We start from the raw sequence: 57,671 nt of genomic DNA on the forward strand, positions 1-57,671 counted from the left end.
CCCGAACTACGCGGAGGCCGCCCACTCCCTGGGCGCGGGCCCGGTGCGCACGTTCCTCACCATCACCATCCCGCTGATCGGACCGTCGATCATCGCGGGCGGACTGCTGGCCTTCGTGATCACGTTCAACAACTTCGCGATCCAGCTCTTCCTCGCCCCGATCGGCGTCTCCACGCTCCCCGTGCAGATCTACTCGATGGTGCGCCTCGGCGTGACCCCCGACGTGGATGCGCTSGCGACGATCATCATCCTCAGCACCGTGCTGCTGGTCGTCGTGCTCAACTGGCTCTCCGGCAACGCCGCCAAGCTCTTCACCACCTCCACGAACAAAGGAAACTGATGGCCGAGCTCACCGTCTCKCGCGTCTCCAAGACCTTCAACGGCACGCGCGTCCTCGAACCGCTGGAMCTCACCGTCGGCGACGGCCGGTTCTGCTGCATGCTCGGGTCCTCCGGATCCGGCAAGTCCACCCTGCTGCGCATCATCGCCGGCCTGGAGGARCCCGACGAGGGCGCCATCCGCGTCGGCTCGCGCGACATCACCCGRCTCTCGGTCGAGAAGCGCAACATCGGCTTCGTCTTCCAGAACTACGCGCTCTTCCCGCACCTGAGCGTGCTCTCGAACGTGATGTACGGCCTCCGCGCCCGGCGCACCCCNAAGCGCAACATCGGCTTCGTCTTCCAGAACTACGCGCTCTTCCCGCACCTGAGCGTGCTCTCGAACGTGATGTACGGCCTCCGCGCCCGGCGCACCCCGCGCGGCACGGCGAAGAAGAAGGCGGAGGCGATGCTCGGCCTGGTCGGCCTCGGCGACTTCGGCGGCCGCTCGCCGGCGCAGCTCTCCGGAGGCCAGCAGCAACGCGTCGCGCTCGCCCGCGCCCTGGTCACCTCACCCGACCTGCTCCTGCTCGACGAGCCGCTCTCGGCGCTGGACAAGAAGATCCGCGGCGAGATGCAGCGCGAGCTCAAGCGCATCCATCAGGAGACCGGCCTCACCACCATCATGGTCACGCACGACCAGGAGGAGGCGATGGACCTCGGCGACCAGGTGATGATGCTCGACCACGGCGTCGTGCAGCAGAACGACACCCCCGAGTCGCTGTACCGCGCCCCGGGCAACCGGTTCGTGGCGCAGTTCCTCGGCGGCCAGCTGCTCGGCACCGGAGTGGTCCACGGCACCGGGCCATCGGCCACGGTGGAGATCGGCGGCCTCTCGCTGACCACCGCCCAAAACGACCTGCGCGAGGGCGACCGGGTGGACGTGCTGGTCATGGCCGAACGCGTCCGCATCCTCCGCGACGACGCGGCAACCCCTGCGGGAACCGCTACCGGGGTTCTGAGCGCGATCGACTTCTTCGGGCCGTTCGCCCGCGCCGAGATCGCCGCCGGCGACCTCCGCATCCCCGTCACCATGCTGTCCCAGGAGGCCGACACCCTCGCCGCCGGCCAGCAGATCCGCTTCACGATCTCGCCCGAAGGCCTCCACGCCTTCGCCGGCGAACGCGCCGTCTGAGCCCCCGACCTCCTTGATTCCCTGCTCACCCGCGCCTCAAAGGCGCGCGCCACGAAAGCGACTTTCATGACGATTCCTGACTATCTCGACCCCTCGCTCACCCCGGCTCAACGCGCGGCCGACCTGATTCCACGGATGACGCTCGCCGAGAAGGCAGGCCTCCTTTTCCACCCCCAGACTGAGCTGCCCTCGTCGGTCGGACTCAGCGAGGAGCGTGCCGCCGAGATCGCACGCCAGGATGTGACGGACAAGCTGATTTCGCACTTCAACGTGCTCAACGGCACGAGTGCGGTGGAGGTCGCCGCTTGGACGAACCGGCTGCAGGAGCAGGCGGCCGAGACCCGCCTCGGCATTCCGATCACGTTCTCGTCCGACCCACGCAACGGGTACCGGAGCACGCCATTCACCGGCCAGTCGATCGACGAGCTCTCGAAGTGGCCGGAGCCCATCGGACTGGGCGCGATCGGCGACCCGGAGCGGGCGCGCGAGTTCGGTGACACGGTCCGCCGGGAATTCCTCTCGATGGGCATGCGCGTCTACCTGGGCCCGATGGCCGACCTGTACACGGAGCCGCGCTGGTCCCGCGGGTTCGGCACGTTCGGCGAAGACGTGCGCATCGTCTCGGAGTTGACCCGTGCCTTCATCGCCGGTCTGCGCGGAGGCCCCCGGCTCGGTTCGAGCAGCGTCGCCGCGGTGCTCAAGCATTTCCCGGGCGGCGGCCCGCAGAAGGACGGCAATGACGCCGTCGACTCGCGCTTTCCCGACCAGGTGTATCCGGGAGGCATGCAAGACCTCCACCTGCGGCCGTTCCGCGACGCCATCGCCGACGGCGTGACCCAGGTGATGACGTATTACGGGCGACCGCTGGGCACGGACTGGGAGGAAGTGGGCTTCGCCTTCAACGCCCCGGTCGTGCGGGAGCTGCTGCGCGGTCGACTCGGCTACCAGGGCATCGTCATGAGCGACTGGAACGTCGTCGGCACCGCGGTCATCGAAGGCAAGGTGTTCGGCCCCAACGCCTACGGGGTCGAGGACGCCACGATCGAGGAGCGCTTGGGCATCGCCCTGGCGAACGGCGTCGACCAGTTCGGAGGGGACACCCTCACCGACGAACTCGCTCGCGTCGTGCGCGACGGCCTGATCTCGGAGGCGCGCCTGGACGAGTCGGTCCAGCGGCTCCTGCTCGAGAAGTTCCGCCTCGGCATCTTCGAGCAGCGCTACGTCGACTTGGACACGGCACGGGCGGTCGGCTCCGATCCCGGGTTGGCGCAGAAGGGCCGGCGTGCCCAGGCTGACGCGATGGTTCTCCTGAGCGGTGCGGAGGGCGGGATACTCCCGCTGCGCCCACTCACCCGAATCTATGCGGAAGGAGTAGACCTGGCGGGCGTCGAGCACGAGTTCGTCGCCGTGGACTCGCCGGCCGACGCCGACATCGCACTGGTACAGCTGGACTCGCCGTGGGAGCCGGATCCGGCGAGTCCCCTTGGCGACTACTTCCGCACAGGGACTCTCGAGTTCCCCGACGCGACCGTCGCACATGTGCGCGAGCTGGCCGCCCGTGCACCCGTCGTGCTGTTCGTCTACCTGGAGCGGCCAGCGGTGCTGACCTCCCTGCTGCCGCACGTCGGCGCCGTCATCGGCCACTTCGGTGCCAGCGAGCGGGTGATCCTCGACGCCCTTGCCGGAGGGACGCAGTTCGGATCCCGGCTGCCGTTCGACCTGCCGCGCAGCATGGCGGCCGTCGAGGCCGCCCGGGAGGACGTGCCGTTCGACACCGAGGACCCGCTGTTCCGCACGGGCGACGGGCAGGTACTACGCCTGGACGCCCCTAGTGCAGCCCGCGCGGAGGGGTAGCCGCACGCGGTCTGAGACCCTTCCGCCGTCGCCGCCCGCCCAGCTGCGGGCCTGTGGGCCGCTACCGCTCGTCCTCCCGGGCGGACTCGAGGGCCGCCCGGGTCGCCCCGGCGGAAGCAAGGTCAATTGGCGTTCAGATCTCTCCGCGGGTCGTGCGACTGCTGCGATTAGGGTCAGCCGATCTCATTCGGGATAAGTGCTCTGTGGCGTCGGAGATCGACTGGAAGAGCTTCGTGCGCTCGCTGGTCGTTGAGCGGAGCCGCCTGCGGCGGCACTGCATCTGCCGCAGTGTTTGTCTTTCCGCCGGTCGATCGTAGCTCGTTCCCGGTTCTCCGTGCCTGGCTTTCGCGGCATATCCTCGCTCCGCTGCGCTCCCTCCGGTATTCCACGGTCCCGGCACTGCGCCCCTCCCACTCGCTCTCGATCTCGCCGCCGGAAGGCAAACAAGAACTCTAATGAGACCGGTTGGTCTGGGACTGGCTGGCAGACTGGCGTCCGGTTCGGCGTCGCGTGACTCAAAACAAAAATGGCCCCTCGGGTGCCTTTCGATCGATCTGTCCGCGCGCCGAGCTGGGCGTCGGTCTGTCTGTTCCGATGGCTTAATAGAGGGTCGTCCGCGCCCCGGGTAACCGGCTCGCGTGACTCATAAGAGTTCCGCCTCGAAACCTCTCCAGACCGACGAACTGCTTTGTTCGCCAACCGGAAGGGGACCATCGGAGTGAGCTCCGTGGCTGATCACTATGACCATGTCGTCGGCGTTGACACGCATGCACGAACACACACCTATGCCGTGCTGGAAGCAGGAACCGGCCGCCGTCTCGACTCGGCAACGTTCCCGACGACGGCGAACGGCCTGAGCCGGGCACTGGCGTGGATCCGGCGCCGCGCTCAAGGGCGGCTTCTCGTCGCGATCGAGGGCGCGAGTTCGTATGGTTCGAACCTGAGACGGGCGCTGATCGTCGGCGATGTCGATGTCTGCGATGTCCGGCCGCCGAAGCGGGCGACTCGAGCTGGTCGGGGCAAAACGGACGAGATCGACGCCATCGCTGCGGCTCGGACGGCTCTGGCGTCGGATCTCGAGCGGCTGACGACGCCGCGATCGGACGGTCTTCGCTCGGCATTGCGAGTGCTGCTGGTCGCTCGGCAGGCGATGGACAGCCGGCGAACCGCGGAGCGCAACGCCCTCACCGCTCTCCTGCGCAGCTTCGACCTCGGTCTTGACGTCCGCAAGCCGCTTACCGACACCCAGGTGAAGGAGGTTGCCGGCTGGCGGCAGCGCACGACTGATGACGCCGCGACCTCCACCATCCGGCAAGAAGCGCGCCGGCTGGCAGTCTCTGTCCAAGCCCTCACCGCCCAGCTGGCCGAGAATCAAACGGCGCTAGCGGGTCACGTCCAAGAGTTGGCGCCGGGGCTTCAGCAGCTGCTCGGAGTCGGCGCCGTCACCGGCGCCATCCTGGTCACCGCCTACTCGCACCAAGGACGCGTCCGCAGCGAGGCAGCGTTCGCGGCCCTGGCCGGCGCATCGCCGCTGGAAGCGTCGAGCGGGAACACAACCAGGCATCGGCTCAACCGTCACGGCGACCGGCAACTCAACCGGGCACTGGATGTCATAGCGCGAGTCAGGCTGAGTTGTGACCCCTCGACCCGTGACTATCTGGCCAGGCGACTATCGGAGGGCAAGAGCAAGCGCGAGATCCGGCGAAGCCTGAAGCGTTATATCGCCCGGCAGATGTTCCGTCACCTAAACGAGGTGATGAACTAAGGCTGCGCGAGTTAGCGGAAGCGGAGCGCGGCTCGGCTGATTAGTCGTGGTCGTGGTCCCTGTGTTGCGACTCGTCGTCCTCGAGCAGCATGCCGATGGAGGTGGCGCAGGCGTCGCCCTTCCAAGCTTCGATGCCCTCGCGGATGGCGAAGATCGCGATCACCAGTCCGGCGAGGGGATCTGCCCACCACCATCCGAACAGCGAGTTCAGCACGAGACCGATCAGAACGGCGGCCGAAAGGTAGGTGCAGATCAGGGTCTGCTTCGAGTCCGCCACTGCGGTCGCCGATCCAAGCTCGCGGCCGGCTCGATGTTCGGCGAGGGACAGGAACGGCATGACGACAACGCTCAGCGCTGTGAGGGCGATCCCGACCGGCGAATGGTGGATCTCCACGCGGCCGAAGACTGTCATCGCCGAGCTCACGATCACATAGAGAGCGAGGGCGAAGAACGCGATCGCGATCACCCGGAGGGTCGGCTTCTCCCACCGTTCCGGGTCGCGGCGGGTGAACTGCCACGCGACAGCGGCGGCGGAAAGGACCTCGATCGTGGAGTCGAGGCCGAACCCGATCAGAGCGGCGGAGGAGGCGGCACTTCCCGCGATGATCGCGACGATCGCCTCGACTAGGTTGTAGCCGATCGTGGTCGCGACGATCCAGCGGATGCGCCGCTGCAGGGCGGCGGTGCGGTCAGTGGCGACGACGCTCATGCGCAGGTGCACTCCTCTCCGGCGCAGCAACCCGGTTCCACGAACAACGTCACCCGCAGCAGCTCATCCAGCGCGGGGGCGAGATGGCCGTCCGCCAACCGATACCAGGTCCGCCGCCCCTCCGGGATCGCCTCGACGAGCCCGCACCCGCGCAAGCAGGCGAGTTGGTTCGACATCACCTGTCGCGACACTCCGAGCGCCTCAGCCAGGTCGGAAGGAAACGCCGGCGCCTCCCGGAGTGCCAACAGGATCCCGACCCGGGTGGGATCGGAGAGCGCGTGACCGAAGCGTGCCAGGGCGGCGGTGTGCGTGACCGTGGCGGCCGGAGCGATGCTCGTCATAACCCCATAGTACAGAGAAGGCTGTACTGAGCCACCGGCGAACCTCGGGCTGCGGGGTGAACGTGGAGCCGCGCGGAGGCGGCGCAGTCGTTGTCGGATGGAACGCCTTCGGCGTGCTGTTTCCCTAGGTTTTCTTTCCGATCCGGCAGCCGACCATAGCGAGCTCCACCAGCTTCGTTCCCTCCACGCGCTATTTGCAGACTCCACTCGCTGCGCTCCCTGCGCTTAGCAACCGCTCCCTCCGGGCACTGCGCTGCCTCCGCCCGCTCTCGATCTTTGTGCCGGAACGGCAAGAAAAACGATCAGGAGCAGGACAGCACCAACGCCCCCACCTGGTCGGTCGGCCCGGCAGGCCAATTTGACACCGGCCCATAGAAGGGTCGTCGGCATCGAGCAGGGGAGTGATTGGGATGCGGGTTTTCGTCATCGACACCAGAAACATGGGCGCGGAACTTCAGGGCGGACTGATCGGGGTGGTCGGATCGGTGTATCCAACCGCGGAGGAAAAGCGCGAATGCGTTGAGACAGTCAGCCGCTGCGCGACAGACGGGTGGGCCATCGCGGCCACCCTCACACGCTGATCGGCCGGTTGGCGGCCCTCACTGCAGAAACGGCTGCCGTGCCGTTCGTCGCGCTCGACCGGGTTTCGAGCCTCGGTGGGCCTTCGATCTCGGCACCGTTTGCTCTCGACGGTCAGCAACTTGGTTGATCTAGCCGGCGCCATTCGAGGCTACACGGGTATCGGGGGCATGGCCGGGGCCGGAGACATTGTCCTTCGGCCTGTCCTCGCACGACATTCAAGCGTCGAGCACCACCGAGTTGCTCGGCTGAGATCTGATCGAGTGAACGGCGCGGCTTCTCCACCGGCGCCCGCGGCATTCTCGCGGACCACTTCTTGCGCAAAAGACGACGGGCGGCTGGGCGATCGAGAACCGCACCCGGATACTGGAAGCGATTCCTCCGCTGCAGGCTCGGACCGGCAGCGTGGGCATCGCTCAACGAAGTCCGGCAGTTTCCCGTCCGGCGCGGTGCACCGGCCGCTGCCCGAGCCGGCGGATGGAACTGACGATGACCGAAACCCTCCGTACGGCGATCACGCCTGGACGGCCCTGGTTCGACACAGCCGGCAACCGGATCCAGGCGCACGGTGGCTCCCTCATCGAGGTCGACGGCACTTTCTACTGGTACGGCGAGAACAAGGAGCGCTCGACACCGGGAAGCGGGATCTGGCACTGGGGTGTGCGCTGCTACTCTTCGACCGACCTCTACAACTGGACTGATCTGGGGTTGATCATCCCGCCGGTACTGGACGACGAATCTTCGCCCCTCCACCCGGCCATGTGCATGGACAGGCCCCATATCGTGCGGCATCCGGACAGCGGCAGATTCGTCTGTTGGGTCAAGGTGATGTCGGACAAGGGACAACGTTCGACGGTCCTGGTCGCCGACGACATCCGGGGACCGTACAGCGTCGTCCGCGCCGACCTCAAGCCGCTGGGGATGAACGCGGGCGACTTCGATCTGGTGATCGACCCGACCGACGGCAAGGGCTACTACTACTTCGAACGCGTCCACAGCGAGCTCATCTGCGCCGATCTCACGCCGGACTACACCGACGTCACGGGCTACTACTCCACACATTTCCCGCTGCTCCAGCCCCCATACGTTCGAGAGGCACCGGCCTACTTCGAGCGCGGCGGACGGCACTTCCTCATCACTTCGGGGACGACCGGGTACTACCCCAACCCGTCGGAGGTCGCGACCGCCCCGAGCTATCACGGCCCGTGGACCGTCCTCAACGATCCGCACCCCGCCGATAACAGCCGAACGTCGTTCCGGTCGCAGGTGAGCTCCGTCTTCAAACATCCGCACAAGCAGGATCTCTACATCGCGCTCGCCGACCGGTGGTTGCCACGGTATGCAGAGGGAAGCGAGGCGGCCGTGCGGATGCATGCCGACCGCTTCCGGCCGATGGGCGGCCACGTCGACGGCGACTGGCCGGAGCTGACCGAGATCGACACGTCCATCGCGGATTATGTCTGGCTCCCCTTCCGCTTCACCGAATCGGGAGCCTTCCTGGACTGGCACGACGAGTGGCGGATCGAGGACTACGCGTGAGCATCACTACGACCGCGACGTCCTCGTGGAGCAACCCTGATCTGGATCCCGCGGACCGGGCCGAACTGTTGCTCGCCGAGCTCACTCTCGACGAGAAGATGGCGCAGGTCTCCTGCTACTTCCCGACCGATATCACGGACACGGGGGACTTCGCTCAGCGATTCCCTCACGGGATTGGTGAAGTGGCGTGCCTGGAGGCGCGATCCGCGCGGACTCTCGACGAGGTGACGGCCTTCCAGCACCGTATCCAGTCGGAGGCAATAACGGGCTCGCGTCTGGGGATACCCGCCATCTTCCATATGGAGGGACTGTGCGGCGCGTACCTGCCCGGGGCGACGAGCTTCCCGTCCGGGCTCGCGCGGGGCGCGAGCTGGGATGTCGACCTCGAGTGTGAGATCGCTGAGATCGTGGGGCGGCAGGAGCGAGCGCTCGGCATCACGCACACCCTCGCTCCGGTCCTCGACGTTTCGCGCGACCCACGGATGGGTCGGCACGGAGAGAGTTACGGCGAAGACCCTACTCTGGCGGCCGCTCTCGGGGTGGCAGCGGTTCGCGGACTGCAGCGCGCGGACCCCGAAGGCCGACGCACCGAAGCCGTCGCCAAGCACTTCATCGGGTCTCATCACACTGAGGGCGGCATCCACGGCGCCCACTGCGACATCCCGGACCGCCTGCTGCAGGAGGTGTACGGCAAGCCATTCCAGGCGGCCATCAGTGAGGCCGGTCTGCTGGGCATCATGCCGTCGTACAACTCGGTGGCGGGTCAGCCCGTGTCCGCGTCGGCTCACCTCCTGACGACCCTGCTGCGGGAGCAGATGAGCTTCCGGGGACTTGTCGTCTCCGACTACGGAGCCATCGGGAACCTGCATGAGGTCCAGCACGTGGCCTCATCGCTGCCGGAGGCGGGTCTGGCTGCGCTGCGGGCCGGCCTGGATGTCGAACTGCATGTGCCGCAGGGGTTCGGCCCGGAGTTGCGTGAGTGGTTCGCGGACGGACGTGCGGACGTGGCTCTACTCGACCGCGCCGTCAGAGCAGTGCTCACCGCGAAGTTCCGTATGGGGCTGTTCGAGCATCCATTCGCGCCGGACAGCAAGGATCGGGATGCGCGCTTCACCGCCGCATACGACGGTCAGGTTTCGCTCCAGTCCGCCCGAGAGTCGCTCGTGCTCCTGCGCAACGACGGCGTCCTTCCAGTAACCCGAAGCGCGCGCAGAATCGCGGTGATCGGATGTCACGCCGCGAGCGCCCGATTCTTCTTCGGCGGCTACACCCACTACTCCATGGCCGAAGGCAAGCTGGCCGTGCACTCATCGATGGCCGGTCTGACCGGGAACGATGAGGATCGCGCGATCGCCGCCACCGTACCGGGAACGACCATCGAGGCGTCGGATGGGCCGGAATACGAGGAATTGCTGCAGCAGCAGAAGCCAGACATCCGCACTCTGCTCGAGGAGTTGCGCGCCCGGCTGCCCGAGGTGCAGATCACGTGGTCCTACGGGTACCCGATCGCCGGCGCCGACGACTCCGGGCACGCGGAGGCCATAGCTGCGGCGCGAGAGGCCGACCTCGTCCTCCTCACGCTCGGGGGAAAACACGGAACCGCCTCCATCGCATCCATGGGGGAGGGGATCGACGCCACATCCATCAACCTTCCTCCCTCTCAGGAGGAGTTGATCCGCAAGCTGGCAGACCTCGACGTACCGCTCGTCGGGGTACATCTCGATGGCCGCCCGATCTCCAGCGACGCGGCCGACGCCCACCTCAGCGCGCTCATCGAGGCGTGGAGTCCGGCCGAGTCCGGGGCGGAGGCGATCGTCGATGTGCTGACGGGCTTGTTCAACCCGAGCGGCCGTCTACCGGTCAGCGTCGCCCACAATGCGGGCCAGGTCCCTGTCTACTACGCTCACCCGTACGGTTCCAGCTGGCATCAAGGCGCAAGCATCGGTTTCGCGGAGTACGTGGACGCGCCCCACACGCCTCGATACGCGTTCGGGCACGGCCTCACGTATACCTCGTTCGAGTACTCGGACCTGAAGCTGTCGCGCCGGGAGGTCGCCCCCTCCGGGTCGGTCGAGGTGCAGTTCACGCTCACCAACAGTGGGGAGCGGGCCGGCACAGAGGTCGTCCAGTTGTACGTCCGTGACCGCTACGCGTCGCTGTCCCGCCCAGTCCTCGAACTGTCGGGGTTCCGTCGGGTGAGCCTGGAGCCGGGGGAGAGCGCCGATGTGACGTTCTCGCTGGCGCTGAGCCAGCTGGCGTTCCTCGACGCCGATCTCCGGTGGCGGGTGGAGGCTGGCGATATCGACGTATTCATCGGGGCGTCCTCCGAGGATGTCCGCCTCGCAGACGTGCTCACCATCACGTCGGATCACTGGATCGACGGTTCATCGCGGGTCTTCTACGCCGCTTCTCGGCACAGTGTGAAGGAGTAAGAACATGGAACGACGCAGGCTGATCGTCAACAGCGACGCGAAGAACGAAGCCGACGATCAATTCGCCATCGTCCACGCGCTGCTTTCGCCGTCGCTGGACATTCGTGGGATCATCCCGGCGCACTTCGGTGCCGAGAGAACCACCGGGAGTCGAGCCCAGTCCCGCGAAGAAGTGGATCTGCTGCTCGACCTGCTGGGGATGAGCGGTCAGATCATCGTCGCCGACGGCGCTGATCGAGCCCTCCCGGACGAGTGGACCCCGATGCCGTCGGCCGGATCCCGGCTGATCATCGACGAAGCCATGTCGGACGACGAGCGTCTGTACGTGGCCTTTCTCGGGCCTTTGACCGACATGGCGTCCGCGCTGCTGGAAGAACCTGCGCTGCAGGATCGGGACGTCGTGGTGGTCTGGATCGGGGGACCGCCCTACGGTGGGCTCGTCGCCGAATACATGCCAGAGTTCAACCTGGGGAATGACATCCACGCAGCCAATGTGGTGTTCAACTCTCGTCTGACGGTCTGGCAGGTTCCGATGAGCGTGTACACGAAGGCCGGTGTCGGCTTCGAAGAACTGGAACGTCGGGTTCGGCCACACGGAGCGCTCGGCAACTACCTCACGCAGCAGCTCATCGACTTCAATGCGAAGCACCAACCGTCGTCGGAACTGCGGTCGCTGGGGGACAGCCCCGCCATCGGCATCGTGATGAATCCGTTCGGCGCGACGTGGCGCGACTGGCCGCGCCCTCGTTTCTCGGAGGATGGCCGCATGATCGACCCTTATCGACCGGCGACCGTCGGTATGCCTCCGAGCGTGCGGCGGACCGTGGAATCCGACCCGCCCAATCAGACCATCCGGGTGTGCGAGTCATTCGACATGCGGTGGCTCCTCGAGGACATGTTCTTCAAGATCCAGCGGCATGCAGAGTCCGGTCCGGTTAGGGCCGCCGACTAGGACGCTGTCCCGAACCGTCACCGCATTTTGCGCAATAGCGGGCGCTCGGCTGGACTCGCGCAGGTCTCGTATTCAGGATGAGTCACTATGCGACCCATCCTGCCCGGCTTCTACCCGGACCCGACGATCTGCAAGGTCGGAGGCGAGTACTTCCTGGCGGCCTCCAGTTTCGAGTATTTCCCGGGGGCGCCGATCTTCCGGAGCACGGACCTGACCGAATGGGCCCAGATCGGCAACGTCCTGGATCGTCGTACCCAGTTCGTCCACGGCGCGGAGGGCCCTTCGACGGGCATCTACGGATCGACGCTCCGTTACCGCGGCGGTCGATTCTGGTTCATCACGACCAACGTCAGCGATTTCGACCGTGGCCAGGTGATCGTGAGCACCGACGATCCATCGAACGGGTGGAGCGATCCGGTCTTCGTCCGCGGCGCCACGGGCATCGACCCCGACCTCTGCTGGGAGGAGGACGGGACGTGTTACCTGACCTGGAATGCGCTGAACTTCGTCGATGGCGGGCGCGGCATCCGGCAAGCGCGGATCGATCTCGCGACAGGTCGACTCCTCGCGCCCGACTACACGCTCTGGCAGGGCTCGGGCATGGTCGCTCCAGAAGGGCCTCACCTCTACCGGATCGGCGACTTCTGGTACTTGATTCTTGCCGAGGGGGGAACCGAGCGCGGCCACAGCGTGACGGTCGCCCGGTCCACCTCACCCTCGGGCCCGTTCGAGCCGTGCCCGTGGAATCCGATCCTCACCCACCGAAGCAGCGCGCATCCTGTTCAGAATGTCGGTCACGCCGACCTGGTCGAGACGCCGGACGGGCGCTGGGCTGCCGTGTACCTGGGTGTTCGGCCGGCGGGCTCCACACCCGGCTTCCACGTGCTCGGGCGCGAGACGTTCCTCGCGGGCATCGACTGGGTCGACGGGTGGCCCGTCTTCGATGAGAAGCGTTATGGGGAGGTCAACGTGGACACGTCGTTCTTCGAGGACTTCTCGGCGCGTGAGCTCGCGCCGGTCTGGGTGAGTCCGGGAGGTGATCCCCGCGAAGTAGCCACGCCGGAGCCGGAGGGTGGCGCCCGACTGCATGCGGGCGACGGAACGGATGCCGCACTGCTGTGCGTGCGCGTGCGCGACCCGCACTGGACCGCCGAAGCGCGATTCCTCGAGTCCGGACGCTTGCGCCTCCGCATGGACGACCGGCACTGGTACGGGCTCGAATGGCGGGCAGGGGGCGTCACTGCGACGGCTCGCATCGGAGACACCACGTCGGAGGTCGCCCGAGCCGCCGCCGGGCCCGCCGGGATTTCGTTGGTCATCGCGAGCGTGGCGGCTGAGTCTCCGGTGGCGCCGTTCGGACACGGCGGCCCGGATGACATCATCCTGAGCTACCGTGATGCCGCAGGCCTCCATGCCCTGGCGCGATTGGACGGGCGGTACCTGTCGACCGAGGTCGCGGGCGGTTTCACCGGACGCATGCTCGCGCTGGGGGCCAGCGGCGCTGGGTCGGTCGTTCGATCGTTCCGCTACGCTCCCGTCCGCGAAACGGACGACGTGTCGGCGCTCACTCCGCCGAACGCGGAGGAAGCGTTGATCCGCGCACGATGAGTCGGGTCGGGAGCTCGATCCGATCGAAGCGCTCCTGGCCGGCGACCCTGAGTTCGCTGACCACCTGCACGGCACGCGCGGCCATCGCCTCGAGCGGTTGGCGAACGGAGGTCAGCGCCGGATCAACCAGGGTTGCGCGCGGCTCGTCGTTGTACCCGACCACGCTCACGTCCTGTGGGATACGTCGACGAACCGCCTTGGCGGTGCGGTAGACGGAGAGCGCCATCTCGTCGTTGCAGGCGAAAACCCCGATCGGAGTGTCGGACTCCGTCAAGACACGACGTAGTTCGGGAGTGACGTCGGCAGCCGACCAGGTCGAATCGACCCTGCTGACCAGGACATCGCCGCGGTGATCGGCTATCGCGGCCCGGAACCCCTCCTCGCGAGCCCTGCCGAAACGGAAAGCGGGCGTCCCGCACACCACCGCGAAGCGTTCGACCGCGGTCGCAGCGAGCAACGTGCCGGCGTCGTATCCGCCTTGCCAGTCCGTCGTACCGATGCTCGCCACTCTGCCCTGCGGATCCGATTGAGGGTCGAGGAGCACGATCGGTATACGGGCAAGCGCCAGCTCCTCGAGCTGGCGGGTCGTCGGACGGATGATGCCGAGGATCACACCGGAGGGGCGTCGGCGAGCCACGCGAGCCGGCCAGTCGTCTGCGGGGTCGTCGCGTTCGAGCGTGAGCACGAGATCGAATCCGTGCTCGAAAGCGCCCTGACGGGCGCCCGCCACGATCGCATCCGTCCAGGCGTCGTCGAAGCTTCCGAGGACGAGCTCGATGAGCCGGAGGTCGAGCGTCGTGGGTCGACCCTTCGTCGTCTCCCCAGCGTCGTAGCCCAGCTCGCTCGCGGTCCGCAGAACCAGGTTGCGCGTTCGCGGCTTGAGGTCGCCCCGCCCGGTCAGGGCCCGTGACGCGGTGGAGACCGAGACGCCGGCCGCAGTGGCGACGTCCGTCAGCGTTACTCTCGTCGAGGTCACATCGAGATTCTCTCGCATCGGTGCGGAGCCGTGTCCCGACTCAACTGTCGGTGAGGAGCTGCAGGGCGGTGGCCCGGTCGGTGATGAGGATGTTGACCCAGCCGCCGAGGACCGCACCACGGATGGCCGCGTGCTTGCGCTCGCCGCCTGCTATGCCGATGCGCCGAGGAATGGCGCGCAGGGTCTCGCTGGTGATGCCGAGCACCCTGTCGTTGAGATCAGTGCGGACGAGCTCGCCGGCCTGATCGAAGAAGCGGAGGCAGACGTCCCCGACGGCTCCGGCGGCCTGGAGCGCCTCCGTCTCGATCTGATCGACGGCGTTTCCCGACGATGCGAGCAGTGTGGAGGGTTCGAGTGCGCCGATGCCTGCCACGAGGGTGTTGAGGTCGCGCCACTGATCGACCATGGATCCCAGATAGCGGTCGTCCATGAGGGCATCTCGCGCGGCCTTCGACCCCACGATCCCTGGGGCGGGGAAGAATCGCGGAGTCGCGCCCATGACGCGGGCGAATTGGTCGGCGAGGTGATTGGCCTGCACCTGGACGTCGGGGCGGCCCACACCACCGAGAACCTGGACGACCTCGCGGGAGGCGCGCACCGGACCGATCGGAGCCATCGAGTTGACGGTCGTGAGCAGGGTCTGGGACCAGGAGGAGATCCCGATCCTCTCGGCTGTCGAGAGGGCGCTCTCCAAATAGGTGGCGGCAGCCGATCCGAGCGCAGCGAGCATCGACAGGTCGTCTGCCGCGATCGGTTCTGCCACGACGGCGTCGATGAGGCCGAAGCGTTCGGTGAGCGCTTCCTCGATGTCTGCGTAGAGCCCTGCGGGAGAGACGACCACCGTGCGCACGATTCCCGATTCTGCGGCCTGCTTGAGCAGCCGCGACACTCGGGACTGCGAGAGGTTGAGCCGTTCAGCGATCTCCGGCTGGCGCAGTCCCGCCTCGTGATACAGCTTCGCCACCTTGGTGACGAGCGAGAGCCGCTCGTCGGTGAACGGTACGGGGGAGGCGGGACTGGCCGGATCGGTCATGGCGCCCACTCTAGCTGCGGCGGAGCCGACGTTCTCGCTCGTCACCACCCGTACAGGGCATCCTGCGCGAGCTCCAGCGCCGCGACCGCGTCGTGCTTCGACTGCGCCTCCGCGAGCGCATCGAAGTCCAGCCGGTCGAGGCCCAGCTCGACCTTCTTCAGGAAGCGGATGGCCGACTTCGCGGCGCCGACCGAGTCCTCGCGGAAGGGGAACTGGTCGAGCTGCCAGACGCCCTCCCAGCCGTTCCTCCGCAGCGTGACGAAGAACTCGAACAGCTCGATCGGGTGCACGGTGCCGGCGATCATGTCGTCGTCCCACGAGCGGAGGTTGTCGTTGACGTCCATTCCGAACAGGCGGCCGTAGTCGATCGCCAGCTGCGCCGAGTCGGCCGGTGACTCGCCGCCGAACAGCGCATGACCGAAATCGAGCAGGATGCCCACGTTGGGCAGGCCGATCTTCTCGATCCCCAGCAGCGTGCGGGCGACGGAGTCGAAGCTCATGTGCACGCGCGGCTCGCGCGGCTTGTACTCGATCACGAACTTCAGGTCCGGGTTCTCGGAGGCGAGCTGTCCGACGCCGTCGAGCGACGCCTTCCAGAGGGCGCCGTGGTCGACCTGGAACGGGTAGTCCCAGCCGTCCTGACCGGGCCACAGCTTGACGTAGTCGGCGCCGAAGGCGCGCACCTGGTTCGCCGCGTCGGTGATCAGTTCGTGCGCCAGCCGGCGTACGCCCGGGTCTGGGTTGGTGAAGGAGCCCTTGGCGAAGACGCGGGTATAGATCTCCGGCGTGATGCCGATGACGGAGAGGTTGTTCCTGTCGAGCGCCTGCTTGATCTGATCGTTGCTGAAGTCGCCGCCGAAGAACGGGTAGTTCAGGTCGACGACGTCCAGGTCGCCGACCCGGCCCGCGAGGTCGATGGCGTCGATGATGGTGCGCGGCTCGCCGTAGCCGTCAGTGGCGTAGCGGTCCACGTAGGTGGCGAAGTGCCAGATGCCGGCGCCGTACTTCTGGTTGCTCATGGGGTCTCCTCGGACGTGCGGTTGGTGAAATCGGATGGTGTCGTGGCACGAAGGCGGGAGCGCGCGACGGCGGACTGCCAGCGTGCGCTTCGCGCGGAGCGTTCCTGGAAATCACTCCGCGGTTCGAATCTCGAGGTGGCGTCGCCCCAGGGCGGGATGCCGTCGCCCCAGATCCCGGCGCTCTGCCCGGCGAGCCAGGCCGTGCCGAGCGCGGACAGGGCGCTGTTCTGAGGCCGGAGGATCGTCCGACCGGAGAGGTCGGCCTGCAGCTGCATGACGAAGTCGTTCTCTGCGGGGCCGCCGTCGGCGTGGACCTCGTCGATGCGTGTGCGGCCGCCCAGGTCGGCGGCTGCGAGGACGTCTTCGATCTGGAGGGCGATGGAATCCACAGCTGCTCGAGCGAGTTCGGCTCGGGTCGTGCCCAGAGTCAGACCGCTGATGAGTCCGACCGCTCTGTCGTCCCACCAGGGCGCGCCGAGTCCTCCGAACGCCGGGACCACGTCGAGCGGTGCAGGCGCGGCGGTCTCGGCCAGGTGGATCAACTCGGCGACGTTCGTTCCCAGTAGCTCGGCGAGCCAGACGAGGGTGCCGCCGGTGGACAGGATGTTGCCCTCGAAGGCGTGCGTGAGGGTACCGGATCGCGACCAGGCGATGGTGTTCGCGAGAGAGCTCTGACGGACCGTGTCGCTCAGGCCCATCACCGACGACCCGGTTCCGTACGTGACCTTGACAGCGCCTTCCCGGCGGATGCCGTGTCCGAAGAGGGCGGCGTGCGAGTCGCCTAAGACGCTCCTCACCGCGGCGCCGTCGAGTCGGGAATCGGGCAGAGGCCGGCTCTGCGCATCGGAGTCCACGATGTCGGGCAGGGCGGCGCGGGGGATGTCGAACACCTCGAGGAGGGGATCGCTCCACTCGCCCGTGCGGACGTCGACGAGTTGGGTGCGGCTGGCGTTGCCCCGTTCGATGCGTCGTTCGCCTGCCAGGTCGTTCAGCAGCCAGGCATCGACCGTGCCCAGCGTGATCTCGCCGGCCGCCGCCCTGCGGCGATCGGGGTCGATGCGGTCGAGCACCCAGGAGAGCTTCAGTGCCGAGAACATCGCATCGACGGGCAGTCCGGAGATCGCCCGGACCGCCCGACCGACCGAGGATGCGTTGAGTCGCGCGGCCCTGTCGCTGGTCCTGCGGTCCTGCCATCCCAGTACCGGGCTGAGAGGCGTCCCGGTCCGGGTGTCCCACGCCACCGCTGATTCGCGCTGCGTACTGAGCGCGATGCCCGCGGCCGGCGTATCCGCCTGATCCCGCAGGGTGGCCAGCACGGATCGCACCGACCGGGCGATCTCCGTCGGGTCCTGCTCGACCTGCCCCCGTCCGGGATGGGACTGTCCGATCGGGACGGACGCGGTCGCGAGCACCTCACCGGAAGCGGCGACGGCGAGCCCCTTCGTCGAACCGGTCCCTTGGTCGACGGTGAGGATCACTCCGTCGTGGTTGTACGTCATCGGGACAATGCTCGCAGGGCGGCCGCGCGGATGTCAGGGGCGGTGAGCCCGGCGTGCTCCAGCAGGAAGGACGCGCTTCCTGTCGATGCGAACTCGTGGAAGCCCAGGATCTCGACCGGCACGCGGTCGGTGCCGGAGACCACCACCGATGCGACTGCCGCGCCGAGTCCGCCGGCGACGTTCGCCTCTTCGACGGTGACGATTGCGCGGGTGTGTGCCGCGGCGTCCGAAATGGCGTCGATGTCGAGCGGAGCGAGGTAGACGGCGTTGAGCACGCGGGTCGACGTTCCCGCCGTTTCGAGGAGTTCGGCGGCCTCCAGCGCTCGCGGAACCATCGTGCCGACGGCGACGATGGTGACGTCGTGTCCGTCGCGGAGCTGTTGGAAGCGGCCGCGATCGAACGTCTCGGTCTCCGTGACGAGGTCCGGTACTTTGTAGCGGCCGACGCGGATGTAGGTGGGCCGCGGGTTTTCGACCGCGGCGCGGATCGCTGCGCGGGTCTGGCTGCGATCCGCGGGGACGACGATGTCGAGGCCCGGGAGGGCGCGGAGCCAGGAGAAGTCTTCGATCGAATGGTGAGTGGGGCCGAGTTCGCCGTAGGCGACGCCCGGGCTCATGCCGCAGAGGATGACCGGCAGCCGGCTGTAGGCGACGTCGGCCTTGACCTGCTCCAGGGCTCGCCCGGTGAGGAAGGGGCCGGCTGCGCAGACGAAGGGGATCAGACCGGCGTTCGCGAGACCCGCTCCTACTCCCACCATGTTCTGCTCTGCGATTCCGACGTTGATCAGCCGGTCGGGGAACCGTTCGCGGAATCCGCCGAGGTTGCTGGACCCGACGGAGTCGTTGCAGACGGCGACGATGCGCGGGTCCTGCTCCGCTAGCGCGATGAGCTCCTCGGCGAAGGCGACCCGGTTGTCGTAGGTCGGGACGAGGGTTTCGGTGGTTGTCATGCCAGCTCCTTGAGGGCCTGCTCGACCTGCTCGGCGGAGGGCACCTTGTGATGCCATTCGACCCGGTCTTCGATGAATGAGACGCCCTTGCCCTTGGTCGTGTTGGCGATGACCGCGACAGGTCTGCCCGAGCTCGACGGGCCGAACGCGGCCAGCAGCTGGCCGTAGTCGTGGCCGTCGATCTCGCGGACCTCCCAGCCGAACGACTCCAGCTTCTCGTCGAGCGGGTCGAGCGCGTTCGTGTCCTCGGTGCGAGCACCCTGCTGCAGGCGGTTGCGGTCGACGACGACGGTGAGGTTGTCGAGCCGGAACTGGGCAGCCGACATGAACGCCTCCCAGTTGGAACCCTCCTGCAACTCCCCGTCGCCGGTGACGACGATCACGCGGCTTCCGTCGCCGTTGAGCTTCGCGCCGATCGCCGCACCGACGCCGACCGGGAGCCCGTGGCCCAGCGGCCCCGTGTTGGTTTCGACCCCGGGCACCTTGTTGCGGTTGGGGTGGCCGTTGAGCGGTGACAGCGGCTCCATGAAGGAGGACAGCCGCTCGGGGGCGAAGAACCCGCAGGAGGCCAGCGTGGAATAGAAGGCGGCCGAGCAGTGCCCCTTCGACAGGATGAATCTGTCGCGCCCGCTCGCCGTGGGGTTCGCCGGGTCGACATCGAGCACGGCCAGGTATGCGACGGTGAGGATGTCGGCCACGGAGAAGTCGCCGCCGATGTGGCCGAGCTGTGCGCGGTCGATCATGTTCACCACGGATCGGCGGATGCCGTTCGACCACGCGTGGAGGATTTCGTCTCGTGTCGCGGCGTCCGCCCCGGCGATCTCGGTCCGGGTCGCCACCCAGTACGCGCGTGCGCGGTCGTCAGCGGTCAGGGGCGACGACGGTTCGAGCTGCGTCACGATCTCCTGCCGATCTGTTGTGCATGTTCATGCATGGGTGGGTCTTCATTCATAATCGCATCGTAGCTCGTCGCTTGCAAGAAGTGTCAACCGTGACGATATATGCGCAAATCGGTTGAGGATTCACGGTTCCGCGGCCAGAATCAGCCGCATGACCAGAACTCTTGACCGCTATTCGCCATTGAGCTCGGCGCTCGACAACGAGCACGCTCGTGCGGTTCTCGAAAGGGTGATCCCCGACGTCGTCGCCTCGCCGCTCGCGCAGGGCCTGCGCACAGCCCCGCTGGGAGGATTCCTCCAGTTCGTCATGAGGCCGGACACCGCGAAGGTGGAGGAGCTGCTGGCGGCACTGGCGACGATCGAAGACACGTCGGAGCAGTCGGAGGAGCCGGCGTCGATCGCGCCCGCTACGGACTACGAGCCGGACAGCGTTCCGTCGGGCTCGGCCCGCGTGAGCATCCCGGACTCGGCGACTCGCAACGAGACGGTCGAGATCGGGTTCGACGGGCCGTCGCACGGCAACCCGTTCATCGAGGTGGAGCTTCACGTCCGTTTCGAGAAAGGATCGGACACCGTGGTCGTGGGCGGCTTCTACGACGGCGGTGGCCGATTCCTCGTCCGCTTTCTTCCGCCCGCGGCCGGCAGCTGGACGTTCGTGACGGAGTCGAACGCCCGATCCCTCGATGGGATCGGCGGCGCGGTGGAGGTGAGGGAGGGGCGCGCGCGTGGACCTGTTCGCGTCGACGAGGGGGGATCTTCGCGTACTCCGACAGCACCCCGTTCGTAGGTTTCGGAACGACCGCCTATGCATGGACCCACCAGAGCGCCGGATTGCAGGACCAGACGATCGAAACGCTGGCCCTGACGCCGTTCAACAAGATCCGGATGGGGCTGTTCCCCAAGGACTACCTCTACAACAAGAACGAGCCGGAGAGCTTCGTCTTCCCGCGCAGCGACGACGGCTGGGACACGACGCGGTTCGACCTCGATTACTTCGCGAACCTCGAACGACGCATTGCACAGCTCGCCGAGCTCGGCATCGAGGCCGACCTGATTCTGTTCCACCCGTATGACCGGTGGGGCTTCAGCAGGCTCGGCCAGGTGGCCGACGAGCGCTACCTCACCTATGTGGTGCGTCGTCTCGCCGGTTTCGCGAACGTGTGGTGGTCGATGGCGAACGAGTACGACCTCCTGACGGCCAAGCGGCCGGAGGACTGGCATCGGCTGGCGCAGGTGGTCGCGCGCGAGGATCACGCGGGGCATCTGCTGTCGATCCACAACTGGCTGGAGGTCTTCGACTTCTCGGCGGGCTGGGCCACGCATGCCAGCATCCAGCGTGGCTCCGACGAGATGGGGGGCCTGGTCGATGAGTGGCGCCACCGGTGGGGAAAGCCGGTCGCCGTCGATGAGTTCGGCTACGAGGGAGACCTGGACCAGGGGTGGGGGAACCTGACCGCTGAGGCGGTCGTGCAGCGGTTCTGGTCGGGAACCCTGCGCGGAGGTCACTTGACGCACGGCGAGACGTTCTGGTCCGAGGACGAGATCATCTGGTGGTCGCGGGGCGGTGTGCTGCGCGGCGAGAGCCCGGCCCGCATCGCCTTCCTGAAGAGGATCGTCGCCGAGTCGCCGACCGGAAGGGTCGATGCGCTTCCGGGAGACTGGGATGCTGTCACCGGCGGAGTCGCGGGCGAATACGTGCTCGTCTACTTCGGCGACCACCGGCCGCGCTTCCGTGACGTCACCGTTCCCGACGGAATGCGCGCGGAGATCGACATCGTCGACACCTGGGAGATGACCGTCACGACGTTGCCCGGCACGCACGAGGGCACGCTGCGTGTGCAACTTCCGGCGCGACCGGGCATCGCCCTTCGCTTCCGGGCGGCCGCATGATCATCGAGGAGGGCATGGTCGCGGTCGTCACCGGCGGCGCCAGCGGTATCGGGTTGGGGCTCGCGGAGGCGCTGGCAGACCGCGGGGTCCGGATCGTGGTCGCCGACATCCGGGCGGATGCCCTCGAACAGGCGGTGAGCGACATCCGGGCCCGCGGAGTGGACGCGGTCGGGCAGGCGACGGACGTGTCGGACGCGGGCGCCGTCGAGCGGATGGCCATCACGACGATGGCGACCTTCGGCCGCGTCGACCTGGTGTGCAACAATGCCGGGCTCGTGTCGCCCGGCGCGCCGATGTGGGAGCAGGAGGCGAGCACCTGGGATCGGATGATCGGTGTCAAGCTCCGGGGTGTCATCAACGGAGTCACGGCCTTCGCGCCGTACCTCGTCGCGCAGGGCAGCGGGCACATCCTGAACACCGCGTCCTCTGGCGGCCTCGCTCCTCTGCCGGGCCGCACACCGTACGCCGCGACCATGCACGCCGTCGTCGGGCTGACGGAGACCTTGGACCTGGAGCTGAAGGCGGCCGGCCCGGCGCTCGGCGCCACCGTGCTCTGTCCCGGGCTGGTCGATACCCCGTTGGGTCAGAACTCCGCGGCGCTCGGTGCGATCACGCTCCCCTCCGGGACAGCAGGTTCCATCGGGGACTTGCCGGGGGCGATGTCCGCCCGGGCGGTGGCCGATGCGGCGCTGATCGCTGTGGAGGCGGGTCGGGTTCACGTCGCCCCGGGAGATGGGGTCCTCGAGCGGGCCCGAAGCCGGGTCGAGCACCTCATCGCCGATCTGGAGGCGGCGCGCTGAAGGGTGCGCCGGTCAGGGCGCGGAGTTCATCGAGGTCCTGTCCCGGAGCAAGAGCTCGCAGGACCAATCCCGCTTCCGTCACGTCGAAGACTGCCCTGTCGGTGATGATGCGGTCGACGACTCCGACGCCGGTGAGTGGGAGAGCGCAGTTCTCGACGATCTTCGGGCTGCCGTCCTTCGCAACGTGCTCGGTGATGACGATGACACGCGGTGTTCCTGCGACGAGGTCCATCGCCCCGCCCATGCCTTTGACCAGCTTGCCGGGGATCGTCCAATTGGCGAGGTCCCCGCGTGCGGAGACCTGCAGCGCGCCGAGGATAGCCGCGGCGACGTGGCCGCCGCGGATCATGCCGAAAGAGGTGGCAGAGTCGAAGACGGCAGCGCCGGGCCGCACGGTGATCGTCTGCTTCCCGGCATTGATGAGATCGGGGTCCTCGTCGCCGTCCAACGGGTAGGGGCCGATGCCCAGGATGCCGTTCTCGCTCTGCAACGTCACGTCGACGCCCGGCGGCAGATGATTCGCGACGAGGGTCGGTATCCCGATTCCCAGGTTGACGTACTGTCCATCGCGCAGCTCGCTCGCCGCCAGCGCGGCCATCTCATCACGCGTCCACATGGTCGAACTCCTCGCGTCGGCGCACTGTGCGCTGCTCGATGTGTTTCGTCGTGTCGGCGACCTTCACGAGTCGTTGCACGAATATGCCCGGGGTGTGGATGTCATCGGGGTCGAGGTACCCGTCGACGACCTCCTCCGCCTCGACGAGCGTGATCCGGCCCGCGGTCGCAACGAGCGGGTTGAAGTTACGGGCCGCGAGCCGGTACCGGAGGTTGCCGGCCGCATCCGCCTGATGCGCGCGCACGAGTGCCACGTCGGCGACGATGCCGAGCTCCAGGATCGCCCGGACGCCGGAGAACGTCTGCTCCTGCTTGCCCTCGGCGATCGGGGTCCCCACGCCGGTCGGGGTGAAGAACGCGGGGATGCCGGCCCCGCCCGCGCGCAAGCGCTCGGCGAGCGTCCCCTGCGGGACGAACTCCAGGTCGAGCGCGCCCGAGAGGTACTGCTCGGCGAGAAGCTTGTTCTCGCCCGCGTACGAGACCAGCGCTCTCCTCACCTGGCCGCTTTCGAGCAGGAGTCCGAGTCCCTTGCCGTCGGTGCCCAGGTTGTTGCTGACGATCGTGAGGTCGCGTGCTCCGGTGTCTCGCAGAGCGGCGATCAGGTTGGAGGGGATGCCGGAGAGGCCGAACCCCCCGACGGCGATCGTCATGCCGTCACTCACGACGCCGGCGATCGCCGCCGCCGCGCTCTCCCAGGACTTGCTCGCCATCCCACTCCTGCGCTCATGCGGGACCCTCGTCGCGAGTGGCCCCGTGGGGGTCCAGTGTCGTTCATCCTGCTGTCGCACCGCTCGGGTGCACGTCGGTTTTGCGCAACTGTCGGCGCACGGGCGATCGCGTACGACCGTCGGCCGCATGCTGGAACTGCCTTGTACTCAGACCCCGGAGCCTTCCATGACGACCAACCCATTCGAATCCGCGCGATGGATCTCGCGCGCCGTGCCGGCCGCCACGCGCGTCAGGCGCAATGCGGCGAGCGAGGCGGTGGAGTGGGTGGCTCCCGGGCATTCGCTGGCGCAGACCTTCTTCAGTCAGGGGCCGCTGTCCGCGGTGAGCGTGGACATCGCCGCCCCACGCGACGCCGAGGATCCGTTCGCGGTCGATGTCCGCTTCGTGATCCGGGTGCTGAACGCCGGCGGCGAGGCCGTCGGCGAGCTGGTCGCCGACGGACCCCAGCTGCTGTGGGAGCGGCTGGACCGGTTCATCCCGATCACCCCTCCGGCCCCTCCGGGCGAGTACACCATCGTGCTGGAGGCCGAACGCGAGACCGTCGGCTGGTATTTCGCCGATGGGTCATCGACGGGCGCCGACGACGGCACCGCACCTCTCCCGCTGCAGGGCCAGGCTTGGACCGACGGCGACCCGGTCGAGGGAGTCCGTAGCGCGGCCGCCGAGACGATCCCTGCGCCCAATCCCGTCTTCCGAACCCGGTTCACCCTGCCATCGGCGGCGAAGCAAGCGACGGTCACGGCGGTCGTGCTCGGGTGCGGATTCGTCACGATCAACGGCATCCGTGTCGGCGAAGAGGCCCTCGAGCCGGCCGTGACGAACTACGACCGCTCCGTCCTCTACCGGACGTGGGAGGTGGCGCACCTGCTCCGAGCGGGCGTCAACACGATCGAGATCGACGCCGGCCGCGAACGATTCGCTGCCAGAGGGGGCGACATCTGGGGGTGGTACCTGGCCCCCTGGCATCGCGAACCGATGGCCCTGGCCCGGATCGACGTGCGCCACGACGACGGTGGGATCTCGACGCTCGTGACGGACGAGACATGGGAGACGGCGGCGGGACCGGTCAAGGTGGACACGCTTTTCGGGGGCGAGCAGTGGGCCCTCGACGCGGCCGACGCCGAGTGGCGGCCGGTGACCGTTGTGGCAGGTCCTGCGGGGGAGCTGCGTCCCGCCTCGCACCCTCCGGTGACGGCGGGTCCTCCGCGGCCGCCCGTGAGCATCGATGCCGTCTCGGACAACTCGTGGGTATTCGACTTCGGAGAGGTCATGACCGGGCGCTTGCGCTGTACCGTGTCCGGCGCCCCTGGAGGCCTCGTCACTGTCGTCTCCGGCGAGCAGCGTGACGGTGACGGGAACGTCACCTGCGACAACTACCTCGTCGCCGGGCCGGCCCAGGTGGACTCCCTTCGGCTGGATCGGGAGACCGAGGAATACAGCTGGGAACCGCAGTTCGGCTACCGGGGGTTCCGGTGGATCCAGGTCACGACCACCGGCGGCGTCGATGTCTCCCAGGTTCGCGCCGTCCCCCTCTACACGCCACTCAGCACGGTGGGCGAACTCACCGTCAGCGAACCGCTGCTCGAGTGGATCGACAGCGCGACCGCACGAACGTTCAGGAACAACCTGCACGGCATCCCCACCGACACCCCCATCTACGAGAAGAACGGCTGGACGGCGGACGCCCACCTCGCCACCGAAGGTCTCCTCCACCATTTCGACCTGCGGTCCTCGTTCGGCAAGTGGTTGGACGACCATGCGGATGCGCAGTCGTCCGACGGTGCCATCCCCCAGATCGTGCCGACCCCAGGCTGGGGTCGGCGCACCGACCCGGCGTGGTCGTCCTCCGCGGTCCTGATCCCCTGGTACCTGTATCGCGAGTACGGTGACCCGGGGCTGCTGGAGCGGCACGAATCGATGGTGCGCCGCTACGCGGACGGGCTGCTCGGACGTCTGAAGGACGGTTTGTGGCCCGACCGCACCTGGGGCGACTGGCTTGCGCCGGGTCATGGTGTCGCCCCCGAGGGACGGGTCTCCATCGGGACCATCATGTCGGTGACGGCCTTTCAGCACGTGGCGGCCATTCTCGATGCGATCGGGCGGCAGGACTCCGGCGCATACCTCGATGCCGCGAGGGCGACGGCCGATGCCTATCACCGTGAGTTCTTCGACCCGATTGCCGGGCACTATCGCGTGCGGGGAGTCGGGTACCGGCAGTCACTCAATGTGCTTCCGCTGGCGTTCGACACCGTTCCCACCGAGCACGTCGAGACTGTCCGGGCGAGCCTGATCGGCGATCTCGAGGGTCGCACTGCCGGCCACCTCGATCTCGGCGCCGTGGGTGTGCGTCATCTGCTGCCGGTGCTCTCGGCCGCCGGACGGGACGATCTCGCCCTGACCGTCCTCCTGCAGCGCAGCCGACCGGGATGGGGCGTCTGGTTCGACGCGGGCGAGAGGACCCTCCTCGAGTCGTGGGACGTGGACGCACGATCGCGCAACCACTACTTCCTCGGCTCCGTCTCGTCCTGGATTCAGCAGAGGGTCGGCGGCCTTCGCCTCACCGCGCCGGGATGGCATGAGTTCGAGGTGGCGCCCGTGGAGGACGATCGGGTGACTCACGCGGCCATCCGCCATCGCACCCCGCTCGGCGATGCGGCGGTCAGGTGGTCGCGTGGTCCGGGCGGGTGGGATCTGCGGGTGACCGTTCCCTCGGGAGCTGACGCCAGGGTGCCCGTTGCAGGGACGGACTGCATTCTCGGCCCAGGCGAGCACCGGCTCCGGGTCACCGCCGAGACTCGCTGACCGCACTTGCGCAAAAGTCCTCGTCCGGGGGCCGCAATGGCTCAAACTGGATTACGCTCGTCGAAATGCTAATAGTCAGAATCTAGTTCCGTATGACGGAAATTTGACGACGAGATATGCGATCGGAAAAGAAGTCAACGATGACCACAGCAACGAACCGCCCGCCCCGGGTGGCGACGTCGTCACTCGACGACATCCCGCACAAGCCCGCACGCCGCCGGCCGCGCCGCAACAGCGTCGGCGCGAAACTGTGGTGGTTCGTACTCCCTGCGGCGGCGATCTATCTGTACGTGGTGCTCGCCCCGACCTTCCAGGGCATCGGCTCGGCGTTCACGAACTGGTCCTTCTCGAACCCGAATCCCACGTTCACCGGTTGGGACAACTTCACCAAGATCTTCCAGTCGGATGCTGGTCCTGCGGCCCTCCGCACGCTCGTGATCGCGTTCATCGTCGTGGTGCTGCAGAACGTGTTCGGGCTCGGACTGGCCCTGCTCCTGACTGGCAGGATCGCCGGGCGGAATGTCTTGCGGACGATCATCTTCGCGCCGATGGTCGTCTCGGCGCTGGTCGTCGGCTATCTGTTCAAGTTCATCTTCGGGCCGCCCGGCATCGGCGCCGCCAATCTGGTGCTTCACTCGCTCGGGTTGCCGCAGGTCGATTTCCTCGGCAACCCCACCTCGGCCTTGTGGATCATCATCGTCACGATCGTCTGGCAGTTCACCGGCTCGACGATGATCATCTACCTCGCGGGGCTGCAGGGCGTACCGGCCGAGCTGTTGGAGGCCGCCTCCCTCGACGGCGCAGGGTACTGGAAGCGGTTCTGGTTCGTGACCCGTCCGCTGCTGGCGCCCGCCATCACCATCAACCTCATGATCGGACTCATCGGGGGGTTGAAGATCTTCGACCAGATCTTCTCCATCACCGGCGGCGGCCCGGGCGGCCAGACGCAGACGATCTCGACGCAGATCTACCAGATCTTCAGCCAGTTCGGCGAATGGGGAGAGTCGGCGGCGTTCGCCCTGGTGCTCGCCGTGGCTGTCGGAGTGCTGTCGTTCATCCAGTTCACGGTTCTTCGTCGTCAGGAGAGGAAGTCATGAAAGGTCGCCTCGGCACCCGCATCGGGTCCCATGTTCTCGCCTACGGGGTGACGATCGTCTTCCTCATCCCCGTGTATATCCTGGTGAACCTGTCTCTTCGCAGTCCGGACGACCTCACGCCGGCGATCTTTCCCACCCTGCGGCCGACGCTCGACAACTTCATCGGCGCCTGGAACGGTTCGCCGCTACCGGGGTCCATCGTCACCAGTCTGATCGTGACGAGTCTGTCGTGCGTCGTCGTCCTCGGGCTCGCCACCATGGCCTCCTACCCGCTGGCCCGGTCCACCGCGCGGCTCTCCAACGCGACGTTCTACTTCTTCCTCGTCGGTTTGCTCCTTCCGTTCCAGCTCGCCCTGATCCCGCTCTACATCCAGATGCGCGACCTCGGGTTGCTCGGGAGTATCTGGTCGCTGGTGATCGTGTATGCGGGAGTGCAGATGCCGTTCTCGATCTTCCTCATCACCACGTTCATCCGCTCCAGCGTCCCGACCGAGTACGAGGAGGCCGGGCAGATCGACGGCTGCAGCCCGATCCAGACCTTCTGGCACGTGGTGGTCCCGCTTCTGCGACCGGTGCTCGGCACCTGCCTCATCCTCAACGCGGTCGGAATCTGGAACGACTTCTTCACACCGCTGATCTATCTGGCCGGCAGCGACCAGGTCACCATCCCCATGGCCATCTACCAGTTCGTCGGGCAGTACACGAGCAACTGGCCTCTCATCTTCGCTTCGCTGATCATCTCGATGATCCCCGTCCTCGCCCTGTACCTGATCTTCCAGCGGTACGTCATCCAAGGCTTCGCGGGCGGTCTCAAAGGCTGACAGCGGCACTCCGTCCGGCCGCATACTCCGCCGGGCTTCCCCCACCACAGCACAACCTGACACAGACAAGGATCCAGATCGATGAAGATCAAGAAACGAGTCATCGCGACTGCGGTAATCGCGCTCGCGTCGATCTCCCTCACCGCATGCTCGGGCAGCGGCAGCTCCGGCACCGCCGCCAGCGGCAAGATCGGGGGCACCCTCACCGGAGTCTTCTTCAGTGGGTTCAAGTCGACGTACGAGAAGATCGCGCAAGACTTCGAGAAGAAGTACCCGAACGTGAAGGTGAAGTTCAACTATCAGGGCGGCGACGTCGGTTCGCTGGTCATGACCCAGCTACAGGCGGGGACCGCACCGGACATCCTCACGTCTTTCCCCGGCGGAGACCCCACGGACAACGCCGACACCCTCGCCGCACTCGCCGCGCACAACCGCATCCTCCCACTGACGGCGAGCTGGACCGGGCAGATCCCGAAGGCGTGGGAGACCTCGTTCAATTACAAGGGCAAGACCTACGCCTACCCCGGCGCGCTGCAGCCGCTCTCGGCCATCTACAACAAGAGCAAGCTCGATGAGCTCGGGCTGAAGATCCCCGCCACGCTGGACGACGTCTACCAGCTCTGCAAGGACGCCAAGGCCAAGGGGGTGTACGCGTACGGCCAGGGTCTCGACGCGACGAGCCAGGGACCTCAGTTCCTCACCTTCGCTCAGAACGCGACTCTGATCGACGGCCCGGATCCCCAGTTCTCCGACAAGCTCGCCAGCGGCAAGGCGACGTACCCGACATCGCCCTACGTGAAGCAGTTCCAGATCTACCAGAAGATGTTCAACGACGGCTGCTTCGGCGATGGCTCCATCGGGCGCACCCGCGACCAGGCGGCGACGGAGGTCGCTGCAGGGCACGCGCTGGGCATCGTGGACGTGGGGGCTGTCCTCCCCACGCTCCAGAAGGCGGCTCCGAAGTCGACGTTCGCCATCGCGGCGATGCCGGCGACGAACGACGGCAAGACCTACATCACGGCGCTCCCGGGCTTCGTCACCACGATCAACGCGAAGGCCAAGAACCCGGCGACGGCACAGGCCTTCCTCGACTTCATGGGGACGCCGGAAGCGTCGCTCGTCTACGCCCAGGGGTTCTCGTCCGTTCCGGTGCTTCCCAACGACAAGTACAAGGCGCCGGCGGAACTCAAGGACTTCGCCGCCCTGATCGCCGACGGCAAGTTCGCACCGCTGGAGACGCTCCAGGCGCCCGTCCAGGCTGCGCTGAACCAGTCCGTGCAGTCGATGCTCCTCGGCAACGACACTCCCAAGGGCGTCGCGGAGAAATTGCAGGCGGCTTATACGAAGCCGTAGCGGAACACAGGCGGGGCGCCGGGCGAGAGCGGCGCCCCGCTTGGCCGGCCTGGCCACGGCGAGCTCCACGAGCCTGTCGGGCGCCGGGCACATGCGAGAGGTCAGGAGGTCGGGGTGGCCGAGCAGACGGGAAGTGTCACACTTCGGACGGTTGCTGAGGCTGCAGGGGTGTCGATATCGACGGCCTCCCGGGCGCTCGCGGGGCGAGGCGATCTGACGGCTGTCACCCGCCGCACGGTCCTGGCTGTCGCGGGAGAGCTCGGATACCGCCCCAGCCGCAGGAGTCACAATCGGCAGAGCGCCCTCGACCCCCGGTTGATCGAGCTCGTCCTCGGGACCTTCGACGACCCGTGGACGAGCAGCGTCGTCGCCGGCGTGCGCAAAGCCGCCTTCACGAGCGGATACGACCTCGTGCTCACGCTCGAGCGCGAGGACGTGGCCGACGATTGGCCGGCACGCGTCGCACGGCGTCGCCCCTCCGGCGTGATCCTCGGGGTCATCAAGCCCACTCGGGCCCAGCTGAGAGAGTTGACCGACGCGAACGTGCCGGTCGTCCTGCTCGACCCGATGTCCGATCCCCACGGCGAGGTCGCCAGCGTCGGGGCGACCGATTGGCAAGGCGGCTACGATGCGGGAGCGCATCTCGCCCGTACGGGTCTCACGACTTTCGTGTTCGTCTCGGGCGTGCCCCGCTATCGCTTCGGAAAGGCTCGGGAGGAAGGGTTCCGCGCCGCGATCCGTTCATTCCGCCCCGACGCGACGATCGTGCGTATCGACGGCGATTGGGGCGGTGCAGAGGTGACCCGAGGCTTCGCGGCGGCGGTGAGGGAACTCGGAACGCCGGTAGGTGTCTTCGCGAGCAATGACGACCTCGCGCTGGCCGTCTATCGAGCTGCCGAGAGGCTTCGATTGAGCATTCCGCATGATGTCAGCGTGATCGGATTCAACGACGAGCGCCGGGTGGCAATGGCCTCACCGCCGATGACGTCCGTCCGGCAACCCATTCACGCGATGTCGAGCCGGGCCGTGCAGCTCGTCGGCGAGCTGCGCTCCGGGTGCTCGCAGTCGCGTGAACGGGAGGAGCTGCGCACTGAGCTCGTGGTCAGACGATCAACTCTGCCAATATTACCATTTGCTCAATATTAGGATTGACTCGCGGGCTGCCGAAACCTAGGCTCCCAGCGTGACCTCGACGAGGAGTAACGAGCAATGACCGACACGATCACCGAATTCCAGATCGAAGACGAGCTCTTCCAGGAGCCGTACATCGACATCGATGAAGAGCGCACGGAACCCCGGGCGCACCGTTACGTCCACGGCGGGTTCGTCGGCACCGATACCCGGTTCTCGTTCTACTTCCCGCCGGCCGGCGCGTACGAGGGTCGCTTCTATCAGCACATCACCCCGGTGCCCGAGAGCGAGCACCTGGCGCCCCAGCTCTCCGGCGAAGAGGACAAGATCGGTTTCTCGTTCTCCTCCGGAGCCTTCTTCGTCGAGACGAACGGTGGGGGCGCACCGGATCTGAGCAAGGTGCAGCTCGACAACGACCCGACGATCGGGGCGTACCGGTCGCATGCAGCGGCGGCGCTCTATGCCAAGACGGTCGCCCAGTCGGTCTATGGTCCGCACACCACGTACGGCTATGCGTTCGGCGGATCCGGCGGCGGTTTCCGGACGATCGGTGCGGCCGAGAACACGCGCGACGCGTGGGACGGCTTCGTTCCCTATGTCATCGGGAGTCCGGTCGCGATCCCCAATGTCTTCACCGTCCGGATGCACGCGATGCGGGTTCTGCGAGACGTCCTCGACGACGTCGTCGACGTCGTCGAACCGGGATCCGAGCGAACTATCGACGACGCCCTGACGGGCGAGCAACGTGCCGCCTACGACGAGGTGACGAAGATGGGCTTCCCGCCCCCGTCGTGGTACGGCCATCGGACGATGGGGACGCAGGCGTTCGGTGTCCTCTACAAGTCGCTCGGTGCGATCGACCCCACGTACTACGACGATTTCTGGACTGTGCCGGGGTACCTCGGAGCCGATCCCGCGTCGTCCGTCCACCGCGACCGCGTCCGGCTCACGAGCACCGTCACCCGTGTCTATACCCGTCAGGAGGCGGCCGAGACCGGGCTGCTCCTGGGGATCGTGGACGGTCCTTCCGGCGGGGTCGACGAGGCGTTCAAGGGTGGTATCACGGGACCGGATGTCGTCGTCGCGTTCCGTATCGCGGACGCGCCGCACACGAACCCGATGAACTCGGTGATCGCCGTGCTCACGGGTGCGGCGGCGGGGACGGAGGCGACCAGCTCCGGTGTGGAAGGCGACTTGGTCCTGGTGGACTTCCCCGATCTGAGCCCCGGCCTGCAGACGCTGCGCGCGGGCGATGAGGTCAGCATCGACAACAGCAACCTGCTCGCCGCCCAGACCTACCATCGGCACCAGGTGCCCGACCGCGAGTTCACGGTGTGGGATCAGTTCCGTCTGGCCGACGGCTCCCCGAAGTATCCGCAGCGGCCCCTCCTGCTCGGACCGATCATGTCCCGTGGCGCGTCCGGTACCATCCAGTCGGGCGACATCGCAGACAAGATGATCGTCGTGGAGTCGCTCCACGATCGCGAGGCGTTCGCCTGGCAGGCCGACTGGTATCGCTCCAAGGTGCGCGAGCACCTGGGTGACGCGACGGACGACACCCTCCGCGTCTGGATGGTCGACCACGCGCTTCACGGCGATGTCGCGTACCAGGAGCATCCGACGCACACCGTGAGCTACCTGGGCGTGCTGCACACGGCGCTCCGCCAGGTGGCCGCGTGGGCGGAGGCCGGTGTCGAGCCCGCCCCATCGACCCGGTACGACGTGATGGACGGACAGATCGTACTTCCGGCGGCTGCGGGCGATCGCGGCGGGGTCCAGCCGACGGTCGTGCTGACCGCGAATGGCGCGCAGCGCGCGGACGTCGCCGCGGGGGAGCGGGTGGCGTTCCGTGCGGTGGCGGAGACCTCCGAGCAGGACGCGCGGATCGTCGAACTGCACTGGGATATCGACGGCTCCGGCCGGTTCGAGGATCGGCAGCCGGTCACGTCCGCGGGCCCGGCCACCCAGGAGAGGGCGCACATCTTCAGCGCACCCGGCACGTATTTCGTGACCGTCAAAGCCGTCGCTCAGCATGGTGAGAACACGGAGTCGCCGTTCGGCCGGATCCAGAACCTGGCGCGAGTCCGCGTCGTCGTCAGCTGAAGGAGGTCGGTCAGGGGAGCTCGAGCATGCGGCGCTGAGCCTCCATGATGTCCTGGCCCGCGAGCATCCGGAGGCCGCGATTCAGGAGTCGGTTGGCATCGACGGTCGAGTCGACCCCCGACAGCTCGCCCAGCCCCTGCCAGAGCGCGATGAACTGCGTAGCGACGTCCGCCGGGTCGAGGGCGGGGTGCACCAGGCCGGCGTCCTGACGCGCCTCGATGATGCGGGTGAAGATCGCGACCGCGCGGGCGTCTCGCTCGGCGAAGTAGGTTGCGGCCGGATGGCCGGGAGTCATGGCCAGTCCGCGAACGTAGGCGACGAGCCGCTCCCGCGGACCGGCGTTGACGATGAGCGGGAAGTCGACGTCGTGCAGGAGGGTGTCCAACGCACCCGGATCGACATCGTGGCCCTCGACGTCGACGTCCGTCCCGAATCCTGAGCTCTCGGCCGCGAGATCGTCGAGGCGTGCGAGGGCGGCGAGCAAGAGGTGGTCCTTCGTCGGGAAGTGGTACAGCACGGTCGCCTCGTTCGACCCGGAGCGCTCGGCGACGAGTGCCGTCGTAACCCCTTCGTACCCGAGTTCGTCCACGATCCCCAGGACCGCGTCCGCGATGGACTGGCGTCGCTTCAGCGATCGCGCGTAGGGGCCTCGCTTGCTTCGGGTGTTCGTCATGGTCTTCACCATAACCATCCGGCCGCGTTGCGCAAATACTGAGTAAGTATGAAGTTTGGCGTTGCGTGCCGACGAGGCGCGTGCCTATCATTTCCGTACGGCGGCGATCCCGACTGCCGCCTGGTGTCCAACGGAGGAACCGAAATGACGACGTCGTCTACGACCGAAAGAACGGCTCGACGCGAGGCGAAGAGACTCGACCCGACACGGGTGTCCTTCGGAAAGCTGGTCGCGTGGTCGTCGTCGCATGCCTCCTATGCCGCGAACGTGCTGTTCCTGGGCTTCTTCACCATCTACTGCACCGACACCCTCCAGCTGTCAGCTCCGATCGTCGGGCTCCTGCTGCTGCTCAGCCGGTTCGTCGATGCCGTCGGCGCGCTCGTCGCGGGATGGCTGGTGGACGTGGCGCCGGAGACGCGGTTCGGCAAAGCGCGCCCGTTCGACCTGGCGATCGTCGGCATCTGGGTCTTCACCGCCGTGATGTTCTCGGTTCCCGGGGGCCTCGGCGAGGTGGCGAAGTATGTCTGGGTCTTCATCTCCTACCTGCTCGTCACAGCGGTCTTCACACCCTTGTTCAACGCGAACCAGCCCCTCTACATGGCGCGGGCGTTCGCGAACAGGGACGTCTACACCAAGCTTTCGGCGCGATCCGGGCTGATCGTCGGAGCCGTCGCCCTCCTCGCGGGCGTCTCCGTCCCGATCCTGGTCCAGCAGGCGGGGAAGACCCCCGAGGCGTGGTCCATCATCAGCATCTGCGTCGCGGTACCGCTCGCCGTATTCGGCCTGCTGAGATTCCTCACCATCAAGGAGATCCGCAATACGGAGGCGGAGGACAGCCCGAGGGTGAAGATGCGCGACATCATGCTCGTTCTCCGCACCAACCCCTATCTGTGGATGCTGTCCAGCATCACGCTCCTCGGATCCGTGGTCGGCAGTGTCGGCGTCGGAGCGTACTACTTCCGCTACATCGTCGGCAACCTTGCGATCATGGGCGTCTTCGGCATCGTGAACATCCTGGCGCTGCCGGTGCTCGCGCTCCTGCCGCCCCTCGTACGCCGGTTCTCGGTGTCCCGGGTGATCGCCGGCTTCTCGCTGATCGGTGCGCTGGGCTTCGCGATGTACTCGTTCGCCGGGGCGAACATCCCTCTGCTTCTCATCGCCGCCGTCCTGACGTCGGTCGGCGCCCTCCCCGCCTCCTTCCTTGCGACCGTCCTGGTCATCGACAACGCCACGTACAACGAATGGAAGGGCAACCGGCGGCTCGAGAGCGTCGGCGGCGGAGTGCAGAGCTTCGCTCAGAGCGCCGGAAGCGGCCTCGCCGCGGGAATGGCGGGCCTCGTTCTCGGAATCGTCGGGTACAACGGCGCGCACAATACACAGTCCCCCACAGCGATCGGCGGCATCGTGCTGCTGATGAGCTGGGTGCCGGCGGCGCTGAGTGTGGCGGTCTGCGTGATCGCGCTGTTCTACCACAACCGATTCGAACGCCGACTACCGGAACTCACCGAGCAGCTCGAGTTCCGCAAGACCGGTGGGATCCCCGTCGGTACGATCCTGCTGGATCAGACCCAGGTCAACGCCAACACCAACTCAGCACTCCTGGCATCGGGTGAGGAACTGGTGGGAACCGTGGAGGGGAAGTTGCGCAAGCGTTCCCGAAACCACGGCGGACGCCGGTAGGTTTCGGAGCACGTGGCCGGCACGATCGATCGGGAAGGTTCAAGGATGAGTCTGTCGCAGAGCAGCACGTTGGTGGAGACGGGGTTCGGCCCGGTGGCCGACGCCTTCGCAAAGACCATTTCCGACAACACCAGCACCGGTGCTTCACTCTCCATCTGGATCGACGGCGCGCCCGTCGTCGAGATCGCGGCCGGGACCGCGAACCGGAAAACCCGACAGCCGTTCGGTCTCGACACCCTCGCCACGGTCTATTCCTGCACCAAGGGCCTGGCCACCATCGTCGTCGGCAGGCTGCTCCAGGACGGCCGCCTACCGTCGCTCGACACTCCGATCACGGCGGTCTGGCCGGAGTTCGGTGCACATGGGAAGGGTGCCGCCACCATCGGAGATGCCTTGGCGCACCGAGCCGGCGTGCCGGCCCCCCGGGCCGAGGTGGACCCCGTCGCCGCGTTGGACGAGCTGTGGGTCGCCGACTTGCTGGCCGCGCAGGAACCGCTGTGGGACGTTCCGAAGCATCACAACTACCACGCGATCACGCACGGCTCGATCACCGGGAAGCTCGTCCACAACGCGACGGGGCAGAGCCTCGGCACCGTATTCCGGCGCGAAATCGCCGAACCCCTCGGCGCGGACACCTGGATCGGACTGCCCGAGGAGGAGGACGGGCGCGTCGCCTGGATTGTGGACGAGACCACCCCGCCCGCTCCGGATCCGGAGGTGGACCGCGACACCGCCTACTGGGCGGAGCGTATCGGCGGATTCCTCGGACCTCTGCCCTTGCGGGGAGCAGTCGACGTCCCTCCGTTCCACCGCTACGAGCTCTCGGGTGTCAGTGGGACCTCGACGGCGTCGGGTCTCGCTCGGATCTACTCGGCCACGGTCGTCGACACGAACGGCGTCCGGCTTCTCGAGCCCGGGACGGTGGAGGCCCTGCGAGCCGAGCGGAGCTCGGGTGTCCCGTACTTCGTCACCGGGCCGGCCCCATACCAGAGCTTCGGCGCCGGCTTCATGATCCAGAGCGACTGGGACCCCTACTTGTCGGCAAGGTCGTTCGGCCATGACGGGGCCGGCGGCCAGGTCGCGTTCGCCGATATCGATGCGAAACTCGGATTCGCCTATGTGACCAACGAGTGGGGCGACTGGCAGCGCGGCATCGCCGTGACGCGCGCCTTGGCCGACGTGCTGGGCTGAGTCGAGCGTCCCTCCGCCGCGGGGAAGGTAACCTGTTTCTTCAGACGAAGAAAGAGGAGCGCCTCGTGCCCCAGAGTGAGGACGACGCCAAGCTGGTGGGTGCCGACCGTGTGCTCGCGGTTCTCGTCGCATTGGCCGATCGACCGGAGGGCGCGACGCTCGATGAATTGTCGCGTGCGGTCGACAGTTCCAAGCCGACGGTGCACCGGGCCCTGTCGGCGCTGCGCCGAGCCGGACTGGCGACGCAGGTCGCCCGGGGTTCCTACGTCCTCGGCGACGAGCTCATCCGCCTCGCCATGCGCAACCACGCGGAGCGCCCGGATTCCGTGCGGGTGACTCCGATCCTCCACGCGCTCGTCGAGCGATACGGCGAGACGGCCCACTTCGCCGTTCTGGACGGCTCCGAGGTCGTCTATCGAGCGAAGATGGACCCGCCGCAGGGAGCTGTGCGGCTGACGTCGGAGGTCGGCGGACGAAATCCTGCGTACCGGACCGCGGTCGGCAAGCTGCTCCTGAGCTCCCGTCTGCGCAGTGAGAAGGAGCTGAGCGAGTGGCTCGCTGGGCGGCCGTTGGAGGCACGGACACCGCATTCGATAACGACAGTTCCAGCGCTGTGGAAGGAGCTGGAAGCGACGAGGGAACGCGGCTACGCCGTCGACGACCAGGAGAACGAGCTCGGGGTCAACTGCGTCGCCGTTCCGTTCGAGAGTGGCTTCGCAGGCCTCGACGGCGCGATCAGTGTCAGCGCGCTCACCTTCCGGATGCCACTGGACCGACTGGTCGGCGAAGTGCCGAACATCAGGCGGATCGTCGAGTCGCCCGAGAGCCCGCTTGTGGCGGCTTCCTGAACTCGGACAAGGTCGCCGAACGAAGGACGTGCAGTCAGTAGGTGGCGCGCCCACCGCTGATGTCGTAAACCGCGCCCGTCGAGAAGCTGACGGCGTCGGAGGTCAGGAACTCCACCAGGGACGCCACCTCATCCGGTCGACCGACCCGCTTCATCGGAATCAGGCTGGTGATGTGCTCGAGAACGTCGGGTGCGGTGTCGTCGTTCATCGGTGTGGCGAAAACGGCGGGCGCGATCGCGTTGACCAGCACGCCCGTCGTGGCGAGTTCCTTCCCGGCTGATTTCGTCAATGCGATGACGGCTGCCTTCGAGGCGGAATAGATCGAGAGGTTGGGGTTGCCGTCCTTGCCGGCCATGCTCGCGAAATTGACCACGCGGCCCCATCCGCGCTCCACCATGCCGGGCACGAAGGCGGTCATCGTGGCGACGATACCGAGGACGTTCACGTCGAGGACGCGGCGCCACTCGTCGGGGGTCGTCCGCAGCAGGGGTTTGTTCGGGCCGACGATCCCCGCCGAGTTCACCAGGACGTCGACAGGGCCGATGCGCTCGGACGCGGCTGCAAGCGCGGCCGTATCAGTGACATCGAGCTGGAAGTCGGCGTCGTCGCTGAGATCGACGGTGTGCACCCTCAATCCCCTCTCGCGAAGGCGAGCCGCGGTCGCAGCTCCCAGACCGCGCGCTCCGCCCGTGACGACTGCTGTTCTCATCGGATGTTCCTTTCCGCCGGACGCCCCAGCGCGCCGGAGATTGCGATGTGGGTCTTCGGCCCGCTGCCGGCAGGCGTCGGGCTGTCGCCCGCGAGGACCACGGCCAGTTCTTCGAGGCTCACGACGTGCGAGACCAGCGGGCGCGGGTCGACCGAGCCGTCGGCGAAAGCGGCGATGGCGCCGTCGAGCCCTTGGCTTCCTCCCAGGATTCCCACCGCGGTGACGTCTTTGAGGGCAAGGTCGCGTGTGTCGATCAGGCTCGGACTGCCGGCGAGGCCGACGTACACGACGCGCTTGCCCGGCTCCACAAGCTCGAGGGCCTTCGCGGGCAGGGTGGGTGCGTTCGAGGCGTCGATGACGGCGTCCCAGGGGAGGCCCGGCAGGCTGTCCTCGGTCCAGACATTCTCGAAGCCGAGAGTTCGCGCGAACACGAGGGAGCGTTCGCTGCGCCCCAGCAGGTGCACCTCTGCACCTGCGGCGCGCGCGAACATCGCGACGAGCAGGCCGATCGAACCAAGGCCGAGGACGAGCGCCCGGTCACCGGGCCGGAGCTGCGCCGCCCAGACCGAACGCAGCGCGTTGCCGGCGGGCTCGACCAGCGCACCGGACGCGTCGTCCACCGAGTCCGGCAAGGCATGGAGGTAAGAGGCCGGGTAGGCGAGGCGTTCCGCGAGCGCGCCGGGACGCCCGCCGCGGATGCCGAGCTCGGTGCGGTTCTCGCAGACGTGATGACGACCGTCGAGGCAGCGTGCGCACGTGCCGCAGCCGATCATGGTGTCGCCGGTGACCCGGGTGCCGACCCACGACGGATCCACGCCATCACCGACGGCGCTGACCACGCCCATCCATTCGTGACCCAGTCGGATCGGGAAGTGCGCGTGACCTTCGTGCAGGTACTGCATCTCGCCGGTATAGAACTCGATGTCCGTGCCGCAGACACCTGCTCGCTTGACGTCGATCAGCACCTCACCGGGGCCAGCGATGGCGTCGGGGACGTCCTCCACCCCGGCGACGCGGGGGGCCCGGACCACGAACGCCTTCATCGCGGCGCGACCACGGTCTGGCGCTGCTCGCCGAGTCCGTCGATCCCGAGCTCCATGACGTCGCCGGCTTGCAGCCAGATCTCCGGGCGGAAGCCCATGCCGACCCCGGGCGGCGTGCCGGTGTTGATCAGATCTCCGGGCTCGAGCACCAGGAACTGGCTGATGTAGTGCACGATGAAGAACGGGTCGAAGATCATCGTCGCCGTCGATCCGGTCTGCCGGCGGGTGCCGTTGACGTCCAGCCACATGCCCAGGTCGTTGACGTCCGCGATCTCGTCCTGGGTGACGAGGTAGGGTCCGGCCGGGTTGAAGGTCTCTGCGGACTTGCCCTTGAGCCACTGGCCGCCGCGCTCCATCTGGAAGGCGCGCTCGGAGACGTCGTTGACGAGCGTCCAGCCGGCGATGTGTTCCCGAGCCTGCTCGACGGAGTCCAGGTAGCTCGTCCGCTTGCCGATCACGATGCCGAGCTCGACCTCCCAGTCGGGCTTGGTGGAGCCGCGCGGGATGCGCACGTCGTCATTGGGCCCGACGAGCGTGTTCGGGGACTTCGTGAACAGGATCGGTTCGGACGGCACGGCCTGACCGGTCTCGGCGGCGTGGTCGGAGTAGTTCAGGCCGACGCAGATGATCTGGTGGGGCCGCGCGATCGGGGCGCCGATGCGCTGGCCGTCGAGCTGCTCGATCTCACCGCGTTCGATCCGCTGCGCCACGACGGGCCGGATCGTGCGGATGCCGTCGTGGGCGAAGAACGGTTCGTCGAAGTCCGACACGACATCCGACAGGTCGACGTAGCTGTGGTCGTCGACGAGGGCGGCGGGCTTCTCGGCGCCGAACGCGCCGATGCGGAGGAGTTTCATTGCTTCCTTTACTCGGTCGGAGGGGGATCGGCTGGACCCGCCCACAGAGGTTGGGGCAGCCCACGGACTCCCGGACGTGCGGTGAAGATGCGCCCGGAGAGGGGGAACGCGGCGAGCAGATCCTCCTTCAGGTCTTGCGTGGCTGTGGTGATCACGAGCGTTTCGAGGTCAGGCCCGGCGAAAGCGACGCTCGACGTGTGCGGCGCCGGCACATGGATGGTCTGGACGAGCCGGCCGTCGGGTGCATGACGGCGCACCTCGCCCAGCCCCCAGATCGCGATCCAGAGGTGGGACTCGGCGTCGATCGTCATGCCGTCCGGGTAGCCCTCATCGAAGGTCAGGAAGACCGACCGCGGCCCGGTCTCCCCGGTCGCGACGTCGTAGCTGCGACGAAAGACGATCCGGCGCTCCGTGTCGACGCTGTACAGCACGCTCCCGTCTGCGGACCAGGCGAGCCCGTTGGACAGCGTGAGGTCGTCGTCGATGACGCGGGTGGTTCCATCCCGATGGATCTGGATCAGGAGTTCAGCCTCCGAGGGGCCGTCGAGCGAGAGGGTGCCAACGACGAAGCGCCCGACCGGGTCGGGCTTGCCGTCGTTGAAGCGTCTCGGCCCGTCGATCAGCGGTGAGGAGGGGGTGATCCGACCGTCTAAGCCGACCACGAGGAGGCGATGACCACCCGCGATCAGTCGTTCGCCGCGCTCGGACACCGCTACGGCCCCCGCGGTGTCGTCGACGACCAGGCGGTCGGCCACGCGGATCGTCCCGTCGTCGAGGAGAGTGCCCTCCAGTGCCGCGCCGCTTGGGATGTCGACCCAGTGAAGGCGTGATCGCACGGGGTCCCAGAGCGGGCCTTCGCCCAGGAAGTAGGAATCGGCCGTCGCCGTGACCAGCCCGCTGTTCACGCGCTCTCCTCCCGACCGCCGTTCGTCTGGGCGACGATGCGCCGGATATCCTCGGCCGCCTCCACCAGGGTCTCGAGAGGGGTCCGGTAGGCGACGGCGCTCACACTGATCGCACCGGACGGTCTGGTGGGGGAGCTCAGGTAGACCGGGACGGCGATGCAGTTGATGCCCGCCTCGTTCTCCTGGTCGTCGATGGCGTACCCGCGTTGCCGGGTCTCGACGAGCCGGGCGTGTAGCTCGTCCGCCGTTGTCGCTGTGGTCGGGGTGCGCTGCTCGAGTGCACGCTCTCCGATCCACGCTTGGACGTCGTCCAGTGTGCGGAGCCGGGTCGCCAGCAGAGCTTTGCCGACGCCGGTGCAGTGCGCGGGATTGCGTCCGCCGATCGTAGACGTCAGCCGTACCGCCCCGCCGCTCGGATCCACCTTGTCGCGGTACACCACGTCGGTGCCATCGAGCACGGCGAAATGGATGGTCTCCCCGAACCGCTCGGCAAGCCGGTCGAGGATGGGGCGAACGCGAACATGGTCGGGCCGCGCCTCATGGTGGGCGAACGCCAGACGGAGGAACTCGTCTCCGAGGATGTAGTGCCCCCGGCCGTCCTGGGTGGCGAGCCCCGAGCGCTTCAGTGAAGCGAGCGCTCGGTGCACCGTCGGTTTGGGGTTGCCGGTGCGTTGCGCCATGTCGTCCAGGGTGGCGCCGGCGGGGAGTCCAGCCAGTTCGACGAGCACGGCGAGCACGCGGTCCGTGCCGACCAGGCGTTCGTCGCCGTCGATGGCCGCCGGTGTGCGTGGCATTGGTGTCCTCCTCGTCGATCGCCTATGCTAGCAAACAGTTTCATTATCTAGACCACACTTCCGAAAGTTGGAACAATGGCGTCGAACCTTCGCAGTTCGGAGTGGTACTCCGGAGACGATCGCAACTCCTACATCCACCGGGCCTGGATGCGCCGCGGACTGCCCCACGATTTCGACAGCCGCCCCCAGATCGCCATCGCCAACACTGCTTCGGATCTCACACCCTGCAACTCCCACCTCACCGAAGTTGCGCAATCCGTGAAGAACGGTATCTACGAAGCCGGCGGCATTCCTCTCGAGCTCCCGGTCGTGTCGCTGGGCGAAACCCAGGTGCGGCCCACCGCGATGCTGTGGCGAAACATGGCGGCGATGGCCACGGAGGAGATGCTGCGCGCCAACCCCATCGACGGGGTCGTGCTCCTCGGCGGCTGCGACAAGACCATCCCGTCGCTGCTGATGGCGGCGGCCTCCGTCGACCTGCCCGCGGTCGTCGTCCCGGGCGGGCCTATGCTCACCGGGCACTTCCGCGGGGAGGCGCTGGGCTGCGGCACCGATGTGTGGCGGCTGAGCGAAGAGGTGCGGGCCGGAACGCTCAGCGAGCAGCAGTTCCTGAAGTCCGAATCGTCGATGATCCGCAGCAAGGGGCACTGCAACACGATGGGCACGGCATCGACGATGGCGTTGGTTGCGGAGGCGCTCGGCACCGTGCTACCGGGCCTCGCGGGCACGCCGGCTCCGGACAGCCGGCTCCTGGAGGCGGCCCACGAGACCGGGCGGCTCTCGGTGCAGCTCGTCGCGGAAGGCCGCCGTCCGAGCAGCTTCCTGACCGGCGCAAGCTTCCACAACGCGATCGTGGCGCTCGCCGCGATCGGCGGGTCGACGAATGCAGTTGTGCACCTGCTGGCGATCGCCGGACGTCTCGGCATCGACCTGAGCATCGACGACTTCGACCGGATCGGCGCCGAGGTGCCGCTGCTCGTCAACCTCCAGCCGGCGGGTCGGTACCTGATGGACGACCTTCAGCGCGCCGGGGGATTCCTCGCGGTGCTGCGCGAAGTGCGAGACCTGCTCGATCCGGCCGCCCTCACCATCACCGGCCGACCCCTGGTCGACTACCTGGAGGATGCGCGCATCTGGGACGAGGACGTCATCACCCCGCGCGCGACGCCTCTGCAGCCGGCCGCCGGAATCAGCGTGCTGCGCGGCTCCCTCGCCCCCGGGGGAGCGATCATCAAGCCGGCCGCCGCCTCGGCGCACCTGCTCAAGCACCGCGGTAAGGCGGTCGTCTTCGACAGCATCGAGGACTTCCATGCCCGGATCGACGACCCCCAGCTCGACATCGACGAGAACTCGGTGATGGTGCTGCGGGGCTGCGGGCCGAAGGGGTATCCGGGCATGCCGGAGGTGTCCAACATGCCGCTCCCGAAGAAGCTGCTCGAGAAGGGCGTCCGAGACATGGTCCGGATCTGCGACGGCCGCATGTCGGGAACCGCCTACGGCACCGTCGTCCTGCATGTCACTCCGGAAGCGGCGGCCGGCGGCCCGCTGGCGCTCGTGCGGACGGGTGACTGGATCGAGCTGGACGTGCGCAACCGCCGCCTCGACCTCGACGTACCGGCGGAGGAGCTCGCCGCGCGCATCCCGAACGACGCCACAGTCAGCGCGTACGCGAACCCGCGGCGCGGCTGGGAACGGCTTTACGTCGATCACGTGCTGCAGGCCGACAAGGGCGCGGACCTGGACTTCCTCGTCGGCTCGAGCGGATCGACGGTGTCGCGTGAGTCTCACTGACGTCCGGCTCTCGCCGCGACCGCGCCTCGACCCGGTGGACCCGTCCCTTGTCGCCGCCCTCGAAGCGACCGGGGCGACCGTCGCCGCACGCGCGACCGACCGACTGGGCTCCGCGCACGACGCGTCCCACTATCTGCTGACGCCCCAGGTGGTCGCGTCCCCGTCGTCCACCGATCAGGTCGCCGCACTGTTCCGCGTCAGCCGCGAGCGAGGCGTGCCCATGACCTTCCGGTCCGGCGGCACCAGCCTCAGCGGGCAGGCGGGCACGGCCGGCATCCTGGTCGACACGCGCCACCACTTCCGCTCGATCCGGGTGCAGGACGCCGGTAACGCGGTCACGGCCGAGCCGGGCGCTACCGTGCGCATGGTGAACGCGCGACTGGCCAGGCACGGCCGCAAACTGGGCCCCGACCCAGCGAGCGAGATCGCCTGCACGATCGGCGGCGTCGTGGCGAACAACTCCAGCGGCATGGCCTGCGGCATCGTTGCGAACAGCTACCGGACGCTCCGCTCCGCCGTGCTGGTGCTGCCCAGCGGTACCGTCATCGACACCGGCGCGCCGGATGCGGATGCCGTGCTCCGCGCCACCGAACCGGCGCTCGCCGCAGGGCTGGAAGAGCTGCGTGACCGCGTGCGCGGCAACCCGGAGTGGGCGGACCGCATCCGGTCGCTGTACGCGATCAAGAACACCATGGGTTACGGACTCAACTCGTTCCTCGACCACGACCGGCCGGTCGCGATCCTCGAGCACCTCGTGATCGGCAGCGAAGGAACCCTCGCCTTCGTGGCGGAGGCGACCTTCGACACCGTTCCGGTCAAGCCGCACGTCGCGACCGGGCTCCTGCTGTTCCACGATCTCGCCGCCGCGACGTCGGCGCTCCCTGAGCTCGTCGCCGCGGGGTTCGCTACGGTCGAACTCCTCGACGCCACCAGCCTGCGCGTGGCCCAGCGCGATCCGGAGGCCACAGAGGAGCTGCGCGCGCTCACTGTCGCAGACCATGCTGCACTGCTCGTGGAGTATCAGGAGGCCTCCGCTGCAGAGCTGGCCGATCGGCTCGCGGGCGCGCCCGCGCTCTTCGACGCCGTGAACCTCGCAGCGCCCGGTGAGCTCAGTTCGGACGCCGGGCGTCGTGCGCAGCTCTGGCACATCCGGAAAGGTCTCTACACGCTCGTCGCGGGAAATCGCCCCTCGGGCACCACCGCTCTCCTCGAGGACATCGCCGTCCCGGTCGACCGGCTGTACCAGACGTGCCAGGAACTCATCCGGCTGTTCGACCGCTACGGATACGAGGACTGCGTCATCTTCGGGCACGCGAAAGACGGCAACATCCACTTCATGCTCAACGAGCGGTTCGACGACCCGCGGATGCTCGCCAGGTACGAGGCGTTCACCGACGACATGGTCGAGCTGGTCCTCGCGCACGGGGGCACTCTCAAGGCCGAGCACGGCACGGGCCGGATCATGGCGCCGTTCGTGCGCAGACAGTACGGCGACGAGCTGTACGACGTCATGCGCGACATCAAGCGGCTGTTCGATCCGGCAGGAATGCTGAACCCAGGGGTACTCCTCAACGAGGATCCCGGCGCCCACGTGCGCGATCTCAAGATCGCGCCGCCTGTGGAGGACGAGGTCGACCGCTGCGTCGAGTGCGGCTACTGCGAACCGGCATGCCCCAGCCGGGACATCACCCTGACGCCGCGTCAGCGCATCGTGCTGCGACGGGAGCTCGCCGCGGCGGAAGCCGCGGGTGACGCGCAGCTGGTGCGCGAGCTGCGGGAGCAATACGAGTACGACGGCGTTCAGACGTGCGCCGTCGACGGGATGTGCCAGACGGCGTGCCCCGTCCTGATCAACACGGGCGACCTCGTGCGTCGCCTGCGCGCCGAGAGCGCCGGGGCCGTCGCGCAGGCGGGCTGGAAGGCGGCGGCCCTGACGTGGGGGACCACCAGCAGGGTCGGCGGTATCGCGATGACGGTCGCCGATGCGCTCCCGGCGGCTCTTCCCAGGGCGGTCACCGCGGTGGGACGTGCCGCGCTCGGGGCGGACGTCGTCCCGTCCTACTCGGCGGACCTGCCTCAGGGCGGCCGTCGGCGTCGGGTGATCCGCGCGGATGATCCGATCGCGGTCTACTTCCCCAGTTGCACCAACACCATGTTCGGTCCGGTCGGCGAGTCCGGCGTGTCGGAGTCCTTCCTTCGACTGTGCGAACGAGCCGGGGTGGTGGTCTCGACGCCGTCGGACATCGCGAGCCTCTGCTGCGGCACTCCGTGGAAATCGAAAGGGATGACCGACGGGTATGCCGTGATGAAGGAGCGCGTCCGCGAGTCCCTGCGGCGCGCCACCCTCGACGGAGCGATTCCCGTCGTCTCGGACGCGTCATCCTGCACGGAAGGCTTGCGAGTCTTGCTCGATGCCGCCGGCGAAGCGGGCATCGCGGTGGTGGATGCTGTCGCCTTCGTGGACTCCGAGGTGCTGCCCAAACTGCCTCCCAGTGAGAACAAGGTCGCTTCCGTCGTCCTCCATCCCACGTGCTCGGCAGTTCAGCTCGGGCTGGACGGCGCGCTTCGACGTGTCGGCGCCGCGGCTGCGGAATCGGTGCTGGTGCCCGATGAGTGGAACTGCTGCGGTTTCGCGGGAGACCGCGGGATGCTGCACCCCGAACTGACCGCCTCCGCCACCGCGCGTGAGGCGGCGGAAGCCGCCGGGATGCGCGGTGAAGCCTATGCATCGTCGAATCGGACCTGCGAACTCGGGATGACCCGCGCGACCGGACGCGGCTACGAGCACATCCTGCAGGTGCTGGATCGCGCCACCGCGAGTGACACCGGCCCCGCATAGAGACGGGTGTGACGATGATCCTCAGCAATGAGACTGTCCGCGTAGGGGTGGAGCCGGAACGCGGCATGACGCTCGTCAGCCTGATCGCCGGCGGTCGTGAGTTGCTGTGGACGACGGAACTCGCGCCGGGCAGTGAGCTCGGTGAACTCGGCGAACCGGGGGAGCCGTCCGCCGAACGCCTGGAGGCGATCCTCCATGGCGGCTGGTTCGAGATGAGCCCCAACGCGGGGCTTCCTGACCGCCCGGGTCGCCCTCCCGCCTATTTCCACGGCGAGGCGGTCAGGAGGTCCTGGCGCGTCCGGTCGCAAAGCGCCACGCACGTCGAGGCCGAAATTCGGCTGTCGTCGGAGCCGATCGCGCTTCGCCGGCGGGTCGAGGTCCGGGACGCCACGGTCATCGTCTCGTCCGAGCTGCAGAACCTGGGTGCCGATGGCCGCCCGGTGAGCCCGGGGGAGCACCCGTGCTTCCGCCGGGACGCTTTCGGCGGCGGTTCGCTCACGGTGCGCGGGCCGTCGCTCGGTCCGGCCGATGTCCCTGGAACGATCCCTCCCGACGCCGACGGCACGAGTGGCAATGCGGCCGTCCGCCTCACGGACCCGACTGTCATCCTGACTGCGGCGGATGGGCTCGAGGTCCTGATGCGGGTGGATCTCGAAGCCCACCCGTACCTCGGCATCTGGTGGAACTACTCCCTCCAGGGCGGTGCGGGCATCGGCTCGTGGGACACCATCGCACTCGAACCGCTCACTCGATACCAGGACGAGGTGCTGCTCGCGCCCGGGGCGACGTGCTCGTCCAGAACGATCGTCGAGTTCCGGGTCAGTAGGTGAGCGCTCGGAGGAAGACTTCCAGCGTGCTCTCCGCCGCGCGCTCCTCCGGTTGGTTGATGTGACCGTGTTTCGTGCCGGGCTCATAGGCCGAGTACACGCTGACACCACTGGTCGCGAGAAGAGCGGCGTACGCCTCCGCCGACGCCCGTAAGGAGTCCGCATCCGAATTCACGATCACGTGCGGCGGAAGGCCCGTCGGGTCACCGTTGGCCGGGAAGGCGTGGGGGTCATCCAGAGCCTCCCGGCTCCCCGCATAGTTGAGAGTCATCCGGTCCACGGACACGGGATCGAAGACCTGGTCCTCGACCGGGAGGGCCGCCACTTTGGGCGCCAGCTCTGCGCTCAGCTCGGGGAGATGCGGGTGCAGCATGGGGTACGCGAGGACGATCCGCCACGGCTGCTCAGATCCTTCGTCGCGAAGCCGGAGGGCGGCGCCGGCAGCGAGATTGCCGCCGGCTGACGCGCCTCCGAGGGAGAGCAGGGAGGGCTCCACCCCCAAGCTCTCCGCGTTGGCTCGTGTCCACGTGAATGCTGCGACGACATCGTCCAGTGGCACGGGGAAATGGACGCCGTCGACCGCGAGCCGGTAGTCGACCGAGACGACGACAACGCCGCGCGCCGCGATCGACCGGGCGACCCAATCCGCCTCGGGCATGGCGAGGTCACCCGCGGCCCATCCTCCGCCGTGCAGCCACACCAAACCGGGATCACTCTGAGCGCCGCCTCGGCGGTAGACCCGGATGGGGATGGGTCCGTGCGGGCCATCGACGTGACGATCGTCGATCGCCAGCTCCTCCTCGGACCGGGTCGCCTGAGTTCGTTCCGACCGCATGCTGATGCTCCTTCCGCCGCGCCCGGCACACCCTACTGGAGTCGATGAGGCTTGTCGCCTCGTCCGGCGGGTGTTGCGCAACCAGTGCGCAGGAGTCGTCTTGGCGGGCAAAAGGAGGTGGGATGGGAGGGTGCGCCGCCGCACGATAAGAGGAGACCCACGATGTACTTTGGCGGGGATTACAACCCTGAGCAGTTCCCACGCGATGTGTGGGAGGAAGATATCCGCCTCATGAGAGAGGCACGGGTCACTCTCGTCACCGTCGGCGTCTTCTCCTGGTCGCGGATCCAGCCCGCTGAGGGGACGTTCGATTGGGAATGGCTCGACACCATCCTCGGGATGCTTCACGATGCCGGAATCGGCGTGGACCTCGCCACCGCCACGGCGTCGCCCCCACCGTGGGCCGTCAAGGCGTATCCGGACATCCTGCCGGTCGACGAGCACGGTCGGACGCTCTACCCGAACAGCCGTCAGCATTACGCGCCGACGTCGCCCAGCTATCGCCGGCTCGCCGGCGAACTCGTGGAGGCGATAGCCGAGAGGTACGCGCATCATCCTGCCGTCGTCATGTGGCACGTCAACAACGAGTACGGCTGCCATGTGGCGCAGGACTACTCCGACAACGCCCGCGACGCGTTCCGGCGGTGGCTCGAGGAAAAGTACGTCAACGTCGAGGCTCTCAACCGCGCGTGGGGAACGGCCTTCTGGTCGCAGATCGTCGGAGGATTCGACGAGATCCTGCCTCTGCGCACCGCGCCGTACTCGCGCAACCCGTCGGCGCTGCTCGACTTCAAGCGCTTCAGCAGCGACGCGCTTCTCGACCTCTACGTCATGGAGCGGGACATCCTGCGCAAGCACGGTGTCACCGCGCCGATTACGACGAACTTCATGGGCCCATTCCCGGGAGCGGACTACTGGAGATGGGCCGAGGAGGTCGACATCGTCTCCAATGACGTCTATCCCGACCCGAACGAGCCGTTCGCGTACCGATCTTCCGCCTTCGCTGATGACCTGATGCGCTCCCTTCGTCCTGGGCAGCCGTGGCTCACGATGGAGCAGGCGACCGAGGCGGTGCTGTTCCGGCCGTCCAACGCACCGAAGAGTCCCGGCCAGCTGGCCGCGCAAAGCATTCAGGGTATTGCTCGGGGTTCCGCCGGGGCTCTGTTCTTCCAGTGGAGGCAGTCGCCGCGCGGAGCGGAGCAGTTCCACAGCGCGATGCTCCCGCACGCCGGGACCGCCACCCGGGTCTGGCAGGAGATCACCCGGCTCGGCCGTGACCTCTCCGAGCTGTCGCTGACCGGCGACACCGGCATCGGCGCACGCGTCGCGATCGTCTTCGACTGGCACGCGTGGTGGGCGCTGGAGAGCGCCGACCTGCCGGTTTCGATCGGCTACGACCAGGTGAGCGCGCAGTGGTATGACGCCCTCCACGGCCTGCACATCCCTGTCGACTTCGTGCACCCGGAGAGCGACCTGAGCCGCTACCGGATCGTCATCGCGCCGATGCTGTACCTTCTCACCGAGCGCGGCGCCTCCAACCTGACGTCGTTCGTCGAGAGCGGTGGGCACTTTCTGGTCACCCCGTACACGGACATCGTCGATGAGAACAACGGTTTCCGTGTCGGAGGGTTCCAGACCCTGCTCCGGGACGTCCTCGGCGCAACGAGCGTGGAGTTCGGGGCGCTCGCGCTCCGCGCCGATGATCCGGGCGAAGGCGGGCCCGGGGAGAGCGAAGCGCCAGCGGATGGCGAACCGGGCGAGTTCGTCGGGCGGTATCTGGCCGAGCAGCTGGTGCTCCAGGGTGCCAGGCCGCGCGCAAGGTTCGGTCACGGACGGCGGCGCGGAGAACCGGCGCTCACGTCGAACCGCTTCGGCGACGGCGTCGGCTACTATCTCGCCACGCTTCCCAGCGGCAGCGGCGTCGAGACGATCGCTGCGTGGCTGCTCGCCGAAGCGGGAGTCGACCTCCCGCACGCCGGCCTGCCCGGGACCATCGAGATCGTCGAACGCCAGGACTCGATCGTCGTGCTGAACCACGGAGCCGAGCGTGTCACGACGGCCCTCTCCGGGCGAGACCTGGTGACGGGGGCGACTTTCGACGCGGTGGACCTGCACCCGAACGAGTGGGTCATGCTGGCGCCTCCCGCTCGCTCAGAAGACGCCGATTCGGAACAGACCGAAAGGATTCACGAGCATGCAGAACTCTGACGATGAGACGTCCCCCCGGACACTCGAGTGCGCCGTTCTCGGGGCCGGCCTCATGGGACAGGGAATCATCCGCGTGTTGTCGCGGGCCGGTTACGCCGTGAGATTCTACGATCCGGCTGCGGCGGTTCCGGCGGCAGCCGCGGACGGCCCCGTGGCATGCGCAAGCGTGGCCGATGCCGTGGACGGTGTCGATGTCATCTTCGAGGCGATCTTCGAGGACCTCGATGCGAAGCACGCCTTGTACCGTGAGATCGAGCGGGTCAACAGCGCCGCACCGATCGCCTCGAACACCTCCACCTTCGTCCCCAGCCGGCTCGCGCAAGGCTTGCAGGATGAGACGCGCCTTGTGATCGCTCACTTCTTCAACCCGGCGGATGTCGTGCCCCTGGTCGAGCTCGTCCCCGGCGGTCGGAGCGCGGCGGCCGCGGTCGAGAAGGTGCGCTCCGCGCTGGCCGGCGCCGGCAAATCGGTCGTGGTGCTGGAGCGGGAGTCCACGGGTTTCGTCGCCAATCGCCTTCAGGCGGCGCTCGTCCGGGAGGCGATGAACATCGTGAGTGAGAACATCGCCTCTCCGGAGATCGTCGATCTCGTCATGACGGACTGCCTCGCGCCGCGCTGGGTGGCAGCGGGACCGTTCCTGACGATGGATCGCGGCGGCCTCGATGTGTGGCGCGCGGTGTGCCAGCAGATCTTCCCCACCCTCGACGACAGCGAGCGGCCCGTCCTCCTCGAGGAGAGCGTCGCACGCGGTGACCTCGGAGTGAAGACGGGCCGTGGCTTCTACCCCCACGGAGCGGAGGACCGCGAACGTGGTGATCGGGCCGTCGCCGAGGCGTTCGCGGCGCGAGAGGCGATTCGTCTCGTTACTTGAGACCCGACGTCGCAACGCCTTGCAGGATCTGGCGCTGGAAGACGATGAAGGCGACGATGGGCGGCAGCACATAGAGCAGTACTGCGGCGAGAGTCGGACCGGTGAGAACCGCATTGCCCTGCGTGTTCAGCACTCCGGTCGCAAGCCGGACAGACAGCGTCTGGGCCGGTTCGCTGTAAAGCAGGATGCTCTGCACCAGGACCTCGCCCCAGATGTAGGTGATGGCGAGGATCGTCACCGTCGCGATGGCTGTCCGGGAGTTCGGCAGCACGATCTTCGTGATGATTCCCCAGCGGCCGAGACCGTCGATCATCGCGGCCTCCTCCAGCTCCTGGGGGAACGAGTCGAAGAATTGGCGGAAGAGGAAGATGTAGAACGCGTTCCCGGCAATCCCCCAGAGCAGCCAAGGGACCACGGTGTTGGTCAGGCCGAGGCGGGAGTAGAGCACGAACAACGGAATGATGTACACGAAGATTGGAACGAGCATCGTGGCGACGATGATGGCGAAAAGTGCCCTGGATCCGCGCGCCTTCAGGCGGGCGAACGCATAGCCGGCGAAGAAGCTGGACGCCACTACGGGCACCGTGTAGACCACGGCGATCACGACCGAGTTCCACGCGTACCGGAGGACGTCCATCCGTGCGAACGCGACCACGAAGTTGTCGACGGACCCCAAGCCGGAGCCGGCTGATGCGTCGCGCGAGAAGCTGATCCCCGCGAGCACGGCGATGGGCGCCAGAAGGACGATGGCGATCACGACGAGGGGCACGATCAAGGGACGCCTCCGTGCGCCCGGCGTGTATCGGGCGCGGCCGATTCGGATTCCGCTCATCAGACGTTCCCGCTTTCGCTGTAGACCCAGAAGCGTCGCGTGGCGAACAGCAGCAGGGTGACGATGACGGACCCCGCGAAGGTGATCCAGAGAAGCGCGGATGCGTAGCCGAAGCGTTGGTCGGTGAACATCTGCTGGTACGTGTACACGGGAAGCAGCACGTTGTCGTTCGGCACGTTGGCTGGAGAGAGCGGCGACGACGTCGCCAGCAGGATGGGCTCGACCACCACGCCGAGCGCGTAGATCAGTGCCAGCAGGATCTGGAAGAACGCGACCGGCGAGATGAGCGGGAACACGATGTGCCGGAGCCTCGAAAAGTACCCGGCCCCGTCCACCAATGCAGCCTGTTCGAGCTCGGCCGGGACGTTCTGCAACGCGGCAAGGTACATGACGGTGCCGAGCCCGAGCCCCAGCCACAACGACATGGAGACGAGGGAAGGGGTGGCGAAGTCGGCGAACCAGGCGACTCCCCATTGCGGGTTGATCGCTCGGAGCGCCGAGTTGATCACTCCCGTGTCTTGATTGAACATCGCACGCCAGATGTAGGCGGCGCCCACCACCGGGACGACGCTCGGCAGGTAGTAGAGGGACCGGAACACGCCGCGAACATGGGGCCCTGCGTTGATGAGCAGCGCCAAGGAGAGCGCAATCAGGAAGCTCAGTGGTACGTAGCAGAGGACGAAGACGACGGTGCGCACCGCGGCCTCCGCGACGTTCGGGTCGCTGAACGCCCGAAGATAGTTGTTCACGCCGACGAACCGGGCGAGGTCGGGGCTGATGCCGTTGTAGTTCGTCAGCGAGATGACGAGCCCGACGGCCAGCGGTGCTGCTCCCAGCAGGACGAAACCGGCGAGCCAGGGAAGAGTGAGAAGGCGGAACCACTTCGCGTCGTTGCGGCTCCGGAAATCCGTCCGCCGGGTGGACGGCGGGGTTGCTTCGTGTGGTGAGCGCTCCGCCAGCGGCGCGCGAGTCCTGAGTAGCGTCATGTGATCCATGCCTGTCGTGTGATCTGTGGGGATGGGGGGCGGACACGATGTCCCGTGCCCGCCCCGCTGCCGATCAACCGATCGCGGAGACTCCGTCGGCGATCGTCCCGTTCACGTCGTTCTGAATTTCGCTCGCGAACTGTTTGATGTCGATCTGGCCCTTGATGTACTCCTGCAGGTGTTTGTTGTAGCTGTTGGTGAACGCTCCGTCGTCGTAGTACTGGTTGAAGTGAAGCGACGGCGACACCTTCGCGTCGGAATCGACCACATCGAGGACCTGCTTGTCGACGGCGGTGTCGTGGGGCAGGTACTTGGTGTTCGACTTGAGTGCCGGATAACCCCAGCCTGCCTGTGCTCGCTCGACCGCCTGCGGTCCGGCCAGATACCACTTCAGGAGTTCGAAGGCGGCTTGGGCGTTCTTCGTCTTGGAAGAGATCACCCAGCCGGTGGCGCTGACCGTCGGGTCGATCCGTGAGCTCGGGTCGTTCCAGTACGGCGCGGGCAGCAGGGTGTAGTCGGTTCCCACGGCTGTTTTGCCGGAGTCGATGGACGCATTGAACCAGTATCCGTAGTTGGCCATGGCAACAGTGCCCTTCATGAACTCGTCGCCTCCCCACGTCGCCGACGGATTGAGGGGGCTGTGAGTCGCGCCGTCCTTGGCGAGATCGGCGATGAATTGCAGAGCCTTCACGGCGTGCGGGTTGGAGGCGAGCCGGATCGACTTGTCGTCCTTCGCGTAGAGCGACTCGCCGCTCTCGGCCAGAGCAACTTGGATGGTCCGAGCCGGGCCGAGCAGCTCCCACGAGCCGGTAAGCCCGAATTGCGATGTCGCGCCTCCGGACGAGACGGTGAGCTTCCGGGCGAGGTCGCCGATCTGAGCCCACGACATCGGCACCTTCGGGTCGGGTACGGGTATCCCCGCCTTCTCGAAGAGCTTGTTGTTGACGAAGATCGTGAAGTCGGGAGACCAGTCCTTCGGGGCCCCGTACTGCTTGCCCTTCACGGTGTAGAGACGTGCGGCCGGGTAGGTGGACGAGTCATCCACGCCGGCGACGTGCAGCGCCGTGGTCAGGTCGAGCAACTGCCCCTGAGCGACGAGCGCAGGGATCTGCGGGCCGGTAGGGCGCCAGATGTCGGGCGGATCCCCGGCGGCCTGCAGCGCCTTCAGCTTGACGGGGTCTTCGTCGATCTGTTTGACCGTGACCTTCGGGTACTCCTTGTTGAACTCCGCGATGTTCGCTGGGGTGAGCTCTCCGGGCGGGACCATGACGGTGATGGTGCCGCTCACGCTCTTGGCATCCGCGTTCGGGTCGATCTTCGAACTGGATGCGGATGGAGACGAGCACGCGGACATGACGAGAACTGTGGCACCGATGAGTCCGGCGAGGGCGACCCGGCTTCGCCGCCGCTGACGGGGGGAGTGAGTGGGATGCAGCATCCGATACCTCTCTGTAAGGACGCATTCCGATAAATGGAACAAATTGTCGATTATTGCAACAATTGATCGGATGGTAGCGAGAGGTGGCTGCGAAGACAAGAGGGTTGGCCCAGGCACTTGCGCAACGAGTTTCCCTCGTGGCGCAGACCGTGGTTGCGTCCAACACGATCTGAGCGTCACGCAGGGCGCCGTCCAACTGACTCTCACCGCGACCGCTATCGGGATGGGTGTCGGTCAATTGCTGGTAGGCCCCATGAGCGACGCGTTCGGCCGCCGGCGCCCGCTTCTGATCGCGACAGCGCTTCATGTGCTCTCGAGTATCGCCGTGGCCGCGGCACCGACCGTCGCGGTCGTCACCCTCGCACGCTTCGGCCAGGGTCTAGGCGCCGCCGCGAGCGCCGTGGTCGCCGTGGCGATGGTCCGGGATCTGTTCGGCGGCTACCGCCTTGTGCGGATGCTCGCCCGTATCGGGCTGATCAGCGGCCTCGCCCCGATCATCGCGCCCGTGATCGGCTCTCAACTCCTGCTCGTCGTCTCCTGGCGGGGTGTCTTCGCCGCGCTCGCCGCATATGGGCTCGTCATCCTGGTCGTCTGCGTGCTCGCCGTTCCCGAGACTCTGGCGGCGCGGAACGAGCGGGCACCGGAGAACGCAACGTCGCTATCGCGTCTTCGTGCCGTGCTTCGGGACCGCGTATTCGTCGGTGCGGCCATCACCGGCAGCATGATCTTCGCCACTGTCGTGACGTATCTTTCAACTTCGCCTTTCGTGTTCCAGAGCGACCTGGGGCTGACTCCACAGGAGTTCGGCGCCTTGTTCGCGGTGAATGCTGTCGGTCTGCTGTTCGCCGCGCAGCTCTCTGCCCGTTTGATGCGATTCCTGGAGCCGGCGTGGATGCTCGGCGCTGCTCTCGCCGTGCTACTGGTCTCCGGCTCGGCACTCGTGATCCTCGGCGTCAGCCATGCGGGGTTCCCTGGTATCGCCGCGGCGAGTTTCGTCTTCGTCTCGACCACCGGGTTCGCGAACCCGTGCGTCGGAGTACTCACCCTGAAGGACCACCACGGACGGGCGGGCACCGCCGCCGCGATCACCGGGTTTGCCAACTCGGTGATCGGCGGCCTGATCTCACCGCTGCCCGGGGTGCTCGGCGGAGCAACCGCGCTCTCCTTGGGGGTCGTCGTCTGTGCAGGAGCGGTGGTCGCGCTTCTCGCGCTGTTCCTTGTGCTCCACCCGCGGCGCGTACCGAAACTGGATCGCACCTGATAGGACCCACGAGCGTTGCTCAGGCGGACCCCGTCAGGTGCTGCGGCCCTGGCGCATCGTGACGGGCAGCGTCAGGCGCTCATGGCGGTGCATCGGCCGTGCCTCGTCGAGCACCAGGCGGATCGCCTCCTCGCCCATGCGGTGGCCCGGGACGGTGACGGAGCTGAGCGACACCCAGTCGGAGGGCTGGCAGTCGTGCGCGCCCTCGAGGCCCATCACGCCGACGTCCTCGGGGATGCGGAGCTCCGGCCGCTCGCGGAGCACGCTGAGCGCACCGAGGGCGAGCTCGTCCGTGGCGCCGAGGAACGCGAGCCGCTCACCCGGCGGTGCGCTCCGGAGGATCTCCTCGGCTGCCCGGCGGCCGTCGTCGAACCAGAGGCCGTCGGCGGTGAATTCGATGAGGTCGAGCCCGAGCCGGGACGCTGCGTCGCGGGCGCCGGCGCGCCGGTCGGCGAGCGGCTGGGCGACGTCGTGAGGCGAGACGAAGTAGACGCGGCGGAAGCCGCGCTCGTGCAGGTGCTCGCCGCCGAGCCTCCCGGCCTGCTGGTTGTCGAGGAGTACCGAGCACCAGTCGCCGGGCTGGTCGTAGTTGATCACGACCACCGGGCGGACATGCCCGCGTATGCGGTTGATGCCGGCCGTGGGATCGCTCATGGCGGCGTACAGGATTCCGCTGACCCGCTCCTCGGCGAAGACGTCGAGGTACTGATCCTGCTGATCGTCGGTCGCCAGGGGGTGGAAGGACGTGAACCGGTATACCGCGTTCGCCAGGAGGAGGCTCAGCCCCTCCCGGTTGGAGGCGAGCTGCGCGCCGCGGGCGATCTCGACGAACAGCCGGTTCAGGATGTCGGGCACGATGAGACCAATGCCGTCGTTCCCCTGGCGCTTCAAGTCGCGCGCGGCTGCGTTTCGGATGTAACCGAGCCGGTCGATCGCCGACTGCACTTTCTCCCGCGTCGCGGGCGCGACCACAGAAGGCTGATTCATGTAGTTGGACACGGTCCCGAGCGAGACACCCGCCACTTCGGCGACCTTCTTCATGGTCGGGACCTCAGGCGGCATCGGCGTCACCTCCGCTCCGCACCGAGGAACCTCCAGCTCATCTGGGCGCGATTCAATGGGCCGTGTCCCAACGAATATCACCGTTCGACATCAGGAGTGCTGAGGGATCGGACTTTTGCGCACAACGGACCGAGGCCAGCGTGGACGCAGGATGAGCCAGTCAGCGTCTACATTGATGGCGGCGACCGCCTCGACCCGCGCGGCTGACGACGTGGCAGCGGGAACGCAGGCGCGTTCGGCCGGAGCGCTTCCCTTACTGCAGTGCGGAGGTGAGCCGGGCGACGCCATCCAGGAAGGTGGCCGACTTCGGCTCCCGCTTCCACTCCTCGAGTGTCAGCTGCCTTCCGGCGTCGCGATAGCCCTGCTCGACCGCGCGCATCTGATCGACGAACGACCGGCCGTGCACGAGCAGAGTCACTTCCGAGTTGAGCGCGAACGAGCGGATGTCCATGTTGCTCGACCCGATCACCGCGACGTCGTCGTCGATCGAGAGGTGCTTCGAGTGCAGGATGTACGGCGCCGGGTACAGCCAGATCTGCACGCCCGCGCTCAGGAGCGGCTCGTAGTACGAGCGTTGCGCGTGCCAGACAGCGCCCTGGTCGCCGACCTCGGAGACGAAGAGCTGCACCTCCAGTCCCCGCTGGCAGGCCGTCGTGATCGCGTACATCATGGCCTCGTCCGGTACGAAGTACGGGCTCGTGATGATGACCTTCCGCTGCGCCGAAGTGACAAGCGTCAGGAACTGGCGCAGGTTGTTCTCCTCGCCGTATCCCGGGCCGCTCGGGACCACCTGGCAGACGAGCGCGTCAGGGGAACGGTCGGCGGGCGCATCCACCGCCCTGACTTGTGCATCCGAACCGAGCATTTCGCCGGTCTCGAGGTACCAGTCCGAGAGGAACACGGCGTTGGTCTCGGCGACGATCGGGCCGGTGATCCGCGTCATCAGCTCCTGCCACTGGAGGCCGCGCTTCAGGTTCTTGGGAGTGTTATAACTGCGGTCGATGAGGTTCTGC

The 57,671-nt window shown here is 67.3% G+C and carries 48 protein-coding genes and 1 pseudogene (1 of these 49 running past the window's edge); 27 read left to right on the forward strand and 22 right to left on the reverse strand.

Translation table 11 applies throughout. The features are described from left to right. From ASF88_RS08970 to ASF88_RS08985, 5 genes and pseudogenes are all read left to right on the forward strand, one after another. The coding region (locus tag ASF88_RS08970) for an ABC transporter permease (protein ID WP_157498291.1) at window positions 1-340 on the forward strand (340 nt) is incomplete at its 5' end. Then, a partial coding sequence (locus ASF88_RS21150) for an ATP-binding cassette domain-containing protein (protein WP_442915024.1) occupies window positions 340-656 on the forward strand: 317 nt, incomplete at its 3' end. The genes ASF88_RS08970 and ASF88_RS21150, both read left to right, overlap by 1 nt. Before the next feature lies 1 nt (window position 657). Further along, window positions 658-1,512 (forward strand): annotated as a pseudogene (locus ASF88_RS21155) (ABC transporter ATP-binding protein); the annotation flags it as partial. 66 nt (window positions 1,513-1,578) lie between these two features. Next, a complete protein-coding gene (locus tag ASF88_RS08980) occupies window positions 1,579-3,366 on the forward strand; it encodes a glycoside hydrolase family 3 protein (RefSeq protein ID WP_235493369.1) in 1,788 nt (595 codons plus the stop codon). A 718-nt stretch (window positions 3,367-4,084) separates the two neighbouring features. Next, window positions 4,085-5,131, forward strand: a complete 1,047-nt coding sequence (locus tag ASF88_RS08985) for an IS110 family transposase (RefSeq protein WP_055920177.1) — start codon at window positions 4,085-4,087, stop codon at window positions 5,129-5,131. A 40-nt stretch (window positions 5,132-5,171) separates the two neighbouring features. On the opposite strand, the gene ASF88_RS08990 is transcribed toward ASF88_RS08985, so the two are convergent. Both ASF88_RS08990 and ASF88_RS08995 read right to left on the reverse strand, forming a co-directional pair. Next, the gene (locus ASF88_RS08990; protein WP_055916976.1) at window positions 5,172-5,840 is read right to left on the reverse strand and encodes a cation diffusion facilitator family transporter; all 669 of its coding nucleotides are present in this window, start codon (window positions 5,838-5,840) and stop codon (window positions 5,172-5,174) included. Next, complete coding sequence (locus ASF88_RS08995) at window positions 5,837-6,181, reverse strand: ArsR/SmtB family transcription factor (RefSeq protein ID WP_055916979.1); 345 nt, start codon at window positions 6,179-6,181, stop codon at window positions 5,837-5,839. Before ASF88_RS08995 ends, ASF88_RS08990 begins: the two co-directional genes overlap by 4 nt. A 1,068-nt stretch (window positions 6,182-7,249) precedes the next feature. Here ASF88_RS08995 and ASF88_RS09005 point away from each other — a divergent pair. The 4 genes from ASF88_RS09005 (at window position 7,250) to ASF88_RS09020 (ending at window position 13,291) form a co-directional block, all read left to right on the forward strand. After that, window positions 7,250-8,299, forward strand: a complete 1,050-nt coding sequence (locus tag ASF88_RS09005; RefSeq protein WP_055920180.1) for a family 43 glycosylhydrolase — start codon at window positions 7,250-7,252, stop codon at window positions 8,297-8,299. Beyond that, window positions 8,296-10,731 (forward strand): glycoside hydrolase family 3 N-terminal domain-containing protein, encoded by a 2,436-nt coding sequence (locus ASF88_RS09010; RefSeq protein ID WP_235493370.1) that lies wholly within the window; start codon window positions 8,296-8,298, stop codon window positions 10,729-10,731. Before ASF88_RS09005 ends, ASF88_RS09010 begins: the two co-directional genes overlap by 4 nt. Window positions 10,732-10,735: 4 nt before the next feature. Beyond that, window positions 10,736-11,683, forward strand: coding sequence for a nucleoside hydrolase (locus ASF88_RS09015; protein WP_055916984.1), 948 nt, complete (start codon window positions 10,736-10,738; stop codon window positions 11,681-11,683). Between the two features lie 87 nt (window positions 11,684-11,770). Further along, the gene (locus ASF88_RS09020) at window positions 11,771-13,291 is read left to right on the forward strand and encodes a glycoside hydrolase family 43 protein (protein ID WP_082518863.1); all 1,521 of its coding nucleotides are present in this window, start codon (window positions 11,771-11,773) and stop codon (window positions 13,289-13,291) included. On the opposite strand, the gene ASF88_RS09025 is transcribed toward ASF88_RS09020, so the two are convergent. Genes ASF88_RS09025 through ASF88_RS09050 form a run of 6 tightly spaced genes read right to left on the reverse strand, consistent with a single transcriptional unit; the run spans window position 13,248 to window position 19,667 of the window. After that, on the reverse strand, window positions 13,248-14,267 hold the full coding sequence (locus tag ASF88_RS09025) for a LacI family DNA-binding transcriptional regulator (protein ID WP_235493372.1): 1,020 nt from the start codon (window positions 14,265-14,267) through the stop codon (window positions 13,248-13,250). The genes ASF88_RS09020 and ASF88_RS09025 overlap by 44 nt on opposite strands. Window positions 14,268-14,307: 40 nt before the next feature. Further along, window positions 14,308-15,300, reverse strand: a complete 993-nt coding sequence (locus tag ASF88_RS09030; protein ID WP_055920186.1) for a sugar-binding transcriptional regulator — start codon at window positions 15,298-15,300, stop codon at window positions 14,308-14,310. Window positions 15,301-15,341: 41 nt separating this feature from the next. Next, window positions 15,342-16,319, reverse strand: a complete 978-nt coding sequence (locus ASF88_RS09035) for a sugar phosphate isomerase/epimerase family protein (protein ID WP_055916990.1) — start codon at window positions 16,317-16,319, stop codon at window positions 15,342-15,344. After that, the gene (locus ASF88_RS09040) at window positions 16,316-17,818 is read right to left on the reverse strand and encodes an FGGY family carbohydrate kinase (RefSeq protein ID WP_055916993.1); all 1,503 of its coding nucleotides are present in this window, start codon (window positions 17,816-17,818) and stop codon (window positions 16,316-16,318) included. The genes ASF88_RS09035 and ASF88_RS09040 overlap by 4 nt, the downstream gene beginning before the upstream one ends. Further along, a complete protein-coding gene (locus ASF88_RS09045) occupies window positions 17,815-18,768 on the reverse strand; it encodes a transketolase family protein (RefSeq protein ID WP_055916996.1) in 954 nt (317 codons plus the stop codon). Before ASF88_RS09045 ends, ASF88_RS09040 begins: the two co-directional genes overlap by 4 nt. Next, the gene (locus ASF88_RS09050; protein WP_082518864.1) at window positions 18,765-19,667 is read right to left on the reverse strand and encodes a transketolase; all 903 of its coding nucleotides are present in this window, start codon (window positions 19,665-19,667) and stop codon (window positions 18,765-18,767) included. Before ASF88_RS09050 ends, ASF88_RS09045 begins: the two co-directional genes overlap by 4 nt. 151 nt (window positions 19,668-19,818) lie before the next feature. Between ASF88_RS09050 and ASF88_RS20925 the strand changes: the two genes are divergently transcribed. From ASF88_RS20925 to ASF88_RS09060, 3 genes are read left to right on the forward strand one after another with little or no spacing between them, the layout of a single operon-like run. Next, the gene (locus ASF88_RS20925; protein ID WP_235493373.1) at window positions 19,819-20,454 is read left to right on the forward strand and encodes a DUF5060 domain-containing protein; all 636 of its coding nucleotides are present in this window, start codon (window positions 19,819-19,821) and stop codon (window positions 20,452-20,454) included. Then, entirely contained in the window at window positions 20,421-21,557 is a 1,137-nt protein-coding gene (locus tag ASF88_RS09055; protein WP_235493475.1) for a DUF5605 domain-containing protein, read from the forward strand. Before ASF88_RS20925 ends, ASF88_RS09055 begins: the two co-directional genes overlap by 34 nt. Then, the gene (locus tag ASF88_RS09060; protein ID WP_055916999.1) at window positions 21,554-22,357 is read left to right on the forward strand and encodes an SDR family NAD(P)-dependent oxidoreductase; all 804 of its coding nucleotides are present in this window, start codon (window positions 21,554-21,556) and stop codon (window positions 22,355-22,357) included. The genes ASF88_RS09055 and ASF88_RS09060 overlap by 4 nt, the downstream gene beginning before the upstream one ends. On the opposite strand, the gene ASF88_RS09065 is transcribed toward ASF88_RS09060, so the two are convergent. After that, window positions 22,329-22,973 carry a CoA transferase subunit B gene (locus ASF88_RS09065; RefSeq protein WP_055917002.1) on the reverse strand — a complete coding sequence of 215 codons (645 nt, stop codon included), beginning with the start codon at window positions 22,971-22,973 and terminating at the stop codon, window positions 22,329-22,331. The two genes, ASF88_RS09060 and ASF88_RS09065, sit on opposite strands and share 29 nt — an antisense overlap. After that, window positions 22,960-23,682, reverse strand: coding sequence for a CoA transferase subunit A (locus ASF88_RS09070; RefSeq protein ID WP_055917005.1), 723 nt, complete (start codon window positions 23,680-23,682; stop codon window positions 22,960-22,962). Before ASF88_RS09070 ends, ASF88_RS09065 begins: the two co-directional genes overlap by 14 nt. Window positions 23,683-23,866: 184 nt before the next feature. Here ASF88_RS09070 and ASF88_RS09075 point away from each other — a divergent pair, with 184 nt between their 5' ends. From ASF88_RS09075 to ASF88_RS09100, 6 genes are all read left to right on the forward strand, one after another. Continuing rightward, complete coding sequence (locus ASF88_RS09075; RefSeq protein WP_055917008.1) at window positions 23,867-26,503, forward strand: family 78 glycoside hydrolase catalytic domain; 2,637 nt, start codon at window positions 23,867-23,869, stop codon at window positions 26,501-26,503. A 140-nt stretch (window positions 26,504-26,643) separates the two neighbouring features. Continuing rightward, the gene (locus ASF88_RS09080) at window positions 26,644-27,600 is read left to right on the forward strand and encodes a carbohydrate ABC transporter permease (RefSeq protein WP_055917011.1); all 957 of its coding nucleotides are present in this window, start codon (window positions 26,644-26,646) and stop codon (window positions 27,598-27,600) included. After that, complete coding sequence (locus ASF88_RS09085) at window positions 27,597-28,421, forward strand: carbohydrate ABC transporter permease (protein WP_055917014.1); 825 nt, start codon at window positions 27,597-27,599, stop codon at window positions 28,419-28,421. Before ASF88_RS09080 ends, ASF88_RS09085 begins: the two co-directional genes overlap by 4 nt. An 81-nt stretch (window positions 28,422-28,502) precedes the next feature. Continuing rightward, the gene (locus ASF88_RS09090; protein ID WP_055917017.1) at window positions 28,503-29,774 is read left to right on the forward strand and encodes an ABC transporter substrate-binding protein; all 1,272 of its coding nucleotides are present in this window, start codon (window positions 28,503-28,505) and stop codon (window positions 29,772-29,774) included. 114 nt (window positions 29,775-29,888) lie between these two features. Beyond that, window positions 29,889-30,920 carry a LacI family DNA-binding transcriptional regulator gene (locus ASF88_RS09095; RefSeq protein ID WP_055917020.1) on the forward strand — a complete coding sequence of 344 codons (1,032 nt, stop codon included), beginning with the start codon at window positions 29,889-29,891 and terminating at the stop codon, window positions 30,918-30,920. Window positions 30,921-30,983: 63 nt separating this feature from the next. Beyond that, window positions 30,984-33,008, forward strand: a complete 2,025-nt coding sequence (locus ASF88_RS09100) for a PKD domain-containing protein (RefSeq protein WP_055917023.1) — start codon at window positions 30,984-30,986, stop codon at window positions 33,006-33,008. Window positions 33,009-33,018: 10 nt separating this feature from the next. Here ASF88_RS09100 and ASF88_RS09105 read toward each other — a convergent pair whose 3' ends face one another. Continuing rightward, window positions 33,019-33,681, reverse strand: a complete 663-nt coding sequence (locus tag ASF88_RS09105; protein ID WP_082518990.1) for a TetR/AcrR family transcriptional regulator — start codon at window positions 33,679-33,681, stop codon at window positions 33,019-33,021. A 210-nt stretch (window positions 33,682-33,891) separates the two neighbouring features. Here ASF88_RS09105 and ASF88_RS09110 point away from each other — a divergent pair, with 210 nt between their 5' ends. From ASF88_RS09110 to ASF88_RS09120, 3 genes are all read left to right on the forward strand, one after another. After that, window positions 33,892-35,361 (forward strand): MFS transporter, encoded by a 1,470-nt coding sequence (locus tag ASF88_RS09110; protein ID WP_055917029.1) that lies wholly within the window; start codon window positions 33,892-33,894, stop codon window positions 35,359-35,361. A 12-nt stretch (window positions 35,362-35,373) separates the two neighbouring features. Next, the gene (locus ASF88_RS09115; protein ID WP_157498292.1) at window positions 35,374-36,552 is read left to right on the forward strand and encodes a serine hydrolase domain-containing protein; all 1,179 of its coding nucleotides are present in this window, start codon (window positions 35,374-35,376) and stop codon (window positions 36,550-36,552) included. A 65-nt stretch (window positions 36,553-36,617) separates the two neighbouring features. After that, the gene (locus ASF88_RS09120) at window positions 36,618-37,400 is read left to right on the forward strand and encodes an IclR family transcriptional regulator (protein ID WP_200935262.1); all 783 of its coding nucleotides are present in this window, start codon (window positions 36,618-36,620) and stop codon (window positions 37,398-37,400) included. 34 nt (window positions 37,401-37,434) lie between these two features. Here the strand turns inward: ASF88_RS09120 and ASF88_RS09125 are convergent, their stop codons facing one another. Genes ASF88_RS09125 through ASF88_RS09145 form a run of 5 tightly spaced genes read right to left on the reverse strand, consistent with a single transcriptional unit; the run spans window position 37,435 to window position 41,708 of the window. Next, entirely contained in the window at window positions 37,435-38,109 is a 675-nt protein-coding gene (locus tag ASF88_RS09125) for an SDR family NAD(P)-dependent oxidoreductase (protein WP_055917034.1), read from the reverse strand. Then, complete coding sequence (locus ASF88_RS09130; RefSeq protein ID WP_235493374.1) at window positions 38,106-39,140, reverse strand: zinc-dependent alcohol dehydrogenase; 1,035 nt, start codon at window positions 39,138-39,140, stop codon at window positions 38,106-38,108. Before ASF88_RS09130 ends, ASF88_RS09125 begins: the two co-directional genes overlap by 4 nt. Window positions 39,141-39,148: 8 nt before the next feature. Then, window positions 39,149-40,009, reverse strand: a complete 861-nt coding sequence (locus tag ASF88_RS09135) for a fumarylacetoacetate hydrolase family protein (RefSeq protein ID WP_055917040.1) — start codon at window positions 40,007-40,009, stop codon at window positions 39,149-39,151. Window positions 40,010-40,017: 8 nt separating this feature from the next. Further along, window positions 40,018-40,914: an SMP-30/gluconolactonase/LRE family protein gene (locus ASF88_RS09140; protein WP_055917043.1), complete on the reverse strand. Its 897-nt coding sequence runs from the start codon at window positions 40,912-40,914 to the stop codon at window positions 40,018-40,020. After that, a complete protein-coding gene (locus ASF88_RS09145; RefSeq protein WP_055917046.1) occupies window positions 40,911-41,708 on the reverse strand; it encodes an IclR family transcriptional regulator in 798 nt (265 codons plus the stop codon). Before ASF88_RS09145 ends, ASF88_RS09140 begins: the two co-directional genes overlap by 4 nt. A 75-nt stretch (window positions 41,709-41,783) precedes the next feature. Here ASF88_RS09145 and ASF88_RS09150 point away from each other — a divergent pair, with 75 nt between their 5' ends. From ASF88_RS09150 to ASF88_RS09160, 3 genes are all read left to right on the forward strand, one after another. Further along, on the forward strand, window positions 41,784-43,499 hold the full coding sequence (locus tag ASF88_RS09150; protein ID WP_055917049.1) for an IlvD/Edd family dehydratase: 1,716 nt from the start codon (window positions 41,784-41,786) through the stop codon (window positions 43,497-43,499). Next, a complete protein-coding gene (locus ASF88_RS09155) occupies window positions 43,486-46,338 on the forward strand; it encodes an FAD-binding and (Fe-S)-binding domain-containing protein (RefSeq protein ID WP_055917052.1) in 2,853 nt (950 codons plus the stop codon). The genes ASF88_RS09150 and ASF88_RS09155 overlap by 14 nt, the downstream gene beginning before the upstream one ends. 65 nt (window positions 46,339-46,403) lie before the next feature. Beyond that, entirely contained in the window at window positions 46,404-47,168 is a 765-nt protein-coding gene (locus tag ASF88_RS09160) for a hypothetical protein (protein WP_162242567.1), read from the forward strand. Here the strand turns inward: ASF88_RS09160 and ASF88_RS09165 are convergent. Next, complete coding sequence (locus tag ASF88_RS09165; protein WP_055917058.1) at window positions 47,158-48,000, reverse strand: alpha/beta hydrolase; 843 nt, start codon at window positions 47,998-48,000, stop codon at window positions 47,158-47,160. The two genes, ASF88_RS09160 and ASF88_RS09165, sit on opposite strands and share 11 nt — an antisense overlap. 162 nt (window positions 48,001-48,162) lie before the next feature. On the opposite strand from ASF88_RS09165, the gene ASF88_RS09170 reads away from it, so the two are divergent. Next, on the forward strand, window positions 48,163-50,208 hold the full coding sequence (locus tag ASF88_RS09170; protein ID WP_082518867.1) for a beta-galactosidase: 2,046 nt from the start codon (window positions 48,163-48,165) through the stop codon (window positions 50,206-50,208). Next, complete coding sequence (locus ASF88_RS09175; protein ID WP_055917065.1) at window positions 50,195-51,079, forward strand: 3-hydroxyacyl-CoA dehydrogenase family protein; 885 nt, start codon at window positions 50,195-50,197, stop codon at window positions 51,077-51,079. The genes ASF88_RS09170 and ASF88_RS09175 overlap by 14 nt, the downstream gene beginning before the upstream one ends. Here ASF88_RS09175 and ASF88_RS09180 read toward each other — a convergent pair. From ASF88_RS09180 to ASF88_RS09190, 3 genes are all read right to left on the reverse strand, one after another. Continuing rightward, the gene (locus ASF88_RS09180; RefSeq protein WP_082518868.1) at window positions 51,072-51,911 is read right to left on the reverse strand and encodes a carbohydrate ABC transporter permease; all 840 of its coding nucleotides are present in this window, start codon (window positions 51,909-51,911) and stop codon (window positions 51,072-51,074) included. The two genes, ASF88_RS09175 and ASF88_RS09180, sit on opposite strands and share 8 nt — an antisense overlap. After that, entirely contained in the window at window positions 51,911-52,897 is a 987-nt protein-coding gene (locus tag ASF88_RS09185) for a carbohydrate ABC transporter permease (RefSeq protein WP_055917072.1), read from the reverse strand. Before ASF88_RS09185 ends, ASF88_RS09180 begins: the two co-directional genes overlap by 1 nt. A 73-nt stretch (window positions 52,898-52,970) precedes the next feature. Continuing rightward, the gene (locus ASF88_RS09190; RefSeq protein ID WP_055917075.1) at window positions 52,971-54,185 is read right to left on the reverse strand and encodes an extracellular solute-binding protein; all 1,215 of its coding nucleotides are present in this window, start codon (window positions 54,183-54,185) and stop codon (window positions 52,971-52,973) included. 220 nt (window positions 54,186-54,405) lie between these two features. On the opposite strand from ASF88_RS09190, the gene ASF88_RS09195 reads away from it, so the two are divergent. Next, entirely contained in the window at window positions 54,406-55,596 is a 1,191-nt protein-coding gene (locus ASF88_RS09195; RefSeq protein WP_082518871.1) for a Bcr/CflA family efflux MFS transporter, read from the forward strand. A 33-nt stretch (window positions 55,597-55,629) separates the two neighbouring features. Here ASF88_RS09195 and ASF88_RS09200 read toward each other — a convergent pair whose 3' ends face one another. Together ASF88_RS09200 and cls are read right to left on the reverse strand one after the other, a co-directional pair. Then, complete coding sequence (locus ASF88_RS09200; protein ID WP_055917079.1) at window positions 55,630-56,658, reverse strand: LacI family DNA-binding transcriptional regulator; 1,029 nt, start codon at window positions 56,656-56,658, stop codon at window positions 55,630-55,632. 253 nt (window positions 56,659-56,911) lie between these two features. Next, a protein-coding gene (cls, locus tag ASF88_RS09205) for a cardiolipin synthase (RefSeq protein ID WP_055917084.1) crosses the window boundary here: on the reverse strand, window positions 56,912-57,671 show its 3' portion. It continues 713 nt past the right edge of the window; the window shows 760 of its 1,473 coding nt (coding positions 714-1,473); the start codon falls outside the window, past its right edge; the stop codon is at window positions 56,912-56,914.

It is taken from the genome of Leifsonia sp. Leaf336, assembly GCF_001423695.1.
GTDB lineage: Bacteria > Actinomycetota > Actinomycetes > Actinomycetales > Microbacteriaceae > Leifsonia.

Coding starts and splice junctions, on each gene's coding strand:
- ASF88_RS08980 (WP_235493369.1), top strand. CDS start 1,579: ATGACGATTCCTGACTATCTCGACCCCTCGCTCACCCCGGCTCAACGC.
- ASF88_RS08990 (WP_055916976.1), bottom strand. CDS start 5,840: ATGAGCGTCGTCGCCACTGACCGCACCGCCGCCCTGCAGCGGCGCATC.
- ASF88_RS08995 (WP_055916979.1), bottom strand. CDS start 6,181: ATGACGAGCATCGCTCCGGCCGCCACGGTCACGCACACCGCCGCCCTG.
- ASF88_RS09005 (WP_055920180.1), top strand. CDS start 7,250: ATGACCGAAACCCTCCGTACGGCGATCACGCCTGGACGGCCCTGGTTC.
- ASF88_RS09015 (WP_055916984.1), top strand. CDS start 10,736: ATGGAACGACGCAGGCTGATCGTCAACAGCGACGCGAAGAACGAAGCC.
- ASF88_RS09020 (WP_082518863.1), top strand. CDS start 11,771: ATGCGACCCATCCTGCCCGGCTTCTACCCGGACCCGACGATCTGCAAG.
- ASF88_RS09030 (WP_055920186.1), bottom strand. CDS start 15,300: ATGACCGATCCGGCCAGTCCCGCCTCCCCCGTACCGTTCACCGACGAG.
- ASF88_RS09035 (WP_055916990.1), bottom strand. CDS start 16,319: ATGAGCAACCAGAAGTACGGCGCCGGCATCTGGCACTTCGCCACCTAC.
- ASF88_RS09040 (WP_055916993.1), bottom strand. CDS start 17,818: ATGACGTACAACCACGACGGAGTGATCCTCACCGTCGACCAAGGGACC.
- ASF88_RS09045 (WP_055916996.1), bottom strand. CDS start 18,768: ATGACAACCACCGAAACCCTCGTCCCGACCTACGACAACCGGGTCGCC.
- ASF88_RS20925 (WP_235493373.1), top strand. CDS start 19,819: ATGACCAGAACTCTTGACCGCTATTCGCCATTGAGCTCGGCGCTCGAC.
- ASF88_RS09060 (WP_055916999.1), top strand. CDS start 21,554: ATGATCATCGAGGAGGGCATGGTCGCGGTCGTCACCGGCGGCGCCAGC.
- ASF88_RS09065 (WP_055917002.1), bottom strand. CDS start 22,973: ATGTGGACGCGTGATGAGATGGCCGCGCTGGCGGCGAGCGAGCTGCGC.
- ASF88_RS09070 (WP_055917005.1), bottom strand. CDS start 23,682: ATGGCGAGCAAGTCCTGGGAGAGCGCGGCGGCGGCGATCGCCGGCGTC.
- ASF88_RS09075 (WP_055917008.1), top strand. CDS start 23,867: ATGACGACCAACCCATTCGAATCCGCGCGATGGATCTCGCGCGCCGTG.
- ASF88_RS09080 (WP_055917011.1), top strand. CDS start 26,644: ATGACCACAGCAACGAACCGCCCGCCCCGGGTGGCGACGTCGTCACTC.
- ASF88_RS09085 (WP_055917014.1), top strand. CDS start 27,597: ATGAAAGGTCGCCTCGGCACCCGCATCGGGTCCCATGTTCTCGCCTAC.
- ASF88_RS09090 (WP_055917017.1), top strand. CDS start 28,503: ATGAAGATCAAGAAACGAGTCATCGCGACTGCGGTAATCGCGCTCGCG.
- ASF88_RS09100 (WP_055917023.1), top strand. CDS start 30,984: ATGACCGACACGATCACCGAATTCCAGATCGAAGACGAGCTCTTCCAG.
- ASF88_RS09105 (WP_082518990.1), bottom strand. CDS start 33,681: ATGACGAACACCCGAAGCAAGCGAGGCCCCTACGCGCGATCGCTGAAG.
- ASF88_RS09125 (WP_055917034.1), bottom strand. CDS start 38,109: ATGAGAACAGCAGTCGTCACGGGCGGAGCGCGCGGTCTGGGAGCTGCG.
- ASF88_RS09135 (WP_055917040.1), bottom strand. CDS start 40,009: ATGAAACTCCTCCGCATCGGCGCGTTCGGCGCCGAGAAGCCCGCCGCC.
- ASF88_RS09145 (WP_055917046.1), bottom strand. CDS start 41,708: ATGCCACGCACACCGGCGGCCATCGACGGCGACGAACGCCTGGTCGGC.
- ASF88_RS09150 (WP_055917049.1), top strand. CDS start 41,784: ATGGCGTCGAACCTTCGCAGTTCGGAGTGGTACTCCGGAGACGATCGC.
- ASF88_RS09160 (WP_162242567.1), top strand. CDS start 46,404: ATGACGCTCGTCAGCCTGATCGCCGGCGGTCGTGAGTTGCTGTGGACG.
- ASF88_RS09165 (WP_055917058.1), bottom strand. CDS start 48,000: ATGCGGTCGGAACGAACTCAGGCGACCCGGTCCGAGGAGGAGCTGGCG.
- ASF88_RS09170 (WP_082518867.1), top strand. CDS start 48,163: ATGTACTTTGGCGGGGATTACAACCCTGAGCAGTTCCCACGCGATGTG.
- ASF88_RS09175 (WP_055917065.1), top strand. CDS start 50,195: ATGCAGAACTCTGACGATGAGACGTCCCCCCGGACACTCGAGTGCGCC.
- ASF88_RS09180 (WP_082518868.1), bottom strand. CDS start 51,911: ATGAGCGGAATCCGAATCGGCCGCGCCCGATACACGCCGGGCGCACGG.
- ASF88_RS09185 (WP_055917072.1), bottom strand. CDS start 52,897: ATGACGCTACTCAGGACTCGCGCGCCGCTGGCGGAGCGCTCACCACAC.
- ASF88_RS09195 (WP_082518871.1), top strand. CDS start 54,406: ATGGTAGCGAGAGGTGGCTGCGAAGACAAGAGGGTTGGCCCAGGCACT.
- ASF88_RS09200 (WP_055917079.1), bottom strand. CDS start 56,658: ATGCCGCCTGAGGTCCCGACCATGAAGAAGGTCGCCGAAGTGGCGGGT.